46 protein-coding genes and 2 tRNA genes are annotated in these 57671 nt (G+C 69.0%); 34 read left to right on the forward strand and 14 right to left on the reverse strand.

The annotated features are described in order from the left end of the window. Positions 1-158 precede the first annotated feature (158 nt). On the reverse strand, positions 159-1946 hold the full coding sequence (locus ACFWJ8_RS16850; RefSeq protein WP_378813696.1) for an ABC transporter ATP-binding protein: 1788 nt from the start codon (positions 1944-1946) through the stop codon (positions 159-161). Positions 1947-1996: 50 nt separating this feature from the next. Here ACFWJ8_RS16850 and ACFWJ8_RS16855 point away from each other — a divergent pair, with 50 nt between their 5' ends. Beyond that, positions 1997-2668 (forward strand): rhamnogalacturonan acetylesterase, encoded by a 672-nt coding sequence (locus ACFWJ8_RS16855; protein ID WP_378813698.1) that lies wholly within the window; start codon positions 1997-1999, stop codon positions 2666-2668. Positions 2669-2687: 19 nt separating this feature from the next. Here ACFWJ8_RS16855 and ACFWJ8_RS16860 read toward each other — a convergent pair whose 3' ends face one another. Further along, a complete protein-coding gene (locus ACFWJ8_RS16860) occupies positions 2688-3695 on the reverse strand; it encodes a LacI family DNA-binding transcriptional regulator (protein ID WP_378813700.1) in 1008 nt (335 codons plus the stop codon). A gap of 284 nt (positions 3696-3979) precedes the next feature. On the opposite strand from ACFWJ8_RS16860, the gene ACFWJ8_RS16865 reads away from it, so the two are divergent. Genes ACFWJ8_RS16865 through ACFWJ8_RS16875 form a run of 3 tightly spaced genes read left to right on the forward strand, consistent with a single transcriptional unit; the run spans position 3980 to position 7727 of the window. Beyond that, positions 3980-4981: an ABC transporter permease gene (locus ACFWJ8_RS16865; RefSeq protein ID WP_378813702.1), complete on the forward strand. Its 1002-nt coding sequence runs from the start codon at positions 3980-3982 to the stop codon at positions 4979-4981. Positions 4982-4992: 11 nt separating this feature from the next. Beyond that, on the forward strand, positions 4993-5943 hold the full coding sequence (locus tag ACFWJ8_RS16870; RefSeq protein ID WP_378813704.1) for a carbohydrate ABC transporter permease: 951 nt from the start codon (positions 4993-4995) through the stop codon (positions 5941-5943). A gap of 32 nt (positions 5944-5975) precedes the next feature. Continuing rightward, entirely contained in the window at positions 5976-7727 is a 1752-nt protein-coding gene (locus ACFWJ8_RS16875) for an ABC transporter substrate-binding protein (protein ID WP_378813706.1), read from the forward strand. Between the two features lie 337 nt (positions 7728-8064). On the opposite strand, the gene ACFWJ8_RS16880 is transcribed toward ACFWJ8_RS16875, so the two are convergent. The 3 genes from ACFWJ8_RS16880 to ACFWJ8_RS16890 are packed head-to-tail and all read right to left on the reverse strand — an operon-like array spanning position 8065 to position 12078. After that, complete coding sequence (locus ACFWJ8_RS16880) at positions 8065-8670, reverse strand: YesL family protein (RefSeq protein WP_378813708.1); 606 nt, start codon at positions 8668-8670, stop codon at positions 8065-8067. Between the two features lie 19 nt (positions 8671-8689). After that, the gene (locus ACFWJ8_RS16885; protein WP_378813710.1) at positions 8690-9679 is read right to left on the reverse strand and encodes a LacI family DNA-binding transcriptional regulator; all 990 of its coding nucleotides are present in this window, start codon (positions 9677-9679) and stop codon (positions 8690-8692) included. Then, positions 9673-12078, reverse strand: coding sequence for a glycoside hydrolase N-terminal domain-containing protein (locus ACFWJ8_RS16890; RefSeq protein WP_378813867.1), 2406 nt, complete (start codon positions 12076-12078; stop codon positions 9673-9675). Before ACFWJ8_RS16890 ends, ACFWJ8_RS16885 begins: the two co-directional genes overlap by 7 nt. A 120-nt stretch (positions 12079-12198) precedes the next feature. Here ACFWJ8_RS16890 and ACFWJ8_RS16895 point away from each other — a divergent pair, with 120 nt between their 5' ends. Genes ACFWJ8_RS16895 through ACFWJ8_RS16905 form a run of 3 tightly spaced genes read left to right on the forward strand, consistent with a single transcriptional unit; the run spans position 12199 to position 19063 of the window. Continuing rightward, a complete protein-coding gene (locus tag ACFWJ8_RS16895; RefSeq protein ID WP_378813712.1) occupies positions 12199-14250 on the forward strand; it encodes a beta-galactosidase in 2052 nt (683 codons plus the stop codon). Continuing rightward, positions 14247-16550, forward strand: a complete 2304-nt coding sequence (gene yicI, locus ACFWJ8_RS16900) for an alpha-xylosidase (RefSeq protein ID WP_378813714.1) — start codon at positions 14247-14249, stop codon at positions 16548-16550. Before ACFWJ8_RS16895 ends, yicI begins: the two co-directional genes overlap by 4 nt. Further along, the gene (locus ACFWJ8_RS16905; RefSeq protein WP_378813716.1) at positions 16547-19063 is read left to right on the forward strand and encodes a glycoside hydrolase family 3 C-terminal domain-containing protein; all 2517 of its coding nucleotides are present in this window, start codon (positions 16547-16549) and stop codon (positions 19061-19063) included. Before yicI ends, ACFWJ8_RS16905 begins: the two co-directional genes overlap by 4 nt. 530 nt (positions 19064-19593) lie before the next feature. Here the strand turns inward: ACFWJ8_RS16905 and ACFWJ8_RS16910 are convergent. Then, entirely contained in the window at positions 19594-20505 is a 912-nt protein-coding gene (locus tag ACFWJ8_RS16910; RefSeq protein WP_378813718.1) for a PmoA family protein, read from the reverse strand. A gap of 162 nt (positions 20506-20667) precedes the next feature. Here ACFWJ8_RS16910 and ACFWJ8_RS16915 point away from each other — a divergent pair, with 162 nt between their 5' ends. The 6 genes from ACFWJ8_RS16915 (at position 20668) to ACFWJ8_RS16940 (ending at position 28710) form a co-directional block, all read left to right on the forward strand. Then, positions 20668-21657: an ABC transporter permease gene (locus ACFWJ8_RS16915; RefSeq protein ID WP_378813720.1), complete on the forward strand. Its 990-nt coding sequence runs from the start codon at positions 20668-20670 to the stop codon at positions 21655-21657. After that, on the forward strand, positions 21644-22636 hold the full coding sequence (locus ACFWJ8_RS16920; protein ID WP_378813722.1) for a carbohydrate ABC transporter permease: 993 nt from the start codon (positions 21644-21646) through the stop codon (positions 22634-22636). The genes ACFWJ8_RS16915 and ACFWJ8_RS16920 overlap by 14 nt, the downstream gene beginning before the upstream one ends. 122 nt (positions 22637-22758) lie before the next feature. Then, positions 22759-24321, forward strand: a complete 1563-nt coding sequence (locus ACFWJ8_RS16925; RefSeq protein ID WP_378813724.1) for a DUF3502 domain-containing protein — start codon at positions 22759-22761, stop codon at positions 24319-24321. 67 nt (positions 24322-24388) lie between these two features. Beyond that, positions 24389-25045, forward strand: coding sequence for a YesL family protein (locus ACFWJ8_RS16930; RefSeq protein WP_378813726.1), 657 nt, complete (start codon positions 24389-24391; stop codon positions 25043-25045). Positions 25046-25052: 7 nt separating this feature from the next. Beyond that, positions 25053-27443, forward strand: a complete 2391-nt coding sequence (locus ACFWJ8_RS16935) for a glycoside hydrolase family 2 TIM barrel-domain containing protein (RefSeq protein WP_378813728.1) — start codon at positions 25053-25055, stop codon at positions 27441-27443. Next, a complete protein-coding gene (locus tag ACFWJ8_RS16940) occupies positions 27436-28710 on the forward strand; it encodes an ROK family protein (protein WP_378813730.1) in 1275 nt (424 codons plus the stop codon). Before ACFWJ8_RS16935 ends, ACFWJ8_RS16940 begins: the two co-directional genes overlap by 8 nt. 28 nt (positions 28711-28738) lie before the next feature. Here the strand turns inward: ACFWJ8_RS16940 and pgm are convergent, their stop codons facing one another. After that, positions 28739-30382, reverse strand: a complete 1644-nt coding sequence (gene pgm / locus ACFWJ8_RS16945; protein ID WP_378813732.1) for a phosphoglucomutase (alpha-D-glucose-1,6-bisphosphate-dependent) — start codon at positions 30380-30382, stop codon at positions 28739-28741. 119 nt (positions 30383-30501) lie between these two features. On the opposite strand from pgm, the gene pheA reads away from it, so the two are divergent. Both pheA and ACFWJ8_RS16955 read left to right on the forward strand, forming a co-directional pair. Then, positions 30502-31482 carry a prephenate dehydratase gene (pheA, locus tag ACFWJ8_RS16950; protein ID WP_378813733.1) on the forward strand — a complete coding sequence of 327 codons (981 nt, stop codon included), beginning with the start codon at positions 30502-30504 and terminating at the stop codon, positions 31480-31482. Between the two features lie 161 nt (positions 31483-31643). Beyond that, complete coding sequence (locus tag ACFWJ8_RS16955; RefSeq protein WP_378813735.1) at positions 31644-32765, forward strand: class I SAM-dependent methyltransferase; 1122 nt, start codon at positions 31644-31646, stop codon at positions 32763-32765. 8 nt (positions 32766-32773) lie between these two features. Here ACFWJ8_RS16955 and ACFWJ8_RS16960 read toward each other — a convergent pair whose 3' ends face one another. Together ACFWJ8_RS16960 and ACFWJ8_RS16965 are read right to left on the reverse strand one after the other, a co-directional pair. After that, the gene (locus ACFWJ8_RS16960; RefSeq protein WP_378813737.1) at positions 32774-33835 is read right to left on the reverse strand and encodes an LLM class flavin-dependent oxidoreductase; all 1062 of its coding nucleotides are present in this window, start codon (positions 33833-33835) and stop codon (positions 32774-32776) included. A 144-nt stretch (positions 33836-33979) separates the two neighbouring features. Next, positions 33980-34621 carry an NADPH-dependent F420 reductase gene (locus ACFWJ8_RS16965; protein ID WP_378813739.1) on the reverse strand — a complete coding sequence of 214 codons (642 nt, stop codon included), beginning with the start codon at positions 34619-34621 and terminating at the stop codon, positions 33980-33982. Positions 34622-34717: 96 nt separating this feature from the next. Between ACFWJ8_RS16965 and ACFWJ8_RS16970 the strand changes: the two genes are divergently transcribed. From ACFWJ8_RS16970 to ACFWJ8_RS16990, 5 genes are all read left to right on the forward strand, one after another. Continuing rightward, positions 34718-35725 (forward strand): LacI family DNA-binding transcriptional regulator, encoded by a 1008-nt coding sequence (locus ACFWJ8_RS16970; RefSeq protein WP_378813741.1) that lies wholly within the window; start codon positions 34718-34720, stop codon positions 35723-35725. Positions 35726-36027: 302 nt separating this feature from the next. Beyond that, on the forward strand, positions 36028-37764 hold the full coding sequence (locus ACFWJ8_RS16975) for a glycoside hydrolase family 13 protein (protein WP_378813869.1): 1737 nt from the start codon (positions 36028-36030) through the stop codon (positions 37762-37764). Positions 37765-37793: 29 nt separating this feature from the next. After that, positions 37794-39164 (forward strand): ABC transporter substrate-binding protein, encoded by a 1371-nt coding sequence (locus ACFWJ8_RS16980; protein ID WP_378813743.1) that lies wholly within the window; start codon positions 37794-37796, stop codon positions 39162-39164. A 94-nt stretch (positions 39165-39258) separates the two neighbouring features. After that, the gene (locus tag ACFWJ8_RS16985) at positions 39259-40227 is read left to right on the forward strand and encodes a carbohydrate ABC transporter permease (protein WP_378813745.1); all 969 of its coding nucleotides are present in this window, start codon (positions 39259-39261) and stop codon (positions 40225-40227) included. Between the two features lie 8 nt (positions 40228-40235). Continuing rightward, entirely contained in the window at positions 40236-41210 is a 975-nt protein-coding gene (locus tag ACFWJ8_RS16990) for a carbohydrate ABC transporter permease (RefSeq protein WP_378813747.1), read from the forward strand. A 106-nt stretch (positions 41211-41316) separates the two neighbouring features. On the opposite strand, the gene ACFWJ8_RS16995 is transcribed toward ACFWJ8_RS16990, so the two are convergent. Further along, positions 41317-42315 carry a diacylglycerol/lipid kinase family protein gene (locus ACFWJ8_RS16995; RefSeq protein ID WP_378813749.1) on the reverse strand — a complete coding sequence of 333 codons (999 nt, stop codon included), beginning with the start codon at positions 42313-42315 and terminating at the stop codon, positions 41317-41319. Between the two features lie 79 nt (positions 42316-42394). Between ACFWJ8_RS16995 and serS the strand changes: the two genes are divergently transcribed. The 6 genes from serS to ACFWJ8_RS17025 all read left to right on the forward strand — a co-directional run bounded on the left by serS (position 42395) and on the right by ACFWJ8_RS17025 (position 47628). Then, positions 42395-43663, forward strand: a complete 1269-nt coding sequence (serS, locus tag ACFWJ8_RS17000) for a serine--tRNA ligase (RefSeq protein WP_378813750.1) — start codon at positions 42395-42397, stop codon at positions 43661-43663. Then, positions 43660-44568 carry an HAD family hydrolase gene (locus tag ACFWJ8_RS17005; RefSeq protein ID WP_378813752.1) on the forward strand — a complete coding sequence of 303 codons (909 nt, stop codon included), beginning with the start codon at positions 43660-43662 and terminating at the stop codon, positions 44566-44568. Before serS ends, ACFWJ8_RS17005 begins: the two co-directional genes overlap by 4 nt. A gap of 173 nt (positions 44569-44741) precedes the next feature. Then, positions 44742-44826, forward strand: a tRNA-Ser gene (locus ACFWJ8_RS17010). 54 nt (positions 44827-44880) lie between these two features. Next, positions 44881-46155, forward strand: coding sequence for an LCP family protein (locus ACFWJ8_RS17015; protein WP_378813754.1), 1275 nt, complete (start codon positions 44881-44883; stop codon positions 46153-46155). After that, positions 46155-47462, forward strand: coding sequence for an LCP family protein (locus ACFWJ8_RS17020; protein ID WP_378813755.1), 1308 nt, complete (start codon positions 46155-46157; stop codon positions 47460-47462). Before ACFWJ8_RS17015 ends, ACFWJ8_RS17020 begins: the two co-directional genes overlap by 1 nt. Positions 47463-47536: 74 nt before the next feature. Further along, positions 47537-47628: transfer RNA gene (locus ACFWJ8_RS17025), tRNA-Ser, on the forward strand. A 523-nt stretch (positions 47629-48151) separates the two neighbouring features. Here ACFWJ8_RS17025 and ACFWJ8_RS17030 read toward each other — a convergent pair. After that, on the reverse strand, positions 48152-49051 hold the full coding sequence (locus tag ACFWJ8_RS17030) for an NAD-dependent epimerase/dehydratase family protein (protein WP_378813757.1): 900 nt from the start codon (positions 49049-49051) through the stop codon (positions 48152-48154). A gap of 56 nt (positions 49052-49107) precedes the next feature. On the opposite strand from ACFWJ8_RS17030, the gene ACFWJ8_RS17035 reads away from it, so the two are divergent. Next, positions 49108-49737: a ScbR family autoregulator-binding transcription factor gene (locus ACFWJ8_RS17035; RefSeq protein ID WP_378813759.1), complete on the forward strand. Its 630-nt coding sequence runs from the start codon at positions 49108-49110 to the stop codon at positions 49735-49737. Here ACFWJ8_RS17035 and ACFWJ8_RS17040 read toward each other — a convergent pair. Further along, the gene (locus ACFWJ8_RS17040) at positions 49715-50575 is read right to left on the reverse strand and encodes an AfsA-related hotdog domain-containing protein (protein WP_378813761.1); all 861 of its coding nucleotides are present in this window, start codon (positions 50573-50575) and stop codon (positions 49715-49717) included. The two genes, ACFWJ8_RS17035 and ACFWJ8_RS17040, sit on opposite strands and share 23 nt — an antisense overlap. Before the next feature lie 195 nt (positions 50576-50770). Here ACFWJ8_RS17040 and ACFWJ8_RS17045 point away from each other — a divergent pair, with 195 nt between their 5' ends. The 5 genes from ACFWJ8_RS17045 (at position 50771) to ACFWJ8_RS17065 (ending at position 54675) form a co-directional block, all read left to right on the forward strand. Then, positions 50771-51229: a hypothetical protein gene (locus ACFWJ8_RS17045; RefSeq protein ID WP_378813763.1), complete on the forward strand. Its 459-nt coding sequence runs from the start codon at positions 50771-50773 to the stop codon at positions 51227-51229. 98 nt (positions 51230-51327) lie between these two features. Next, positions 51328-51924: a hypothetical protein gene (locus ACFWJ8_RS17050; RefSeq protein ID WP_378813765.1), complete on the forward strand. Its 597-nt coding sequence runs from the start codon at positions 51328-51330 to the stop codon at positions 51922-51924. Beyond that, positions 51921-52994, forward strand: a complete 1074-nt coding sequence (locus tag ACFWJ8_RS17055; RefSeq protein ID WP_378813767.1) for a hypothetical protein — start codon at positions 51921-51923, stop codon at positions 52992-52994. Before ACFWJ8_RS17050 ends, ACFWJ8_RS17055 begins: the two co-directional genes overlap by 4 nt. Further along, positions 52985-53617, forward strand: a complete 633-nt coding sequence (locus ACFWJ8_RS17060) for an ABC transporter ATP-binding protein (protein WP_378813769.1) — start codon at positions 52985-52987, stop codon at positions 53615-53617. The genes ACFWJ8_RS17055 and ACFWJ8_RS17060 overlap by 10 nt, the downstream gene beginning before the upstream one ends. Then, positions 53614-54675: a hypothetical protein gene (locus ACFWJ8_RS17065; protein WP_378813771.1), complete on the forward strand. Its 1062-nt coding sequence runs from the start codon at positions 53614-53616 to the stop codon at positions 54673-54675. The genes ACFWJ8_RS17060 and ACFWJ8_RS17065 overlap by 4 nt, the downstream gene beginning before the upstream one ends. A 791-nt stretch (positions 54676-55466) precedes the next feature. Here ACFWJ8_RS17065 and ACFWJ8_RS17070 read toward each other — a convergent pair. Then, a complete protein-coding gene (locus tag ACFWJ8_RS17070; protein WP_378813773.1) occupies positions 55467-55754 on the reverse strand; it encodes a DUF6881 domain-containing protein in 288 nt (95 codons plus the stop codon). A 78-nt stretch (positions 55755-55832) separates the two neighbouring features. Here ACFWJ8_RS17070 and ACFWJ8_RS17075 point away from each other — a divergent pair, with 78 nt between their 5' ends. Then, positions 55833-56003 (forward strand): hypothetical protein, encoded by a 171-nt coding sequence (locus tag ACFWJ8_RS17075; RefSeq protein WP_378813775.1) that lies wholly within the window; start codon positions 55833-55835, stop codon positions 56001-56003. 15 nt (positions 56004-56018) lie between these two features. After that, the gene (locus ACFWJ8_RS17080) at positions 56019-56444 is read left to right on the forward strand and encodes a DUF1801 domain-containing protein (RefSeq protein WP_378813777.1); all 426 of its coding nucleotides are present in this window, start codon (positions 56019-56021) and stop codon (positions 56442-56444) included. Positions 56445-56875: 431 nt separating this feature from the next. Here the strand turns inward: ACFWJ8_RS17080 and ACFWJ8_RS17085 are convergent, their stop codons facing one another. Further along, the gene (locus ACFWJ8_RS17085) at positions 56876-57211 is read right to left on the reverse strand and encodes a hypothetical protein (protein ID WP_378813779.1); all 336 of its coding nucleotides are present in this window, start codon (positions 57209-57211) and stop codon (positions 56876-56878) included. Positions 57212-57671 lie beyond the last annotated feature (460 nt).

Genomic DNA, 57671 nt, shown 5'->3' on the forward strand with positions numbered 1-57671 from the left:
GCCGCCGCCCCGGGCCGCCCCGGGCGCGGCGGGGGGGGGGCGCCCCGCGGGCGCCCGGGGGGGGGGGGGGGGTGCGGTCGGCCGCCCCCCGGCCCCGCCCCCCCCACTCTCCAGGGTAGGCGCAAGGAAGGGAAAGCGCTATCCCATCCGTCCGGCAATCAGCGCGGAAGCCCGGCCTGCGTCGCGTGCAGGTGGGCGTATCGCCCGTTCGCCGCGACGAGCGCGTCGTGGCCGCCGATCTCGACGACCTCGCCGTGCTCGAGCACGACAATGCGGTCGGCCTGGCGGATGGTCGAGAGGCGGTGCGCGACGACGAGGGTGGTGCGGCCCCGCATGAGGCGGTTGAGCGCCTCCTTCACGAGCTCCTCCGACTCCGGGTCCAGCGCCGAGGTCGCCTCGTCGAGCAGCAGGATGCGCGGGTCGCGCACGAGCGCGCGGGCGATCGCGAGGCGCTGGCGCTGACCGCCCGACAGGCGTGCGCCGCGCTCACCGACGACGGTGTCCCAGCCGTCGGGCAGCGTGTCGACGAACTCGGCGGCGTTGGCGTCGCGCAGCGCCTCGCGCAGCTGCTCCTCCGACGCGTCGTCGAGGCCGTACGCGATGTTCTCGCGGATCGTGCCCTCGAAGAGCACCGACTCCTGCGGCACGACCGACACGGACTGGCGCACCGTGCGCAGGTCGAGCTCCTGCATGTCCTCGCCGTCGAGGAGGATGCGCCCCGACGTCGGGCGCACAAAGCCCAGCACGAGATTGAGCATCGTGGACTTGCCCGATCCCGACGACCCCACGAAGGCCACCGTCTCGCCCGGCTCGATGTCGAGCGACACGTCGTGAACGGCGTCGCGGTCAGCGCCGGGGTAGCGCTGCGTCACGTGCTGCAGTTCCAGGTGACCGCCTACGTGCGCGACCGAGCGCTTGCCCTCGTTCTGCTCGAGGTCGGGCTCCTGCAGCACCTCCGAGATCGAGCGCATCGACTCCAGGCCGCGTGCGCCGACCGGGATCAGCATGAGCAGCTGCGTGAGGCCCTGCGTCAGCAGCGTGAAGTACGACGACAGCAGCACGACCTCGCCCGGCGTGATGGGGAGGATGCCGGTCAGGGCGAAGACGGCCGCGAGCACGAGGCATCCGAGTCCCAGCAGCTGCATCGCGACCCACGAGATCGACGCCACGTGGCCGTTGAGCAGGTCGAGCTCGTAGCCCGCGCGGCGCACGCCGTCGGCGCCGGCCTGCACGCGCGACACGGCGGTGCGCTCGAGGCCGTGCGCGCGGGTCACGGGGATGAGCGAGGCCATCTCGCCCACGCGGGCGGCGAAACCCTCGACCTCGCGACGGAACACCTCGTTGCGGGCGCGCGAACGACGGCTGAGGCTGCTGCGGAGGATCAGCGCGACCGGCACCGCGAGGGCGTACACCGGCAGGAACTGCGGCACCGCGATCGCGGTCATGACGATCGCGCCGACGAGCACCATCGTCGACGACAGCAGCGGATGGGTCACCTGCTGCAGCATCAGCTCGACGTTCTCGACGTCGCGCACCACCTTGGTCTGCACGATCGACGAGCTCACCCGCGTGTGGTAGCCGATCGACAGGCTCTGCAGCCGCGCCGCCAGCGCGTTGCGCAGGTCGGCGCCGGTGTCGCGCACCACCCGCATGAAGTTGCGGATGTACACCATGTGCATGGGGTAGTTCTGGATCAGCAGCACCGCCGCGACGCCGAACCAGATGAGGACGGTCGAGACCTCGCCGCCGGTGGCGACGAGGTCGATGATCTTCGCCGTCACGACGGGCAGGAACCACAGCGGGATCTCTTTGCACGCGAATGCGAGCACCGCGAGGATCATGCGGCCGGGACGACGGGCCAGCAGTTTCAGCACGGAGCGGCCGGGGCGGGGGTTCTGGGCGATCCCGATGACGGGAATGGCGCCGGTAAACGCTTTCTGCGTCATGATGCAATGGTACCGACGCCGCCCGCACAGCCGCGCACGAAAGGCCCCGCATGACGTATCACCTCGCCGGCGACTCGACCGTCGCACCCGCCAAGCCCGAAGAGCTGCCCATGACCGGATGGGGTTCATACCTCGAACCGGTCGTCGAGGCGCCGGTGCGCAACCTCGCCTACGGCGGCGCGACGACCCAGTCCTTCCTCGCCGACGGATCATGGGTGCGGCTCCTGGAGGGCATCGAGCCCGGCCACACCGTCGTCATCCAGTTCGGGCACAACGACCAGAAGCTTCCCGAGCTCGCCGCCCGCGGCGGGTACGCCGACCGGCTGCGCGGCATGGTCGAGGACGTCCGCGCCCGTCACGCGACCGCCGTGCTGTGCACGTCGGTCGAACGGCGGTGGTTCGACGGCGACCGGGTGATCCCCACCCACGGCGACTACCCCAACGCCGTGCGCGACCTGGCGCATGAGCTCGACGCACCGCTCATCGACCTCACGGTGTTCACGACGTGGCTGTACGAGGACCTGGGGGAGGAGGCATCCACTTCCCTGCTGTCGCACTTCGCGCCCGGCGAGCACCCGGTGTGGCCAGAAGGCCTCCGCGACGACACGCACTTCCGCGAAGCGGGGGCGCGGCGCATCGCCGCGTTCGTCGGGCGCTCGCTGCGGGCGATCGAGCGCCGGGACGGCGATCAGCCGGCGAAGGGGTCGCAGCTCGTCAGCTGAACGGGCCGCACGTCAGGTGTCAGCCGCCGGTGGAGGCGCGGATGACCAGTTCGGGCTGGTAGACGACATTGCCGAGGTCGGAGCCCGCCGCACCGCTGATGCGCGCGAGCAGGATCTCGGCGGCGGTGCGACCCATCTCGCGGGCGGGCTGGCGCACCGAGGTCAGCGGCACCCCGGCGATGGCCGCGAACTCGATGTCGTCGTAGCCGACGACCGCGACGTCCTCGGGCACGCGCACGCCCCGCGAGATCAGGCCGTGGACGAGGCCGATCGCCAGATGGTCGTTCGAGGTGACGACGCCGTCGGGTCGGTCGGCGGGGGCACGGGCGGCGAGCTGCGCGCCGAAGGCGAGGCCGAGCTCGGAGGTCGTGCGGTCGGTCCAGATCGTCTCGAGTGTCGCGTCCGGATGCGCGGCCACGGCCAGCTGCGCGCCGTGCAGGCGCTCGCGCACCTGTCGCACCTCTTCGCGCGCTCCCACGAAGGCGAGTCGGCGCCGGCCGGTCGCGAGGAGGTGCTCGGTCGCCAGCCGGCCGCCCGCGACATCGTCGAAAGACACCGACGGCAGTTCGCCGCTGTCGTCGACCGCATCGACGAGGACGACCGGGATGCCGCGGCCCCGCAGTCGCTGAAGCCACGGTTCCAGGGGGCCGAAGGGGCTCACGAGGGCGCCCTCGACCTGCACGCGCTCGAAGAGCTCGAGGTGGTCGCGCTCCTTGGCGATGTCGTCGCTGGAGTTGCCGACCAGGATCCGCAGGCCGGCGGCGGAGGCGGCGTCCTCGGCGCCGGCGACCATGTCGGCGAAGAACGGGTTGGCGATGTTGATGACGGTCATGCCGAGGAGCCCGGAGCGTCCGGCCCGCAGCTGCTGCGCCGCCTGCAGGGGGACGTAGCCGAGCTGATCGGCGGCCGAGCGCACGCGCACGACGAGCTGCTCGCTGACGAGGTGCGGCCGGTTCAGCGCGTTCGAGACGGTGCTGATCGACACGCCCGCGCGCTCGGCGACATCGCGGATGCCGATGCGCTTCATGACGACATGGTATGCGCTTTCCTCCGCAGAGAGGGCGGTCCGAGAGCGCTCCCATCGTTATCGCCGCGTTACGAGAAAGCATTTGACGAAATCCGGCCACACGCCTACTCTTCAATCGAAGCGGTTCGACATCGAAGCGGTTCGACACTGATCTCGAAGCTCGATCGGCCCCAGCCCGGCCACCGACCCGAGCAGCACCCACGTACACGAAGGAGTGACATGGAACGACGTCATGCTCACCCGTCGGCATCCCTCGGGGTCGCCGAAGCCGAGAGCACGGTCCGATGACCACGCAGGCTCAGGCCCAGACCGTCATCCAGGAGGCGGCCGTCCGCAACCTGGAGAAGAACACGAAGAAGGGCCGCGGCCGCCGGCTGCGGCCCGCGGGCAGCCGGACGTCGTTCACGCTGTTCCTCTGCATCCTCCCGTTCCTCGTCCTGGCGTTCCTCTTCTCGTACCTGCCGCTGTACGGCTGGATCTACTCGCTGTACGACTACAAGCCGGCGCTCGGCCTCGAGGGGAGCGAGTTCGTCGGACTCCAGTGGTTCGAGATGCTCGTCAGCTCGCCCACGCAGATGGCGCAGATCGGGCAGGTGCTGCTCAACACCCTCGCGATCAGCTTCCTGGGGATCGCGACGTCGATCCTGCCGCTCTTCTTCGCGATCTTCCTCAACGAGATCAAAGCGCCCTGGTTCCGCAACTCGGTGCAGACCCTCACGTCGCTCCCGAACTTCATCTCGTGGGTGCTCGTGTACATGATCGCCTTCTCGCTGTTCTCCAGCTCGGGCCTCGTCAACGACGTGCTCATGGACTCGGGGCTCATCACGACGCCCGTCAAGTTCCTCGACACGGATCAGAACGTCTGGATCACCATGACGCTCTGGAGCATCTGGAAGGGACTCGGCTGGGGCGCGATCATCTACCTCGCCGCGATCGCGGGCATCGACCAGTCGCTGTACGAGTCGGCCCGCATCGACGGTGCCGGCCGCTTCCAGCTCATGCGGTACATCACGCTGCCCCAGCTCATGCCGACCTACCTCGTGCTGCTGCTGCTGTCGATCGCGAACATCCTCAACAACGGCATGGAGCAGTACTACGTGTTCCAGAACGCCTTCAACAAGCAGTGGATCCAGGTGCTCGACCTGTACGTCTACAACATCGGCATGACCGGCAACAGCCTGTCGATGGCCACCGCGATCGGCATGCTCAAGAGCATCATCTCGGTCGTCCTCCTGCTCACCGTCAACGCGGTCTCCAAGCGCGTCCGCGGCGAATCGATCGTCTGAGGGGTGCTGCCATGACCATGACGAAGACGCTCACCACCGTGAAGCGCGGCGACACCTCGGCCCGCTACCGCGCGTCGATCGGCGACAACGTGTTCCGCGGTGCGAACTACCTGCTGTTCGCAGTGTTCGCGGTCCTCTGCGCGTACCCCTTCTACTACCTGATCATCAACTCGGTCAGCGCCAACGACATCTCGGCGCTGGGCGACGTGCGGCTGTGGCCGATCGGCTTCCACCTGTCGAACTACGCCCAGGTGTTCTCGCTGCCGGGGCTGCCGCTGGCGACCGTCGTCAGCGTCGGCCGCACCGTGCTCGGCACGACGCTGACGGTGCTGGCATCCGGGTTCCTCGGGTTCATGTTCACCCAGACGCGGATGTGGGGCCGCAAGTTCTGGTACCGCTTCCTCATCATCACGATGTACTTCAGCGCCGGCCTGATCCCGGTGTTCATCATCATGAAGACGCTGGGGCTCACCAACAACTTCTGGGTCTACGTGCTGCCGTTCGTGGTGCAGCCGTTCAATGTCATCCTCGCGAAGACCTACGTCGAGTCGATGCCCAGGGAGCTGCAGGAGGCCGCCGAGATGGACGGCGCCAACATCCTGCAGGTGTTCTTCAAGGTGTACCTGCCGAACATGACCCCGATCCTCGCGACCATCGCGATCTTCAGCGCCGTGACGCAGTGGAACAGCTTCCAGGACACCCTGATCTACATCACCGACCAGAGCCTGTACACGCTGCAGTACCTGCTCTACATGTTCATCAACCAGGCATCCAGCCTCGCTCAGGCGGCGCAGAACGCCGGCGGCAACCTCGGTCAGATCGCGAACGTCGCCACGACGCAGACCCCCACCTCGATACGCATGACCGTGTCGGTGCTCGTGGTGCTGCCCATCATCTTCATCTACCCCCTGTTCCAGCGCTTCTTCGTGAAGGGCATCATGCTGGGCGCCGTCAAGGGTTGACGGCGACCACGCACCACCGAGAAAGGAAAGCAATGAAGCTGCGAAAGAAGGTGTCCCTGGCGCTCGTGGCGCTCCTCGCCGCGGGGTCGCTCGCCTCGTGCAGTGCGGGCGGCGACAGCACCACCCAGGGCGCGATCGACCAGTTCCCCGAGAAGTGGGACAAGGAGATCACGATCGACGTGTTCGACGGCCTGGCGAACTACATGGGCGTGCAGCAGGGCTGGTTCGCCAAGATCGTCAAAGACAAGTTCAACATGAAGCTCAACATCATCGCCCCGAACGTCGCGGGCGGCGGTGACACCCTGTACAACACGCGCGTCGCGGCCGGCGACCTCGGCGACCTGATCATCACCGACAAAGGCCAGAAGCTCGACGAGCTCATCGAAGGCGGCCTCGTCGCCGACGCGGCGAACTACTACCCCGCGATGAAGAATCTCGCGACGTACGACACCGCGGTGCAGCAGCTCAACGACGGCAAGGACGGCGTCTACGGGTTCCCGTCGGCACTGTCGACGCTCAAGCCCACCGATCCGTCCGAGGGCCTCGAGCCGACGTTCGGCGCCTACATGCGCTGGGACTACTACAAGGAGCTGGGCTACCCCGAGGTCGGCACGCTCGAGGACATCCTCCCGATCCTCAAGCAGATGCAGACCGCCCACCCGACCGCCGACAACGGGCAGCCCACCTACGGCTTCTCGCTGTTCAAGGACTGGGACGGAAACATGATGGTCACGGCGAAGCAGCCGGCGACCTACTACGGCTACGACGAGATCGGGTTCGTGCTGGCCAAGGCCGACGGCGAGGACTATCAGAGCATCCTCGACCCCGAGGGCGAGTACATGCGCAACCTGAAGCTGTACTTCGACGCCAACCAGCTGGGCCTGGTCGACCCCGAGTCGACGACGCAGAACTACGACACGCTGTTCTCGAAGATGCAGAACGGCCAGGTGCTGTTCTCGTGGTGGCCGTGGCTCGGGCAGTCCGCCTTCAACACCGACGCCAACATGCAGGCCGGCAAGGGCTTCGAGATGGTGCCGTTGAAGGATCAGGACATCTTCTCGTACGGCGCCGAGGCGTACGGCGGCAAGCAGGTCTTCGCGATCGGCTCGAAGGCCGAGGACCCCGAGCGCATCGCGGCGTTCGTCGACTGGCTGTACTCGTCCGAGGGCGCGTACGCCAACAGCGCGCAGACCGGCGGCACGGCGGGTCCGAAGGGCCTCACGTGGGACGTCAACGACGCCGGCGAGCCGGAGCTCACCGACTTCGGCTACGAGCAGTTCCTGGGCGGCGGCGCGACCGTTCCCGAGGAGTGGGGCGGCGGCAAGTACGAGGACGGCGTCTCGGCGCTGAACCTGAGCGCGGTGCTCCCCAAGCAGGAGGACTCCGAGACCGGCTACCCGTACAGCTACACGTTCTGGCCCACCTACCAGGCCAAGATCGCCAACTCGCTCACCGAGGACTGGTCGTCGAAGATGGGCGACGCCACGTCGACGATGGAGTACCTGACGACGAACGACGAGCTGCTGGTCGCCCCCGGTGCCAGCTATGCGGCACCGGCCGATCCCTCCGACATCGAGGCGCTGCGCAACCAGATCAAGGAGATCATCAAGCAGTACTCGTGGCAGATGGTCTTCGCCGAGAACGAGGGGCAGTTCGACTCGCTCCGCGACGAGCTCATCTCGACGGCGGACGGCCTCGGCTACGACAAGGTGCTCGACTTCGACATGGACAACGCGAAGTCGCAGAACGACGCCCGCATCGCGGTGACGAAGGCGTTCGACTGACACCTGTCTGACACGAAGGGCTCGGGATGAGGCATCCCGAGCCCTTCGTCCGTGTGCGGGGGAGCGGATGCTGCCGCGCGGGGCGGGAGCCGGGGATGCCTCGCCCCTGCGTCGGTCGCGGGGCGGTGGTGTCGCGTCCGAGGTCGTGCTCTTCAGCTGAGGTGCACTGCCGGGCTGAGGAGCGGCGGCGGACTTCGGGTCCTCATTCCGGCTCTCGCCCTCAAACGAGGACGGTGGCGGTGGGAGCACCGGGATGCCGCGACCGCCGCGCGAGTGCGACCGCCGCGCGAGCTCGGCCGAGCGCGGCCGCCGGCATCCCGTGCCGCCGCGGTGCGCGTCAGGCCTGGTGCCGGCCGAAGACGCTCCGGAACAGGAACGCCGTCGCGTAGGCGCCCACCGAGAAGCCGACGGTGAGCACGATGAACCCGAACGGCGGGAAGAGGATCGTGAACGCCACGAGAGTCACCGGGATCAGGAGCACCCCGAGTGTGCGCACCGGCTCGGCGGCGGGCAGCAGCAGGGAGTTCTTGAGCGTCTGGCGCACCGGCGCCCGGAAGTACGCGACCTGGGCCATGCCGTAGAGGAACGCGGCGAACAGGTAGAGCGCGCCGAGGACGGCGACGATGCCCGCGACGCCGCCGAGGATCGAGGGCATCGCGAACCAGAACACGCTGCTGTAGCCCAGCAGCACGGCGGGGAAGAGGAGGCACAGCATGACGAGGGTCGCGCGGCCGAAGTTCGCGCGGAACGCCGGGAACCAGTCCTTCAGCGGGTGTCCGCTCTCGTCGTCCGAGTAGCGGATCGTCACTTCGTACAGCGCGCTCGTCGCGGCCCCGATCGTGATGACGGGCAGGCACAGCACGAGATACATCAGATTGAGCGCGACGAACGTCAGGAACGTCGTGAGGCCGCTCAGCGCGCGGCTTTCGGGGTCGATGCGCAAGGACGGCTCCTGTCGTGCCTTACGAGGCGGTGGTGCTTCCGGTCAGGGCGGGCGGCAGCAGGCGCACCGACGGCTTGGTGCCGTTCGCGAGGATCTCGCAGATCATGTCGGTGGCGGCGGCGCCGATCGCCTCGGCGGGCACGGCGATGCTGTCGGCGAGGCCGGGCACGGAGCGCGCGACATCCTCGGGGCACAGGGCGAGCACAGCGAGGTCGTCTCCGCGCTGCCGGCCGCGCTGCGCGATCGTCGTGGCGACGTGGGGCAGCGCGCCCTCGTTGTGCACGAAGAAGCCGGTGATCGCCGGGTCGTCCGTCATGACGTCGGCCACCGTGGCGACCGCTTCGGCCGTACTGGGGCACGCGTGGACGGTCCCTTCGACGCCGCTGGCCTCGCACGCCGCGAGGAACCCGCGGGCGAGCCGATCGGCGTACGACGTGTGGCGGGCCATGACCTCCAGCGGCGAGCCGATGAGCGCGAGCCTGCGGTGGCCGAGGGCGACGAGCCGGTCGACGGCCAGCCAGCCCGCGGCCTCGAAGTCGAAGTCGACGCACGGGATCGCGCGGCGCCCCGCCGGCAGGCCGATGAGCACGCTCGGATGGTCGAGACCTGACAGCGTGTCGATGCGGGGGTCGTCGGATTCGACGTCCATGACCAGGAGCGCGTCCACCATCGACCCCTTGGCGGCGCGCTGCAGCGCCTTGGAGTCGTCACTGGCCAGGAGCAGGATGTCGTAGCCGTGCTTGCGGGCCTGCGTGACGACGCCGGTGACGATCTGCATGACGACGTGCACGTCGACGCCGGTGCGCAGCGGCGCCTGCAGGCCGATGACGTTCGTCGAGCGCGAGGCCAGCGACCGGGCACCCGCGTGCGGGCTGAAGCCGAGGTTGTCGATGGCCTTCTCGACACGGTCGCGCGTCTCCTGCGAGATGGCGCGCTTGCCGCTCATGACGTACGACACGGTCGAGATCGACACCCCTGCCGCCTGTGCGACGTCCGCGATCGTCACCATGAGGTTCCCCGTCCTGCTAGGTCGAGCACCTGGCTGGTCCCGGGAGCGAGATCGCAGGTGCCGATCGGACCGTCCGGTCCGTACACATTCATTGTCGCCGCTCGGGCTCCCGCGCGAAGACACGCGCGCACGAGTCGTCCGCCGGCCCATTCCAGGTCGACCGACACGTCGCCGCGGGTCCGGATGCCGCGCACGGCGCCGTCGGGCCACTGCGGCGGCAGCGCCGGGAGGAGGCGCACCCGCACCGCCCCGGCCTCGTCGGGCGCCGACTGCACGAGCGCTTCCGCGATCGCCGCGGTCAGGCCCAGGTTGCCGTCGATCTGGAACGGCGGGTGGGCGCTGAAGAGGTTCGGGTACAGGCCGCCGCGCTGGCCGCCGGCATCCGGATCCGCGGGGCGCAGCGCCATCCGCACGTGCTCGTGCACGGCGGCGCCGTCGCCGAGTCGCGCCTGCATCGCCGCACGCCACGCGAGGGCCCACCCGGTCGACTCGGGGCCGCGGAGGCGGATGGACTCGGATGCCGCACGCGCGAGCTCGGGCGTCTGCTCCGGGGTGATCTGCGCATACGGGAAGAGCCCGACCAGGTGCGACAGGTGGCGGTGCAGCGGCTCCGCCTCGACGCGGTCGCGGTCCCACTCCCGCAGGTCGCCGCGCGGCGAGATCTGCGGATCGGGGAGGGCCGCCGTGCGGGCGGTGAGGTCGGCGACCCAGGCCTTGTCGACGCCGAGCGCCGCCGCCGCACGACGGCACACGTCGGCCAGCTCGCGCAGCAGCGCGACGTCCATGGTCGCTGTGACGGCGACGCCGCGCTCGTGGCCGTCGGTGTCGAGGTAGCGGTTCTCGGGCGAGGTCGACGGGCTCGTCCAGGCGCGCTCGTCGTCGCCCTGGATCCACGACAGTGCGAACGCCGCCGTCGAGGCGAGCACCGGCCACGCGTCGTCGCGCAGGTAGGCGAGGTCGCCGCCGTACGCGTAGTGGTCCCACAGGTGCAGCGCGAGCCACACTCCGCCGAGGGCCCAGTTGGCCCACGCCGGATCACCGTGGCCCGCGCCGACGGGCGCGGCGAAGGCCCACGCGTCGGAGTTGTGGTGCGCGACCCAGCCGTCAGCGCCGTACAGCTCGCGCGCCACGACGGGCCCGGTCGTCTCGGACAGGCGCCGCGTGAACCGCAGCAGCGGCTCGTGGCATTCGGCGAGCCCTGTGGTCTCGGCCGGCCAGTAGGCCATCTGCAGGTTGATGTTCGTCGTGTATGCGCTCGACCACGGTCCGGGCAGCTGGGCGTTCCACAGTCCCTGCAGCGTGAGCGGCAGCCCGCCGGGCTGGGACGAGCCGATCAGCAGGTAGCGGCCGTAGTGGAAGGCGAGCGCCGCCAGTGCCGGGTCGTCCTGCTCCTGCGCGCGCCGCACGCGCTCGACCGTGTCGACGTCGCCGTCGAGGCCGGGGAGCTCGAGCGTGCACCGGTCGTAGAGCGCGCCGTGCGCGGCCTCGTGGGCTGCGCGCAACTCCGCCGCGTCTGAAGAGGGGATGCCGCCCACGAGCGCCGCGGCACGGTCCGCGGCGTCGATGCCCGGGTCGGGATCGCCGGGGATCGACGGCGCGGTGGCCGTCGCGATCGCGAACAGGTGCGCGTGCGCCGACGCGGTGACGAGGACGCCGTCGCTGACCTCGGACGTGCCGAAGTGACGGACGACGACGGCGCCGTGGCGCCCGGTCGACTCGTCGTAGCGGATGGGCTCGTCGGGCTGCTCGTGACCCGGGGCGACGTCGACGGGGAACCACCATTGCGCCGCCAGCGCGCCGTCCTGGGCGCCGGGCGCGGACTTCGCGCGCAGCAGCGAGCCCACCCGGACGCGCACCCGCACGGGGGCGTCGGCGGTGATCTCGTGCATGATCGCACCCGTCACGAGGTCGGCCCATGTGCGGTGGTGCACCGCCACGTCGTCGCGGACGTACTCGTGCGCCGCGACGCCGGTCGGCAGGTTGAGGCGCCGTTCGTACGTGCCGGCGGACGCGCCGTGCGCGGCATCCTCCGCCTCCACGTCGACATCGACCCATCCGAGCGGCAGGTACGCCTGCACCCACGGCGCCTGCATGCGCTGGAGAAGCGCTTCCGCACGATCGAGGTCGTCGGTGTCGAGGGCCTCGCGGACCGCGTCGAGGGCGCCCGAGCCGCGCAGCGCGACGCCGTCGAGCGGGTCGGCGCCGGCGTGGCCCGACCACGCCGCGGTGTCGTTCAACCACAGGCGCTCGCCGCCGGAGAGACCGGCGCACATCGCTCCCCGCATGCCGTTGCCGACGGGGTACGCCTCGAGCCAGCGGGCGGCCGGAGCGGACGCGCGGAGCACGTGCAGCGCCTCGGAAGGGGGCGTCGGGGCCGCTTCATCGCGGCGCGTGGACATCGTCACACCCTTAGTATATCGTCTCGGTGTTGAAGCGCTTCGAAAGTTGGATGAACTCTCTCGGAGCCGCTCCCAGAAGACCTGTCTCCGACCGAAACTCAGCGAAGAGGTTCCCGCTCCATGGCCCGCACCACGACCCCGCGTCGCCCCGATGCGCTCGCGCCGCTCACGGCCGAGCTCGGCATCTGCTTCGGCGGCGACTACAACCCTGAGCAGTGGTCGGCGGAGGTGTGGCGCGAGGACGCCGAGCTCATGGTCCGCGCCGGCGTCAACCTCGTGACGGTCGGGGTGTTCAGCTGGGCGCGGCTGGAGCCGAGCCCGGGGGAGCGCGACTTCGCGTGGCTCGACGAGGTGCTCGACCTGCTGCACGCCCACGGCATCGCCGTCGACCTCGCGACGCCCACCGCGTCGCCGCCGCCGTGGATGGGGATCCTCCACCCCGAGACGCTGCCCGTCGACCGCGACGGCGTGCGGCTGGTCGCAGGCTCCCGCAACCAGTTCACACCGGCATCCCAGGTCTATCGCGACCACGCGCTCGCGATCGCGACGGACCTCGCCGAGCGCTATCGCGACCACCCCGCTGTGCGCATGTGGCACGTCGGCAACGAGTTCGGCCAGATCGACTTCGGTCCCGAGGCGGCGCGCGAGTTCCGGCTGTGGCTGCGCGAGCGCTACGGCACCGTCGAGGCGCTCAACGAGGCCTGGGGGACGCTGGTGTGGGCGCAGCGCTACCGCGACTTCGACGAGATCGTGCCGCCGCGCCGCATGCCGTATCTCGTCAACCCGGCGCAGTCGCTGGACTTCCGGCGCTACACGTCATTCGCGCTGCAGCGCGTGTTCGCCGAGCAGCGCGACGCGATCCGTGCGGCCGGGGCGACCCAGCCGGTCACGACGAACTTCATGGGCTTCGAGCCTCTCACCGACCTGTGGTCGTGGTCCGACGAGGTCGACGTCGTCGCTGACGACCAGTACCCCGACCACGCCTCGCCCACCGCATCGAGCGACGTGGCGCTCATCCAGGACCTCATGCGCTCACTCGGGGGCGGTCGCCCGTGGGCGCTCATGGAGCAGGCGCCGAGCGCCACGTCGTGGCGCCCCCACAACCTCCCCAAGTCGCCGGACCGTGCGCGCCTGGACTCGCTGCAGGCCGTCGCCCGCGGCGCCGATGCCGTCTGCTACTTCCAGTGGCGGCAGGCGCGCTCGGGCGCCGAGCGCTTCCACTCGGCACTGCTGCCCCACGCGGGCGCCGACACCGAGGTGTTCCGCGCGGCGGTCGCCCTCGGCGCCGATCTGCGGCGGCTGCGGCCGGTCACGGGCGCGCGGGTGGCGGCATCCGTCGGCATCCTGTTCGACTGGGAGTCGTGGTGGGCGGGCGACGAGCCCGGCCGCCCGACCAGCCGGCTCGACACGCTGGAGCAGGTGCGCCGGTGGCATCGCGCGCTGTGGCGGCGCGGCATCGCGGTCGACCTCGTGCGCCCGGGCGCCGACCTGTCCGCCTACCGCGCGGTGCTGGTGCCGCACTCGTACATCGTCGAGCCGGATGCCGCCACCGCCCTCCGCGGGGCCGTCGACGCCGGCGCGAGCCTGGTCGTCGGCCCGTTCTCGGGTGTCGCCGACCGCAACGCCGCGATCCTGCAGGGCCGGTCGCCGGTGCTGCTGCGCGAACTCCTCGGCGTGAGCGGCGAGGAGTGGGTGGGGCTGCCGGACGAGCCGACGTCGGTGACGGCGGACGCGGCGTGGGCGACGGTGCCGGCGGTGGCGCTGCACGCCGGCGTGCTGGGCGAGCGGCTGCGTGCCGAGGGCGCCGAGGTGCTGGCCCGGTTCGACGGCGGTCACCTCGACGGCGCCCCGGCGATCACCCGGCACCGCGTCGGCGCAGGTACGGCCTGGTACCTGGGTGCGGTCGTCTCGGACGACGCCCTCTCCGCGGTCCTCGACGATGCGCTCGACGCCGCCGGCGTCGCCGGCGCGACCCCCGACCGTGCGCTGCCCGACGGCGTGGAGGCCGTGCAGCGCGGCGACGCCCTCTTCCTCCTCAACCACGGTCGGACGGCCGGGCGCGTGACCGTGCCCGGAGTGCGGCGCGACCTCTTGTCGGACGCGGACGTCGACGGCCAGGTGGTCCTGGCACCCGGCGCCGCCATGGTGCTCATCGAAAGGCACGCACAGTGAAGTTCACCGATGGCTACTGGCTCACCAGGCCCTCGCTCACCCCGCTCTACGCGGTCGAGGTCGACGACATCCGCATCGACGAGGCTGCCGGCACGATGAGCGTGTACGCGCCGACGGCCGTGATCCGCGATCGCGGCGACACGCTCAACCGCCCGATGCTGACAATCGTCTTCTCGGCGCCGGCCCCCGGTGTCGTCAAGGTCCACGTCGAGCACCACGCCGGGGCCGTCCGCCGCGGGCCGGACTTCGAGATCCACGCCGCCGAGGGCTTCCGCCCCTCGATGCGGCTCGACGACGAGTGGGGCGTGCTCGAGGCGGGATCGCTCAGGGTGCGCGTGGCGCGCTCCGGCCCGTGGCGCGTCGAGTTCGCGAGCGGCGACCGCGTGCTCACCAGCTCGCTGCCGCGCTCGGTCGGCCACATGACCGGCACGGGGCAGCTGCGGGCGCCCGCCGACCCGACCTGGGTGCACCAGCAGCTGACGATCGAGCCGGGCGAGCGCGTCTACGGCCTGGGCGAGCGCTTCGGCGCGTTCGTCAAGAACGGCCAGACCGTCGACACGTGGAACGCCGACGGCGGGACGTCGAGCGAGCAGTCGTACAAGAACGTGCCGTTCTACGTCACGAGTCGCGGCTACGGCGTCTTCGTCGACCACCCCGGCAACGTGTCGTTCGAGGTGGGCAGCGAGGTCAACTCGCGCGTGCAGTTCTCGGTCGACGGCGAGTCGCTGGACTACTACGTCATCGACGGCCCGGAGCCGAAGGACGTGCTGCGCCGCTACACCGAGCTCACGGGCCGCCCCGCCAGGGTGCCGGCGTGGTCGTTCGGACTGTGGCTCACGACGTCGTTCACCGCGAGCTACGACGAAGACACCGTGAGCGCATTCGTCGACGGCATGGCCGAGCGCGACATCCCGCTGTCGGTCTTCCACTACGACTGCTTCTGGATGCGCGAGTACCAGTGGACCGACTTCGAATGGGACGCCCGCGCCTTCCACGACCCGGTGGGGCAGATCGCGCGCATGCACGAGCGCGACGTGCACGTCTCGGTGTGGATCAACCCCTACATCGCGCAGCGCTCGGCGCTGTTCCGCGAGGCCGCCGACGCCGGCTACCTGCTGCGACGCACCGACGGCAGCGTATGGCAGTGGGACCTGTGGCAGGCGGGCATGGGCCTCGTCGACTTCACGAATCCGGATGCCGCCGACTGGTACGTCGGCAAGCTCCAGGGCCTGCTCGACCAGGGCGTCGACACGTTCAAGACCGACTTCGGCGAGCGGATCCCGGTCGACGGCGTCGTGTGGCACGACGGGTCGGACCCGCAGCGCATGCACAACTACTACGCGAAGCTGTACAACGAGGTCGTGTTCGGAGCGCTGGAGCGGCACAAGGGCGTCGGCAACGCCGTCGTGTTCGCGCGTTCGGCCACCGCCGGCTCGCAGCAGTTCCCGGTGCACTGGGGCGGCGACAGCGACTCCACGTTCCTCTCGATGGCCGAGTCCCTGCGCGGCGGCCTCTCGCTCGCGATGTCGGGCTTCGGCTACTGGAGCCATGACATCGGCGGCTTCGAGGGCACACCCGACCCGGGCCTGTTCAAGCGCTGGCTGGCGTTCGGGCTGCTGTCGTCGCATTCGCGGCTGCACGGCTCGTCGACGGTGCGCGTGCCATGGGCGTTCGACGACGAGGCCGTCGACGTCGCCCGAGAGTTCACGAAGCTCAAGATGCGGCTCATGCCCTACCTCGCCGCGGTCGCCGAACAGGCCCACACCGACGGCACGCCCATGATGCGGCCCATGGTGCTGGAGTTCCCGGGCGACCGCTCCGGGTTCGACGCCGACACGCAGTACATGCTCGGCGAGTCGCTGCTGGTGGCCCCGGTGTTCGCCGCCGACGGCAGCGTCGAGTACTACGTGCCGGAGGGGGAGTGGACATCGCTCCTCGACGGGTCCGTGCAGGACGGCCGCCGCTGGGTCACCGAGACGCACGGCTACGACTCGGTGCCGCTGCGCGTGCGCCCGGGCACGGTGCTGCCCTTCGGCGCCGACGACAGCCGCCCGGACTACGACTGGGCCGACGGCGTGACGCTGCGCTGCTTCGAACTGCCCGACGGGTACGACGAGCTCACGACGGTCCCGGGCCACGACGGCACGGCATCCACGTCGTTCCGCGTCCGCCGCGAGGGCGGCACGATCACCGCGACGTCCGACGACGTGCGCGCCCCGTGGGCGCTGCAGGTGGGCGGCCAGGTCGTCAGGGGGACGGCATCCACTCTCACGATCACGCTCGAGGAGGACGCACGATGACCGACACGACGACCGATGTCCCGGTGTTCCGGCAGGTCGGCAGGCCGCTCGCCGAGCGTTCGCGCGATCTGCTCGGCCGGCTGACGCCCGAAGAGCGCATCGCGATGCTGCACCAGGTGGCGCCGCCCGTCGAGCGGCTCGGCCTGGCCGAGTGGCACACCGGCTGCGAGGCGCTGCACGGTGCCGCATGGCTCGGCCGGGCCACGGTGTTCCCGCAGCCCGTGGGCCTCGCCGCGACATGGGATGCCGAACTCGTCGAGCGCGTCGGCGAGGTGGCCGCTGTCGAGGTGCGCGCCAAGCACGCCGAGAACCCGCTCGTGAGCCTCAACGTGTGGGCGCCCGTGGTCAACACGCTGCGCCACCCGGCCTGGGGGCGCAACGAGGAGGGCTACTCCGAGGACCCCCATGTGACCGCGGTGTTCGGCGCGGCGTACTCGAAGGGCCTCCGCGGCGACCACGAGCGCGTGTGGCGCACGGTGCCGGCGCTCAAGCACTTCCTCGGCTACGACAACGAGACCGACCGGTCCGTGACGTCGTCCGAGATGTCGCTGCGCACGCTCCACGAGGAAGAGCTGCCGGCCTTCCGCGGGGCCATCGAGGCGGGCGTCGCGGGCGGCATGATGCTCGCCTACAACCGCGTCAACGGCGTGCCCGCGCATACGCAGCCCGAGCTCGTCGCCGAGGCGCGGTCGTGGTCCGACGAGTCGATCGCGGTGGTGTCGGATGCCGGCGCCCCCACCTTCCTCGTGACCACGCAGCGCACGCAGCCCGACCACGTCCACGCCGCGGCCGCGCTGGTGCGGTCGGGGCTCGACTCGTTCACCGACAACGACGCGAACGCCGCGCCCACGATCGGCTACGTGACCGAGGCGCTCGCCGCGGGACTCCTGACCTCCGACGAGGTCGACCAGGCGGTGCTGCGGCTGCTCGAGCTGCGGATCCGGACCGGCGAGTTCGACGGCGACGCCGACCCGTACGCGGGCATCACGGCCGACGCCATCGACGCGCCCGGCGCGCGCGAGCTCGCGCGCGAGGCGGTGGCGCGCTCGGTCGTCGTGCTGCGGAACGACGCCGGCGTGCTCCCGCTGACAGCGCCCGCCCGCGTGGCCGTCGTCGGCCCGCTCGCGGACGCGGTGCTCACCGACTGGTACGCCGGAACGCCGCCGTACGCCGTCGGCATCGGCACGGCCGCCGCCGAGCGCTACGGCGAGGTCGAGGTGGTGACCGGGGCCGACACCGTCGCGCTGCGCGCGACCTCGACCGGCCGCTACGTCACCGCCGCCGCGGACGGCTCGACCGTCGAGGCCTCGGCCGACGCCGTCGGCGACGATGCGCTGTTCGACGTGACCGACTGGGGCGACGGCATCCTCACCCTCCGTTCGCACGCCAGCGGACTGCTGCTCACGGGCGCCCACTGGCCGATGCGGGCCGACGCCACGCGGGTGGGCGAGTGGGTGGTGCAGGAGAGCTTCCGTGCGCACCACCACCCCGACGGCACCGTGTCGCTGCTGCACCTCGGCTCGGGTCGCTGGGTGCGTGCCTTCCGCGACTCGGGACTGCTCGCCGCCGAGGCCGTCACGCTCGACAAGGCGGAGCGGTTCGGCGTGCGCGTCGTGCGCTCGGGCGCGCAAGCGGTCGCCGAGGCCGCCGCGCACGCCGATGCGGTCATCGTCGCGGTCGGCAACGACCCGCACCTGAACGGTCGCGAGACCGAGGACCGCCCGCACCTGCGCCTGCCGTCCGCGTGGGCCGAGATCTGGCGCGTGGCCCGAGAGTCCAATCCGCGCACCGTGCTCGCGATCGTGTCGAGCTACCCGTACGTGCTCGACGGCGCGGCCGCCGCCGAGACCGTCGTGTGGTCGAGCCACGGCGGTCAGGAGCTCGGCCACGGCGTCATCGACGTGCTCTCGGGCGACCGCGAGCCCGCCGGCCGCCTGTCGCAGAGCTGGCCCGCCACCGAGCAGCAGCCGGGCGACCTGTTCGACTACGACACGCTGCGCCAGGGCGCCACTTACCGCCACCAAGCCGACGCCCCCGCGTTCGCCTTCGGGCACGGGCTCACGTACACCTCGGTGTCGTACGACGCGGTGACGGTCCGGGATGCCGTCGTGCCGGCCCCCGCGCCGACCCACCGACACGCGGCGTTCGCGCCCCGCGGGGGCGACGACACGGTGCGGGCGATCGTGCGCGTGCGCAACACGGGGGAGCGGGAGGCCGAGGAGCTCGTGCAGCTGTACGCGCTGCCCTCCCGCGACCTGTCGCTGCCGACGCCGCGACGTCTGCTCGTCGCGTACGCCCGCGTGCGCCTCGCGCCCGGCGAGGCCCGCGACGTCGAGCTGGCGTTCGGCGTCGACCGCCTCGCCGTGTGGGACGACGCCGTGCGGCTGCCAGATGCGGTGGACGACTGGGTGCACCAGGGCGCGCTGCGCGTGCAGTCCGGCGCGTACACGCTGGCCGCCGGGCCTTCGGCGTGGGACCTGCCGGTCTCGGCCGAGCTGGAGGTCACTCCCTGAGTCCGCCCGCATCGCCCGGGTTGCGCTTCGTCTCGCTCGTTCCTCGCTCGCTCAGCGTCCGGTTCCCGCGTCCGGGTCGCTGAGCGAGCACCAGCGCACACGCCGGCCCCCGGTCGCTGAGCGAGCGCCAGCGAGACGAAGCGTGTCTCGCCGGCTTCCCGGTCGCTGAGCGAGCGCCAGCGAGACGAAGCGTGTCTCCCGCACACGCCTGCCCCCGGTCGCTGAGCGAGCGCCAGCGAGACGAAGCGTGTCTCCCGCGCACGCGGGTTGCCGGTCGCTAAGCGAGCGCCAGCGAGCCGAAGCGGGTCTCGCGGGCACGCGGGTTGTCGGTCGCTGAGCGAGCGCCAGCGAGACGAAGCGTGTCACGCGGGTTCCCGGTCGCTGAGCGAGCGCCAGCGAGACGAAGCGTGTCACGCGGATTCCCGGTCGCTGAGCGAGCGCCAGCGAGACGAAGCGTGTCTCCCGGGCACGCCGGCCCTCGGTCGCTGAGCGAGCGCCGGCGAGACGAAGCGGGGGCGTCGACGCCGGGTCTACGGAGCCAGCTCGGCCGCCAGCATCCGGGTCTCGTCCGCGGTCCGGATGCGGCCGTCGAACACGTGACGGTGGGTGAGCGACAGCTCCTCGCCCGGCGCGAGCACGATGTGCTCGGCGAACGACGGCGACGGCGCGAGGATCGGGGTGGGGTCGCTGCGCACGAACCAGCGGATGGCGGGGGCGCCCGTCGAGGTGCCCGCGTAGGCGATGACGGTGCCGCCGCCGTCGACCTCGTCGTGCTCGCCCGAGAACGCCACCCACGGTGCCTCGGCGCCCATGATCGCGTCGGCGCCCGCGTCGTCGGGGAGGCCCCCGGCCAGCACCCGGCCGCCGGTCCACGCCCGCGGCATGCGGATCACGTAGCCGGTGTAGCCGGCGTTCGGGCGGCCCTGCGTCGTCGGGCTGCCGAGCTCGAGGTCGTGCCCGGCGATGTTGCGGAGGGTCGTGGCGAAGTCGAGGATCCACAGTCCGCGCTCCGGGTCGGCGCCGTGGAACCGGTGCGTCCGGTTCTCGGCGATCCAGGACTCGCCCGCCCGTGTGATCCAGGTCAGCTGCTCGGCGAACGACACCGCGGGACCGGCATCCACCACGTCCGAGAACGCGTCGTGACGCATGCGGCCGACGTTGTCGAGCTGCACGTACCCGCTCTCGCGGCGGAACGTCGGCCCGCCCCAGAAGTTCTGGCCCGACACGTGCGTCCAGGTCAGCTGCAGACCCTTGTGCCAGCGGTGGTCCCACGGCCGGTACGCGGTCAGGGGAGCGCCGTCGAGCGTGCGCAGCGGGTGAAGGAACGGCTTCGGTCCCTCTGACACCGCACCGCCGCCGTCGAACGCGTAGCGGGCGATGTCGATGCCGGCGGCGGTGACGACGGCCTCGGCGCCATCGATGCGGAGCGAGAGGTCGGTCATGGGTCCATTGTCGCCGAGCGCGACGGAAAACGCATTCCCAAAGTTTCCCTTGTCATCGCGGGAACTGTGCGGTTACAGTTGCGGGAGTTTCATCGAGGGTTAGTTTTATCCCTGTTCTTGGTGTCGACGTCGACACCGGTTGTCACCGCAGAGAGGCGGAGGATGGCTCTGAAAGAAGCGCCCCAGCAGGTGGCGCCACCCCCACGGCCGCTGCCGGAAGCGTCGCGGCCGCGCAAGCGCAAGTCGTTCTGGCAGCACGTCAAGGACAGCCGGATGCTGCTGCTCATGTGCGTGCCGGCGGTCCTGTACTTCATCGCCTTCAACTACGGTCCGCTGCCCGGCATCTGGATCGCGTTCACGAACTTCAACTACACGGACGGCATCTTCGGGAGCCCCTTCGTCGGCTTCAAGAACTTCGAGTTCCTGATCAAGTCCGGGCAGCTGTGGGTGCTGACGCGCAACACGATCCTCTACAACGTCGCGTTCATCGTGCTCGGGAACATCTTCCAGATCGCGATCGCGATCATGTTCAACGAGGTGCGCCTGCGGTACTTCAAGAAGATCACGCAGGGCGTCATGTTCCTGCCGTACTTCATCTCCGTGGTGCTGGTCGGCGTCATCGCGTTCAACCTGCTCAACTACGACACCGGTGCGCTCAACACGCTGATCAAGGAGACCGGCGGCGACCCGATCAAGATCTACAGCATGGCCGGCATCTGGCCGCTGATCATCATCCTGGTGTTCCTGTGGCAGAGCACCGGATACGGCTCGATCGTCTACTTCGCGGCCATCATGGGCATCGACAAGGGCCTGTTCGAGGCCGCCGCGATCGACGGGGCGTCGGCCTGGCAGCGCATCCGATACGTCATCCTGCCGAGCCTCAAGCCGACGTTCATCATCCTGCTGCTGTTCTCGCTGGGCGGCATCATGCACGGCAACTTCGGGTTGTTCTGGAACCTCGTCGGCAACAACGCCGCGCTGTTCAGTACCACGGACATCATCGAGACCTCCGTGTACCGGATGGTCATGTCGCAGAACAACTTCACGACGTCGACCGCCGTGGGCCTCTATCAATCGCTGTTCGGCTTCGCCATCGTCCTGCTGGCGAACTGGATCGTCCGGAAGATGAACAAGGACTATGCCCTCTTCTGATCTGCTGCTGCCGTCGGCGACCGAGACGCTGACCACCGTTTCCGGGAAGCGGCGCAGGCAGCGCTGGTGGACGCGGTCGAACCGCGCGCGTCCGGTGAAGCTCCAGCGCAGCGACTACGCGCTCCGCGGCATCTCGTACGTCTTCGTCACGTTCTTCTCGCTGTTCTGCCTGCTGCCGTTCGTCCTCATCCTGTCGGCGTCGTTCTCGAGCGAGGCGGCGATCCGCGAGAGCGGGTTCGGGCTGTTCCCCAAGGACTTCACCCTCGACGCCTACGAGTACATCTTCGCGGCGCCGCAGCAGATCCTGGGCTCCTACATCGTCACCATCACGATGACCGTCACGGGCACCGCGGTGGGCCTCATCATCATCGCGATGACGGGCTACGCGCTGTTCCGCCAGGACTTCCGGTTCCGCAACCAGATCACGTTCTTCATCTACTTCACGACGCTGTTCTCGGCGGGCCTGGCTCCGACGTTCCTGTGGGTGAGCCGCACGCTGGGACTGCGCGGGAGCTACCTCGCGGTCTGGCTGCCGCTGCTGATGACGCCGTGGCTCATCATCCTGATGAAGAACTTCATGCGCACCGTCCCGTACGAGGTGATCGAGTCGGGCAAGGTCGACGGGGCCGGCGACTTCCGGATCTTCTGGCAGCTGACGCTCCCGATGATGAAGCCCGCGCTGGCCACCGTCGGACTGTTCCTCGCCCTCGGGTACTGGAACGAGTGGTACCTGTCGTCGCTGTATCTCGGCAGCACGGTCGAATTCAAACCGCTGCAGTACTACCTGTACAACATCATCAACACGGCCAACGCCCTGCGGAACTCGGTCGCCGGCTCCAACGTCAGCATCACCGACCTGCCGAGCAACACCCTCAAGATGGCCAGCGCCGTGATCGCGACCGGTCCGATCCTGCTCGCCTACCCGTACGTCCAGCGCTACTTCGTCAGTGGCATCACCGTCGGCGCCGTGAAGGGCTGAATCCTCGCTGACGACAGCGGTCCCCGATGTGCGGGGATCGCCGATCGGGATGCCGTCCTCCCGGCCGTCCCGTCACCCACACCCACACCCCACCCAAGAGATGAGAGCCGAAGGAGCCTCACATGTCACACAGAATCATCAAGGGAGCCGCGGTCGTCGCGGCCCTCGGCCTGAGTGCCGGAGCGCTGGCGGGCTGCACCGCCGACAGCGGCGACGACTCGGGCAAGCCCACCGAGATCACCATGCTGGTGCTCGGCGACAAGCCCACCAACGGCCGCCTGGAGGCCATGCTCGACAAGCTGAACGAGAAGCTCGTGAAGCAGGCCAACGCCAAGCTCGACCTGTTCTACGTCGAGTGGGCCGACTGGCAGACGCAGTACAACCTGCAGCTGCTCTCGGGCGATGACAACGTCGACCTCATCACGACCGCGACGGACTGGCTGTTCGCGTGGGAGAACGCCGACAAGGGCGCCTTCTTGCCGCTGACCGAGGACATGCTGAAGGAGAACGCGCCCAAGACGTGGGCGCAGGTCGACGCGGACGGCGACTGGGACCTCACCAAGCTCGACGACCAGATCATGTTCATCCCCGAGGACAACTACACCCAGTACACCAACCACGGGTTCTTCTACCGCGGCGACTGGGCCACCGAGGCGGGGTTCGCGAACGGCGAGATCACGAAGTTCGAGGACTTCACGAAGTACTTCGAGTGGGTCAAGGCCAACAAGCCCGACGCGTACCCCTGGGATGTCGCCGGTGCCACCACCGGTGAGGCCACGCTCACGGGGTACCTGCAGGGCCACACGGACCTGGCGACCCTCCAGGGCGTGAGCGCCGGCAACTACGCGCCCTTCCAGATCTCGTCGTCCGACCCGTACGAGGTGTCGTCCTGGTACATGGACAGCGACGAGCTGGTCGACGCGGCCGAGCTCGCCAAGGAGTGGAACGACCTGGGCGTGTGGCGCGAGGACGCGATCAACTACGACGGCGACACCCGCGAGGAGTTCTACGCCGGGCTGTCGGGGGTCGACCAGCACCACACGCAGACCTACATCGGCAACATCGTGAACAACATGAACACGAAGCAGCCCGGCTCCGACCCGAAGATGTTCTACTGGGGCCAGGAGAACGGCAACGTCTTCAAGGACATCAAGACGCACGGGGCCATGGCGGTCAGTGCCAACTCGAAGCACCCTGAGAAGGCCCTGCAGGTGTACGACCTCCTCCGCAACGACGAGGAGGACTACGACCTCCTCAACTTCGGCATCGAAGGCACGGACTACATCCTCACCGACGACGGCAAGCTCACCTACCCCGAGGGCTACGACTCGTCGACCGACTCGCTCGGCTCCAACTTCTGGGCCGGCCGCATGGACGAGTTCGAGTACCCGAAGGCGACGGACGCGCCGAACAAGGACGAGATCTACGCGAACCTCGACAAGGTCGCCGGCGACTACCCGTACTCGACGCTCATCGTGAACAAGGATGCGATCGACCCCACGCTCGCGGCGATCGGCGGTGTGCTGTCGGAGTACATCCCGCAGCTCGAGTTCGGCAAGTTCGACGACCCCGCCGCGGCGGTCGCCGAGATGCGGCAGAAGCTGAAGGACGTCGGCTTCGAGGACGCCCGCGCCTCGATCCAGTCCGACCTCGACACCTGGGCAGAGGACCACAAGGTCGACTGACCCGTCCCGGCCGGGTGGGCCTGCGCGCAGTCCCACCCGGCCACCACCACCGACAGAGAGCAGCAGCATGGCCAGCATCTTCGCGCCGGACTCCACGCTGATGCGGTTCCTCACCCGCATCGCCGACCTGATGATCCTCAACGTGCTGTTCCTCGTGACCTCGCTCGCGGTCGTGACGCTGCCGGCATCCCTGACCGCGCTGTGCTTCGTCTCGCTGCGCATCGCGACCGACACCGACCGCACCATCGCGGGCGACTACCTCCGCTCGTTCCGGCAGAACTTCCGCCAGTCGACGCTCATCGGCCTGCTCATCGCGGCCGTCGGCGCGGCGCTGGTCGCCTGGTACGTCGTGGTGACCCAGCTGGTCTCCGACGGCATCCTGCGGTTCGTTCTGCTGGCGGTCTGGTACGTCCTCGTCTTCCTCGCCGCGATGTGGGCGCTGTACGTGTTCCCGTACCTCGCGAAGTTCGAGGGCACGACGCGCGAGGTGCTGCGCAACGCGCGGCTCATGTCGTTCCGGCATCCCCTCGCCCCGCTCACCGTCATCGTGCTGAGCGTCCTCGCCGCCGTCGTCACGATCTTCTCACCGCAGGCCACCGGCTACGGACTGCTGTGGCTGCTGATCGGCTTCGCGGCCATCGCCTTCCTCGGCGCGCTGGTGTACGCCCGCGTGTTCGAGCGCTATGCCCCCACCCCGACCCCCTCAGCCCAGGAAGAGGACTGATCCCCGCATGCGCACTTTCACCGTAGAGCGCTGGGCGTTCGCGCTCGCCGACGACCGCGACGCCTGGTCCAAGCGCCACGACGACTCGGCCTGGCGCGCGGTCCGCGTGCCCCACGACTGGAGCGTGGAGCTCGGCTTCGACCGCTCGGCATCCAGTGGCACGGGGTATCTGCCCGGCGGCATCGGGTGGTACCGCGCACACGTGTCGCTGCGCGAGCTGGGCGCGACGCCGGGGCAGCACGTCCGCCTCGCGTTCGAGGGCGTCTACAAGAACGCCGACGTGTGGGTGAACGGCTATCACCTGGGCGGGCGCCCGTCGGGCTGGGTCCCGTTCTCGTTCGATCTCACCGAACTGCTGGAGTACGCGCCGGACGACGATCTGGTGATCGCGGTGCGCGTCGAACACACCGACATCTCGGACTCCCGCTGGTACAACGGCTCGGGCATCACGCGCGCCGTCGCGCTGCAGGTGCACGAGGGCGTGCGGATCGGCGAGCACGGCACGGCCCTGACGACGCGATCGCTGGATGCCGCCTCCGCGGCGATCCGCGTCACCCACGCGCTCGAGTCCGATCTCGCCGAGCCCGTCGCCGTGCGCGTGCGGCACGAACTGCGGTCGCTGACGACGGACCGCGTGCACGAATTCGCGTCCGAGGCCGTCATCCCGGCAGCCGGGGCGATCGAGCTGGCCGTGGAGACCGTCGTGCCCGACCCCGAGCCGTGGTCCGACACCGATCCGCACCTGTACCGGCTCACCACGACCCTCCGCTGGCAGGCCGGTGACGCGGAGCCTCGGGCGCAGTACGAGCTCGTGACCGGCATCCGCACCATCGCGTTCGACGCCGGCACCGGGTTCTCGGTCAACGGCGAGCCCCGCGTGCTCAAGGGCGTGTGCCTGCACGAGGACGCCGGGACCCTCGGCGTCGCCGTGCCGCCCGCGGTGTGGCTGCGGCGCCTGCTGTCGCTGCAGCGCATGGGGGCCAACGCCGTCCGGATGGCGCACAACCCGCACGCGTCGGAGCTGTACGCCATGTGCGACGCACTCGGCCTGTTCGTGATCGACGAGGCGTTCGACGAATGGGAGAACCCCAAGAACAAGTGGTGGCAGGGTCACAACGTCTACCCGCCGCGCCATGAGGGGTACGCCAAGGACTTCCCGCAGTGGCACGAGCGCGACCTCGTCGCGACGATCCAGGCGCACCGGCACCACCCGTCGGTCATCGCGTGGAGCATCGGCAACGAGGTCGACTATCCGAACGACCCGTACGCGAGCCCGCTGTTCGACGAGATGACGGGCAACAACGACGCGAACAAGCCGGCCGCCGAGCGCGTCTACGACCCGAGCCGGCCCGACGTCCGGCGGCTCACGACGCTCGCCCGGCGACTCGCCGGCATCACGCGGCGCGCCGACCCGTCGCGGCCGGTGACCTTCGCGGCGGCGTTCCCCGAGCTGTCGAGCCGCACCGGGCTCTTCGAGGAGCTCGACGTCGTGGGCTACAACTACAAGGAGCACCTGTACGAGGACGACCATGAGCGCTTCCCCGACGTGCCGTTCCTCGGCAGCGAGAACGGGCACGGCTACGCGCAGTGGCTCGCGGTCGTGCGCAACGACTTCATCGCCGGGCAGTTCCTCTGGACCGGCGTCGACTACCTCGGTGAGGCGCACGGCTGGCCGATCCACGGCTCGGGCGCGGGCCTGCTGACCCTCGCCGGCTTCGAGAAGCACGCGTGGCATCTGCGACGCAGCTGGTGGACGGACGAGCCGGTCGCCCACCTCGCGACGCGTCCGCACGTCGAGGGCGCGGGAGCCGACTTCTGGTCGCACCCGATCGCGCGCGCGTGGGATGCCGCCGACCCGCGTCCTGTCGAGGTGCTGGTGTTCGCGAACGGCGACGAGCTCTCACTGTCGTGCGGCGGCGAGGAGCTCCCGCTCGTACGCGACGACGTCCACGGCTACTGGACCGCCGTGACGCACGCCCGCGCCGAGCCGCTCGTGCTGGAGTCGCGGCGTGACGGCGAGGTGGTGGCGCGCGACGAGCTCGCCGCCCGTGGCGAGGCCGTGCGCATCGAGGCGCAGGTGTGGATGCCGCCGGCCGAGGCGGCCGCGGTGTGCACGGCCGCCGGCATCCCTCTCGACGGCGTCGTGCAGATCGAGTGCACCCTGCGTGACGCCACAGGTGGGATCGCCCGCGACGAGCGCGTCGTGCTCGTCGACGTCGAAGGGGGCGAGCTGCTCGGCATCGAGAACGGTGACCTCGCCGACAACACGCCGTACCCGACCGCGGCACGAGCGACGCGCGACGGTCGGGCGGTCGTGTACGTCCGTGCCCACGGGCGCACGGCGGTGCGCGTGCACGCCGAGGGGCTCGCCGACGGCAAGGCGGAGTTCGGTGCGTGACATACTGGCCGGATCCGAGGGTGCAGGAGTGAGCATGGGGGCGCTGCGGAGGACCTCGCGCGACATCCGCAGTGACTCGCGCCTCGACGTTCTGCACGCGGTGCTGTCGGCCGGTGAGACGACGCGCAACGAGCTCACGCAGACGACGGGCCTCAGCCCCGCGACGGTGGCCACCGTCGTCGGCGACCTGATCGGCGAGGGGATCGTCGTCGAGACGAAGGTCACCGCCGGCCGGATCGGGCGTCCGACGGCGACGCTCGCGATGAACGCCGCGCGCGGGCGGGTGGTCGGCGTCGACGTCGCCGAGACCTACGTGCGGGCCGTCGTGTTCGATGCGGCGCTCAACCAGCTCGCCCACGCCGAAGTGGCCCGCGACGAGCACGTGCTGGACCCCGACTCGGTCGTGGAGGGGATCGGGCGTGCCGTGGACCTCGTGCTCGCCGAGGGTGGAGTGGGCCGAGACGAGGTGCTCGGCGTCGGAGTCTCTCTCCCCGGCCTCGTGCAGGGACCCACCTCGGTGTCGGTCGTGGTGCCGAACTGGACGTGGCACGAACTCGAGCTCGACCGGCTGCGGGAGCGCGTCGGCATGCCGCTGGTGATCGACAACCCGTTGAAGGCGATGGCGACCGCCGAGCTGTGGCTCGGTCGCGGCCGCTACTACTCCAGCTTCGTGACCATCAACCTCGGCACCGGAGTGGGGGCCGGCATCGTGCTCGAGCGGCGCATCCTGCGCGGCGCGACGAACTCCGCAGGCGAGTGGGGGCATTCGCTGCTGGTGCTCGACGGCCGACGCTGCCGCTGCGGCCGGCACGGCTGCGTCGAGGCGTATCTGGGCGTGCCCGGCATCCAGCAGACCCTCCGCGAGATCGCCCCCGAGCACCCGCTCGTCGGGATCGACGCGCAGAGCGACTTCATCGCGGCGCTCGCGCACGCCGCGGCCGGTCCCGAGCCGGACCCGGCGGCGACCGAGGCGATCGCACGCACCGCGTACTACCTGGGCTCGGCGCTCGCCGACCTCGTCGCGGTCGTGAATCCGGAGGTCGTCACGCTCACCGGCTGGACGACGTGGGCCCTCGGCGACGAGCTGCTGCCCGCCACGCGGCGGCACCTGCTGGAGCAGTCGCCGGGCTGGTCGGCCCGCGACCTCGTGCTGGAGGTGTCGACCGTCGAGGGCAACTCGGTCGCGACCGGCGTGGCGACGACCGCGCTGGAGCGCCACCTCGCCGACGTCGGCCTGCTCACGACCCAGGTCCCGATCGCGCTCTGACGCGATCGGGGACCGGGACCGGCGACTCTCAGGCGCCCGCGAGCGCCTGAGACACCACTTCGCGGGCCTCGGCCTGCACCTGCGCGAGGTGCTCGGGGCCTCGCAGCGACTCGGCGTACAGCTTGTAGACGTCCTCGGTGCCCGACGGGCGGGCGGCGAACCAGGCGTGCTCGGTCTGCACCTTCAGTCCGCCGATCGCCGCGCCGTTGCCGGGCGCGTGCGAGAGCTTCGCGGTGATGGGCTCGCCGGCGAGCTCTGTCGCGGTGACGGCCTCGGGAGCGAGCTTGCCGAGCGCCGCCTTCTGTGCGGGGGATGCCGGAGCATCCACCCGCTGGTAGGCCGAGGCCCCGAACTCGGCCTCGAGCTCTGCGTAGCGCTGCGACGGCGTCTTGCCTGTCACGGCGATGATCTCGGACGCGAGCAGGCACAGCAGGATGCCGTCCTTGTCGGTCGTCCACACCTGGCCGTCGAAGCGCAGGAACGACGCCCCGGCCGACTCCTCGCCGCCGAAGGCCACCGAGCCGTCGAGCAGCCCCGGCACGAACCACTTGAACCCGACCGGGACCTCCAGCAGCCGCCGGCCCAGCGACTCGGCCACGCGGTCGATGATCATCGAGCTGACGAGGGTCTTGCCGACTGCGGCATCCGCCGACCACTGCGGGCGGTGCGAATACAGGTAGTCGATCGCGACGGCCAGGTAGTGGTTGGGGTTCATGAGCCCGGCGTCGGGGGTGACGATGCCGTGGCGGTCGGCGTCCGCGTCGTTGCCGGTGAGCACGTCGTACTCGTGACGGCGGCCGATGAGCCCGGCCATCGCCGACGGCGAGGACGGATCCATGCGGATCTTCTCGTCCCAGTCGAGCGTCATGAAGCGCCACGTCGGGTCGACGTCGGGGTTCACGACGGTGAGGTCGAGGCCGTGCACCTCGGCGATGAGCGCCCAGTACTCCACCGACGCACCGCCCAGCGGGTCGGCGCCGATCCGCACGCCGGCGCGGCGGATGGCCTCGACGTCGATGATGTTCGCGAGATCGCGCACGTACGCGTCGCGGAAGTCGTAGTCGCCGAGGCTGTCGCCGTCGATGTCCTTGAACGGCGTCCGGTTGACGCCCTCCAGGCCCGCGGCGATGAGCTCGTTCGCCCGGTCCGCGATCCAGCCGGTGGCGTCGGTGTCGGCCGGTCCGCCGTTCGGCGGGTTGTACTTGAAGCCGCCGTCGCGCGGCGGGTTGTGGCTGGGGGTCACCACGATGCCGTCGGAACGGCCGGGGTCGGCGGCATCCCTCCCGCGGTTGTACGTGAGGATCGCGTGGCTGAGCGCGGGGGTCGGCACCCACGAGTCGCGGGAGTCGACGCGGACGTCGACGCCGTTCGCGACGAGCACCTCGATCGCGCTGCGTTCGGCCGGGAGCGACAGTCCGTGCGTGTCGCGACCGAGGAACAGCGGTCCCTCCACGCCCTGCGACCGGCGGTAGTCCACGATCGCCTGGGTGGTCGCGAGGATGTGCGCCTCGTTGAAGCTGCCCGACAGCGACGAGCCGCGATGGCCGCTCGTGCCGAACACAACGCGCTGCTCGGCGACCGTGGGGTCTGGCGAGATGTCGTAGTAGGCGGCGATGAGCTCATCGATGTCGATGAGGTCGGAGGGTTCGGCGGGCTGTCCTGCGCGACTCATGCGCCCTAGTCTGCCCGCCCGCGGCGCCGGGCGCACGGTCGGTGACGCTTGGTGCCTATGGATCCGGCCTGAATGACGGCCACGGCGTCCGGCACGACGGCCGGGCTAGGCTGGCACGCGTGACTTCCGAGCTCGCCGGTACCCAGGACTCCGCCCCCGTGCGCCGCACGTACAGCTTCCTGGGACCCGCGGGGACGTTCACCGAGGCCGCGCTCGCCCAGGTCCCCGAAGCCCGAGGCCACGAATGGCGCCCCGTGCGCAATGTCGGCGAGGCCCTCGCCGACGTGGTCGAGGGCCGCTCGGACGCAGCCATGATCGCGATCGAGAACTCCGTCGACGGCGGTGTCTCGACGGCGCAGGACGCGCTCGCGACGATCCCCGGGCTGCGGATCGTGGGGGAGTACCTCGTCCCCGTCGAGTTCGTGCTGGTCGGACGTCCGGGTGCCCGCCTGCAGGATGTGTCGCTGATCGCCGCGCATCCCGTGGCGTACGCGCAGTGCCTGCAGTGGCTGTCGCGCGAGCTGCCCGCGCACTCGCACGTGCCCGCCGCGAGCAACGTGGCGAGCGCGATGGGCCTCCTCGACGGCTCGAGCGACGCGGACGCCGCGATCGCCCCTCCCGGGATCCTCGAGCACCACGAGCTCGAGCTGCTCGCCTCCAACATCGGCGACAACCCCAACGCGGTGACGCGCTTCGTCCTCGTCGCCCGCACGGTCGTGCCGCCGGAGCCGACCGGAGCAGACAAGACCTCGCTCATCGTCGAACTGCCCGACGACCACCCGGGCGCACTGCTGGAGATGCTGGAGCAGTTCGCGACGCGCGGCATCAACCTGTCGCTGCTGGCGTCGCGCCCCATCGGCGACGAGCTCGGCCGCTACCGGTTCGTCGTCGACGCCGACGGGCACCTGCAGGACGAGCGCATGGCCGACGCCCTCATGGGCCTGCGCCGCTTCAGCCCGCGCGTCACGTTCCTCGGCTCCTACCCGCGCGCCGACCGCGCCGTCGTCCACTACCCGGAGCGCTACGCCGACGACGTCTTCGTCGAGGCGCGCGACTGGCTGCGCGGTCTGCTGTCCGGCGAGCCCGAAGGCCAGGACTGACCCGTCCCGGAGCCTGACTCCGCACGCGGGAACCGGCGTCCGCCGCCCGATCGTGAGGCACGCTCCGGCCGCGACGGGGGTCGTCAGGGCGTGCGCGCGCTCGTACCCTCGGTGTTGCGGGCACGCTGGGGTGCCTGTTCCGAGCGAACGGGGGGTTCCTCATGTCCACCTCTGCCGATGCCGCTCCCGCCGGGGCGGCCGATTCCGATCCCGGTGCCTCGGTCGACGCGTACGCCGAGCGGATGCTGGGTGCCGCGCTCGGCTGGATCGACCTCATGGCCGCGTACTTGGGCGACCGTCTCGGGTGGTACCGCAGCCTCGCCGAGGCCGGACCGGCCACCGCCGACGAACTCGCCGCCCGCACCGGGACCGCACCGCGCTACGCCAGGGAGTGGCTGGAGCAGCAGGCGGTGAGCGGCATCCTCGTCCTGACCCCGGACGACGACGGGATGCCGGCATCCCGTCGCTTCTCCCTCCCACCGGGCCCCGCGGAGGCGCTGGTAGACCAGGGCAGCCTCTCGTACCTCGCGCCGCTTCCCCGGCTGTTCGCGGCGGTCGGCGGACAGCTGCCCGGGCTGATGGACGCCTACCGCACCGGCGGCGGGGTGGGCTGGGCGCAGTTCGGGGCCGACGCGCGCGAGGCCCAGGCGGACCTGAACCGCCCGTGGTTCGGGGAGCTCGAGCGGGTGTTTGCCGAGGTGGATCCCCTCCGGACCGTTCTCACCCGTCCCGGGGCGCGCATCGCCGACGTCGGCATGGGCGGGGGCTGGTCCTCCATCGCCCTGGCGCAGGCGTACCCGGGCCTCACGGTCGACGGCTTCGACGTCGACGAGCCGTCGATCCGTCTCGCGAGGGCCAACGCCGATGAGGCGGGTGTCGCCGACCGGGTCGCCTTCCACCATGCCGACGGCGACGGACTCGACCGCCACGGGCCGTTCGACGCGGCGTTCGCGTTCGAATGCGTGCACGACATGCCGCGGCCGGTGGACGTGCTCGCGGCCATGCGCCGCGCCGTCCGCGGCGGCGGACCCGTCGTCGTCATGGACGAGGCGGTCGGCGAGCGCCTGATGGCGCCGGGAGACGACGTGGAACGGCTGATGTATGGGTTCAGCCTGTTCTGCTGCCTGCCGGACGGTCTGTCGCACCCGCAGAGCGTCGGCACGGGGACCGTCATGCGTCCGGACACGCTGCGCGGTTACGCCCGCGACGCGGGATTCGCCGACGTCGAGATCCTGCCGATCGAGGACTTCAGCTTCTTCCGGTTCTACCTGCTCACGAGCTGAGCCGACGGTCAGCCGAGCTCGGCCGCCAGCAGCTCGAGCGTCTGCACGCGGCCGGGCGCGGCATCCATCGGCTCGTTCTCGTACGAACCGGCGATCGGCGAGATCATGATCTCGTCTACCCCGTGCGTGCCCGCGAAGGCGCGGAGCTCGGATGCCACGGCCTCCGGCGTCCCGACGAACCAGTTCGCGCGGGCCGAGGTCATGAACGACTCGCCGAGCGCGTCGAAGTCGGCGGCGCCGGCCACCGCCTGCTCCACCGTCTCGAGGGCGATGAGCGGGCGGTTCGTGCGCAGCCGCGCCGTCATGCGCAGGTTGGGCAGGGCGCGCTCGTCGGCCTCGGCCTGCGTCGGGGCGACGAGCACGTTGGCGGTGAGGAACGTGCGCGGCGCGGCGAGGGTCTCGGACGGCACGAACGCCGTGCGGTACAGCTCCAGCGCCCGCTCGAGCCCGTTGCCCGAGAAGTGGTTCGCGAACACATACGGCAGACCCAGCGCGGCGGCGAGCTGCGCGGAGTAGTCGCTCGATCCGAGCAGCCACACCTCGGGCGTCGTGGTCGCCGCCGGCGTCGCGTGCACGTCGTACGTGCCGCCCGACGTGAACCGGAGGGCTGCGCCGTCCGGTGCGACCAGCGACAGGATGTCGCGCACGTGGTCGGGGAACCGCTCGACGTCGCTCGTCGTGCCGCTCTGGCGGAGCAGCTGGGTGATGACCGGGTCCGAGCCGGGCGCCCGGCCGATGCCGAGGTCGATGCGACCCGGCGCCAGCGCCTCGAGCGCGGCGAACTGCTCGGCCACCACGAGCGGCGAGTGGTTCGGGAGCATGACGCCTCCCGAACCCAGGCGGATGCGCTCGGTGCGCGCCGCCGCGGCCGCCGCCAGCACCGGCGGCGTCGTCGACGCGACCGCCGGCATGTTGTGGTGCTCTGCGAACCAGTACCGGCGGAAGCCGAGGCGGTCCGCGGCGGCGACCACGCCGAGGGATGCCGCCACCGCCTGCGCGCTCGTCTGGCCGGTGCGCACCGGCACCAGGTCGAGGACGGACAGGGCGGGGGAGGGGGACTCGATGCTCATCCTCAGCGACAACCCGCCACCGCCCGCCCGGTATTCCGGATCACGCCGCCGTGTCCCGCTCTTTCGCATCCGTGTCCCGCGGTCCGCCGCTCCGGGGCCGCTCAAGCGGGTGATCGTGGGACACGGGGCCGAAGGGCTCGCGGATCAGGGCAGGCGATTGGCGATCGCGAGGTTCGCGCGCAGCTCGTCGGCGTTCTGACGGACGACGTACGCCGGGCGGTCGCGCTCCAGGCGCCACGACTCGCTGAGCGGTCCCGCGCTGACGGTGTCGTAGCCGAGGGCGTCGTAGATGCCGGTGACGACCTCGACGGCGTCGTCGTGGTCGCTCGCGGTGCCGAGCGCCCTCCGGTCGGCGGTGCCGGCGGGGAGACCCGTCGTGTTGATGTCGGAGGCGAGGATCTGGTTGAACGCCTTCACGACCTTCGACGTCGGCAGGTGGTCCTGCACGAGCTGCGACGTCGTCGTCTCGCCGCGGTCGAGGGCCTCGATGTGGCCGTCGCGCTCGAAGTAGTAGTTGTTGGTGTCGAGCACGACCTTGCCCGAGAGCGGGGCGACGGGCACGGACTCCAGCGCCTTCAGCGGCACCGTCACGACGGCGATGTCGGCGGCCGCGGCGGCATCGGCGGCGGTGGCTGCGGTGACTTTCGGGCCGAGCCCGGCGACCACGCCCGCGAGCGTCTCGGGTCCTCGCGAGTTGGAGATCACGACGTCGTAGCCGAGTCCCGAGAAGGCCTGCGCGAGGGCGCTGCCGATGTGTCCTGCACCGATGATTCCGATTGTCGTCATGACGGTGCGCAACCGCTGCGTGCGGCGCGGGTATTCCGGCATCCCTCACTTTCATCGACTTGCGCGATTCTGCAAGTTCTTGCGTACACTGAGCGCATGTCGAAGCGTCTCGCCGAAGTGGCGCGCAAGGTCGGAGTCAGCGAAGCCACCGTCAGCCGCGTGCTCAACGACAAGCCCGGGGTGTCGGACGCCACGCGCCAGGCCGTGCTCACCGCCCTCGACGTGCTCGGCTACGAGCGGCCCACCAAGCTGCGCGGCGAGCGTGCACGGCTCGTCGGCCTGGTGCTCCCCGAGCTGCAGAACCCGATCTTCCCCGCGCTCGCCGAGATCATCGGCGGCGGTCTCACCCAGAACGGGTACACGCCGCTGCTGTGCACGCAGAACGCCGGCGGCATCACCGAGTCCGACTACGTCGATCTGCTGCTGCAGCAGCAGGTGTCGGGCGTGATCTTCCTCGGCGGCAACTACAGCCAGGCGGACGCCGCCCACGAGCACTACGAGCGCATCCGCCAGGTGAACCTGCCCACCGTGCTGGTGAACGCCCGCATCGACGCGCTCGACTTTGCGACCGTGTCCACCGACGACGCCGCCGCCGCCGAGCAGGCGATCCAGCACCTGCACCAGCTCGGGCACCGCCGCATCGGCATGCTCATGGGGCCGCTCGACCACATCCCCTCGCAGCGCAAGCTCGCGGCGGCCCGGCGGCTGCTGGAACGCCTGGGATCGCCGCTCGATGAGAGCCTCGTGGTGCGCGGGCTCTACTCCCTCGAATCCGGTCAGGCCGGGGCATCCCGCCTCTTCGCGGCGGGCGCCACGGCCGTCGTGTGCGCGAGCGACCCGCTGGCGCTGGGAGCTGTGCGGGCCGCACGCCGATCGGGCCTCGGCGTGCCGGACGACGTCAGCGTCGTCGGGTACGACGACTCGTTCCTGATGAGCTGCACCGAGCCTCCGCTGACCACGGTGCGCCAGCCCATCGAGTCGATGGGCCGCACCGTGATCGACCTGCTGCTGTCGCAGATCGCCGGCACGACCGAGGCGGGCGACGAGCTGCTCTTCGAGCCCGAGCTCGTGCTGCGCGCCTCCACAGGCCCCGCCGCCCGCTGACCGCGCCCCCTCCGCCGCATTGCGCGTGGGCCCCCGCGGGCGGCCCGCTGCGCCTGCGCCCGCACCCCGACGATCGCGGAGATCACGCGTCATTCGGACGTGTGCTGCCGAGGCGTCCGAGTCACGCGAGATCTCCGAGCCTGCCGCGTGGGACGACATTGCGACGGGATGCCGCGCACGTTGCACAATCGTGATCTTGCGTAACTTTGTCAAAGAGTTGCGTTAACCGATCCGGCGTCGTACATTCTCTCCATCTAGTCTTTCCATCAACGACGAGGAGATCCGTGGACACCGAGGTCCTGATGCACGGTGCACCTGCCGTGCCCGCCGGCGACGACGCGCTGTGGTGGCGCTCCGCGGTCATCTACCAGGTCTACGTGCGCAGCTTCGCGGACGGGAACGGCGACGGCACCGGCGACCTCGCGGGGGTGCGGGCCCACCTCGGCTACCTCAAGGACCTCGGCGTGGACGCCATCTGGTTCAACCCCTGGTACCCGAGCCCGCTGGCCGACGGCGGCTACGACGTGCAGGACTACCGTGACATCGACCCGCGCTTCGGGACGCTGGCCGAGGCCGAGCTGCTGATCGAAGAGGCCCTGGCCCTCGGCATCCGCACCATCATCGACGTCGTGCCGAACCACATCTCGGAGCAGCACCCGTGGTTCCAGGCGGCGCTCGCCGCCGGCCCCGGCAGCCCCGAGCGCGAGCGGTTCTGGTTCCACCCCGGCAAGGGCGAGGACGGGTCCGAGATCCCGACGCACTGGGTGTCGAGCTTCCAGGGTGAGACGTGGACGCGCACGGTGAACCCGGACGGCACGCCGGGGGAGTGGTACCTCCACATGTTCACCCCCGAGCAGCCCGATCTCAACTGGAACCACCCCGACGTGCGCCGCGAGCACGAGGACATCCTGAGGTTCTGGTTCGACCGCGGTGTCGCGGGCGTGCGCATCGACTCGGCGGCCCTCCTCATCAAAGACGCGGACCTGCCCGAGGTGGGCGAGAAGCAGGGCCCCGGGCAGCACCCCACCGAGGACCGTGACGAGCTGCACGACGTGTACCGCTCCTGGCGCGCGATCGCCGACTCCTACCCCGGCACGCGCGTCCTGGTCGGCGAGATCTGGGTGCCCGACATCGTGCGGTTCACCAACTACCTGCGCCCCGACGAGATGCACACCGCCTTCAACTTCGACTTCCTGGCGCGGCCGTGGGGCGCGGCATCCTTCCGCGAGTCCATCGCCGCGACGCTCGAGGCGCACGCGCCCGTCGGCGCGCCGAGCACGTGGGTGCTCAGCAACCACGACGTGACGCGCCCGGTCACCCGGTACGGCCGCGAGGACACCGCGTTCGCGTTCCTCAAGAAGCGGTTCGGCGTTCCGACCGACCCCGAGCTCGGTCTGCACCGCGCCCGCGCGGCGGCTCTGCTCGTCGCGGCGCTGCCGGGGAGCCTCTACATCTATCAGGGCGACGAGCTCGGGCTGCCCGAGGTCGAGGACCTGCCGCTGCACCTCATCGAGGACCCGATGCACTTCCGTTCCGGCGGCACCGATCCGGGACGCGATGGATGCCGGGTGCCGCTGCCGTGGGCCGGCGACCGTGCCCCGTTCGGGTTCAGCCCCGACGGCGCGGAGCCCTGGCTGCCGCAGCCGGCGGGGTGGAGCGGACTCACCGTCGCCGCGCAGGAGGTCGACCCGACGTCGACGCTCAACCTCTACCGCGCCGCCCTGCGCCTGCGCCGCGAGCTGCCGGAGCTCGGTGACGGCCCGCTCGAGTGGTGGGACGACGGCCCCGGCTTCGGCGGCCGCACCGGCACCGGACACGGCGCAGACCTCCTCGCCTTCCGGCGTGGCGACCGCTTCGCGTGCGTCGTCAACGCCGGCGAAGACCCGGTCGCGTTGCCCCCCGGCGCGACCGTCCTCCTCTCGAGCTCACCGCTCGAGGCGGGCGAACTGCCCGGAGACGCCGCCGTGTGGCTGCGTCTTGAATCCCCGTCCCACACCGACACCCACACCACCCCGGAGGCGTCCGCGCCGAGAGGCTGACGCGGAACCACCACAAGAAAGGAAAGACGATGAAGTCACCAGCACGGGTCCTGCTCGCCGGTGTCGCCACCCTGGCGACCGTCGGCGCACTCGTCGGCTGCTCTGCGGCCGGCGGCGACGACAGCAGCAGCGGAAAGGTCGAGCTGCGCGTCGCGACCTTCCCGCCCGGCGCGGACGCGGCGGCGTACGAAGCGTTCGCGACGCAGGAGAAGCAGTTCGAGAAGCTCAACCCCGACATCGACATCATCGGTGTCGAGTACGAGTGGGAAGGGCCGACCTTCGCCGTCCAGCTCGCCGGCGGCAGCCTGCCCGACGTGTTCACCGTCCCGTTCACCGACGCCAAGACGCTGCTCGAGAACAAGCAGCTCATGGACGTCACCGACGAGATGAACGACCTCGGCTACACCGACAGCTTCAACCCGATCATCCTCGACGCGGTCACGGGCGACGACGGTCACATCTACGGCTTCCCGCGCCAGGCGTACGCCAACGCGCTGACGTACAACCGCGAGCTGTTCGAGGCCGCCGGGCTCGACCCCGACGCCCCGCCCACCACGTGGGACGAGGTGCGCGAGGACGCCAAGAAGATCGCGGATGCGACCGGCAAGGCCGGCTACTCGCAGATGGCCATCAACAACACCGGCGGCTGGCAGCTGACGACGGCGACGGCGGCCCGCGGCGGTCGCACGCAGACCGACAACGAGGACGGCTCCGCGACCTCGACGATCGACAACGACGCCACGAAGGCCGCGCTGCAGTTCCTGCACGACCTGAAGTGGGAGGACAACTCGTTCGGCTCCAAGATCGACCTCGACTGGGGCACGATCAACCAGGAGTTCGCGGCCGGCAACATCGGCATGTACACGACCGGATCCGACATCTACACCGCCCTGGTCCGTGACTTCGGTCTCGACCCGGACGTGTACGGCATGACCGTCATCCCCGTCGAGGGCGAGGACGGCGGCCCGCTGGGCGGCGGCGACATCGCGGTGATGAGCCCGACGATCGACGACAAGACCAAGGCCGCCGGCGTCAAGTGGATCGACTGGTACTACATGCAGAAGCTCCTCAACGAGGATGCCGCGGTGCAGGACGCCAAGGCCCTCGCCGACTCGGACCAGGCCGTCGGCACCCCGGTGCTCCCGGTCCTCAGCCGTGAGCTCTACGAGGAGTCCCTCACCTGGATCGAGCCGTACATCAACGTGCCCCGCGACCAGATGAAGCCGTTCACCGACAACATCTGGGACCAGACGCCGGTCGGCGAGCCGAAGAAGTCGACGCAGGAGGTCTACGCTCTGCTCGACGAGGTCGTGCAGACCGTCCTGACCGACGAGAACGCCGACATCGACGCCCTTCTCGCTCAGGCGCAGACGGACGCTCAGGCGATCCTCGACAAGTAAGAGCGGAGCGGATGCCGCGGCCCCGGGCCGCGGCATCCGTCTCGCTCCTCGCACCCCGTTCTCTGCACGCTCCCGAACCCGACCGAGGCCGATGATGACCGCGACCCTTCCCGAAAGACCGGCAGCCGCTGCCGTGCCGCCCCCGCCGGCGCCCGAGCGGCGCAAGATCCGGCGGACCCCTCTGACCTGGTACCGCGGCGGGGGGCTGTGGAATCTGCTGTTCGTCCTGCCGATGCTGTTCGTGTTCGTGTTCTTCTCGTGGTCGCCGATCGTGCAGTCGGTCATCATGAGCCTGCAGAAGACGAACATGATCGTGTCCGAGTGGGTCGGGCTCGACAACTACATCACCGTGCTCACCGACCCGCAGCTGGGCAGCGCGGTCATCAACACCATGTACTTCGCGGTGCTGGCGCTGCTGTTCGGCTTCCCGCTGCCGCTGCTGATGGCCGTGCTGATGAGCGAGGTGCGGCGCGGCAAGGGACTGTACTCCGCGCTGGCCTATCTGCCCGTCGTGATCCCGCCGGTCGTCGCCGTCCTGCTGTGGAAGTTCTTCTACGACTCGTCGCCCAACGGCGTGTTCAACACGGCTCTGAGCTGGTTCGGCATCCCGCCGCAGCCGTGGATCTCCAGCGCCGTGCAGGCGATGCCGTCGCTCGTGCTCGAGGCGACGTGGGCCGCGGCCGGCGGATCGATCATCATCTACCTCGCCGCCCTGCTGTCGGTGCCGCCGGAGCTGTACGACGCGGCCGAGGTCGACGGCGCCGGCATCTGGCGCAAGGTGTGGCACGTCACGCTGCCGCAGCTGCGCGGCATCCTCTTCATCATGCTGATCCTGCAGGTCATCGCGACCGCGCAGGTGTTCCTCGAGCCGTTCCTGTTCACCGGCGGCGGTCCGGCGGGGGCGACCAAGACGATCCTGCTGTACATCTACGACAAGGCGTTCCGCAACAGTCTGGGCGGCGACTACGGCGAGGCCACCGCCGTATCGGTGCTGCTGGCGATCGTGCTCGGCATCCTGTCGTGGCTCTACTTCAAGCTGACCAACCGCTGGAGCACCCAATGAGCGCCCCCATGACGACCTCGCCCATTCGGGAGGGCATGCGCGGCTTCGTCTCGCGCCGCAACGTCTTCGGACGCCGCAAGGCGAACTCGATCGACGATCTGGCCGAGCGCACGATCATCTCCTCGTCCGAGCGTCGCCGCACCGGCAACCGCATCGGCATGTCGGTCACGCACGTCTTCCTCTTCGTCACGCTCCTCATCGCCGGCCTCGGGCCGATCCTGTGGCTGGCGAAGTCGGCGATCACCCCGACGCAGGACACCATCCAGCAGCCGTTCGCGCTGTGGCCGAACGGCATGGACTGGGCGAACCTGTCGACGGCGTGGAACGACATCCACATCGACCAGTACTTCTTCAACACCATCGTCATCGCGCTCGGAGCCTGGTTCACGCAGCTGTTCATCGCGACGACGGCGGGCTACGCGCTCTCGGTGCTGCGGCCCAAGTACGCGCCGGTCCTGAACGCTCTCGTGCTGGCGACCCTGTTCATCCCCGGGATCGTCCTGCTGGTGCCGCTGTATCTGACGATCGTGAACCCGCCGTTCCTGCCCGACGGCGCCAACCTGCTCAACAACTACCTCGCGGTGTGGCTGCCGATGGGCGCGAACGCGTTCAACATCCTGCTCGTCAAGCGCTTCTTCGACAACCTGCCGCGCGAGGTGTTCGAGGCGGCGAAGACCGATGGCGCCGGCCCGTTCCGGCTGTTCTGGTCGGTGGTGCTCCCGATGTCGAAGCCGATCCTCGGCGTCGTCTCGGTGTTCGCGATCATCGCCGCGTGGAAGGACTACCTCTGGCCGATGCTGGTGCTGCCGAACCCGGTCGTCCAGCCGCTGTCGGTGCGCCTGCCCGCGGTCCAGTCGCAGACGGAGCTCGACGTGTTCCTCGCCGCGCTGGCGATCGCCACGCTCATCCCGATCGCGATGTTCCTGCTGTTCCAGTCGGTGTTCCTGCGGTCGGCAGGCCTCGGCGGCGCGGTCAAGGGCTGACACCTCGGCAGGCTCAGTGACCCGCACCTTCGGTCGCTGAGCCTGTCGAAGCGGAGCCCCTTCGCGGAGCCGGAGGCCGCGGCATCCACTCGCCGCCGGCGCGACTTCAGAGCCCGGTGGTGTCGTGCCCGCGCGGAACGACCGCCAGCAGGCCGCCGGGGGAGACGTGCACGCGGACGGCGGTGGCGACGCCGAACTCGTCGCCGTCGAGCTGCACCGGGTGCGAGTCCTGCGCCGCCAGCTCGATGCCCGCACCACGCGTGTAGACGACCGAGTTGTCCTTCGTCCGCAGCGACAGCACCTGGCGGCCGGCGCGGAACCGGCGCAGCACGCTGTTGTCCCACGCGACGCGACGCCACACGAACAGCCAGCCGAACAGGCCCTTGGGCTGGAAGATGACGACGTCGAGGTCGCCGTCGGCGACGGACGCGCCGGGGATGAGCTCCAGGCCCGCGGGGAGCGAGCCGCAGTTGGCGAACAGCACGCTCTGCACCTTCGTCGAGTGCAGCTTGCGCCCGGCGAGCTGATACATGACGCGGAAGGGCTTGGCGCCCGGCAGCGCCCGCGCCGCGCCGTCGACGTACGCGACCCAGCCGACGGTCTTCTTCAGCTGCGGACGGGTGTTGGCGATCATCGCCGCGTCGAGGCCGATCCCGCCCATCACGACGAACGCGTGCTCGGCGGCGTCGCCGTCGGGGCGGGTGATGCGGCACCAGCCGACGTCCATCGCGAGGGTGTCGCCGTCGAACACCGCCTGCACCATCGCGGCCGGATCGGTGAGCGGCAGCTTGAGATTGCGGGCCAGCAGGTTGCCGGTGCCGCTCGGCACGATCGCGAGCGGAACCCCGCTGCCGTCCATCGCCTCCGACACGGCGCGCACCGTGCCGTCGCCGCCCGCCACGAGCACCGTGGCGGCGCCTGCCGCCAGCGCCTCGCGGGCGACGCCGTCGCCGAGGTCCTCGACCGTCGTCTCGTAGAACGCGGGCTCCGCCCAGCCGGCCGCGGCCGACAGCCGCGTGACCGTGGCGCGCAGCGCCGGCGCGTCGACCTTGATCGGGTTGTAGACGAGCGCGGCCTGCCTCGTGGCGGCGGCGGCTTCGGTCATGGGTTCACCCTAGTGCCGTGCGGCGGTGCGTGAGCCGAGTTCAGGATGCCGCATCCTCACGCGTGACTAAGCTTGCAGGGTGATCGATCCCGTGCTGCTCCGCGACAATCCCGAGCTGGTCAAGCGCTCGCAGGAGGCGCGGGGCGAATCGCCCGACACCGTCGACGCCGCGCTCGCCGCGGACCGCGAACGCCGGGCGGCCATCACGGCGTTCGAAGAGCTCCGGGCGGCGCAGAACGCGCACGGCAAGCGCGTCGCGCAGGCTCCCAAGGAGGAGAAGGCGGCCCTGGTCGCCGAGGCCAAGGAGCTCAGCGAGCGGGTGAAGCAGGCCCAGCACGCCGTGGGTGTCGCGGAGGCGGCATCCGCCGATGCGTTCGGCCTGATCGAGAACATCGTCGTCGACGGGGTACCCGCGGGCGGCGAGGACGACTTCATCACGCTGCGGACCCATGGCGAGATCCCCGCGTTCGACTTCGAGCCGCGCGATCACCTGGAGCTCGGCGAGAAGCTCGGCGCGATCGACATGGAGCGCGGCACGAAGGTGTCGGGCAGCCGCTTCTACTTCCTCACCGGTGTGGGCGCGCGCCTCGAGATCGCGCTCATGAACCTCGCCCTCGACCGCGCGCTGCAGGCCGGCTTCACGCCGATCATCCCGCCCACGCTCGTGCGTCCCGAGGTCATGCAGGGCACCGGCTTCCTCGGCAAGCACTCGGCCGAGGTGTACCACCTCGAGGATCAGGACCTGTACCTCGTCGGCACGAGCGAGGTCCCTCTCGCCGGCTACCACATGGGCGAGATCCTCGACCTGTCGCGCGGCGCCAAGCGCTACGCGGGCTGGTCGACCTGCTACCGCAGCGAGGCAGGGTCGTACGGCAAGGACACCCGCGGCATCATCCGTGTGCACCAGTTCAACAAGCTGGAGATGTTCGTCTACACGACTCCCGAGGACGCCGAAGCCGAGCACCTGCGCCTGGTCGCACTGCAGGAGGGCATGCTGCAGGACCTGGGCCTGTCGTACCGCGTGATCGACGTCGCCGCGGGAGACCTCGGCTCGAGCGCCGCGCGCAAGTACGACGTCGAGGCGTGGGTGCCCACCCAGGGCGCCTACCGCGAGCTCACGTCGACCTCCAACTGCACCACGTACCAGGCGCGTCGCCTCGACATCCGGTATCGGCCCGAGGACGCCGGCAGGACGCACCCGGTCGCGACCCTCAACGGCACCCTGGCGACGACCCGCTGGATCGTCGCGCTGCTGGAGACCCACCAGCGCGAAGACGGCTCCGTCACGGTGCCCGAGGTGCTGCGGCCCTTCCTCGGAGGTCTCGAGGTCCTGGAGCCGATCGCGTGAGCGACGCGCACCTGCCCGCGACGGGGTCGATCAAGGTCGTCCGGCCGAAGAAGGCCGCAAAACTCGTCGAGCAGGTCGCGCGCGACACCGAGGACCCCCGGGTCGAGACGTCGCGACTGCTCATCGCGCTCGACATCGACGGCACCGTCATCCTCGAGGACGAGTCGCTCAGCCCGGGAGTCGTGGATGCCGTCGAGCACGCGCATCGCGCCGGTCACGAGGTGATGGTGGCCACCGGTCGCAGCTGGGAGGGCACCCGCGGCATCCTCCGAGTCCTCGGCATCGCCCCGGAGTTCGCGGTGTGCTCGAACGGCGCCGTCGTGCTCAAGCGCCTCGAGGGCGACGAGCTGCTGTACGAGCGGTGGCACGTCGAGACGTTCGATCCGCGCGAGGTGCTGGATCAGCTGCGCGACCACCTGCCCGATGCCCGCTACATGGTCGAGCTCGCCGACGGGCAGCGCCTGTACACGGAGCCGCTCGAGGACTGGAACCTCACCCGGGCCCGCCGCGTGACGTTCGAGGAGCTCGGCGCGCAGCCGGTCTGCCGCGTCGTGGTCGTCTCGCCCGATCAGGGTGAGCAGGACTTCGTCGAACTCGTGTCGCACATCGGCCTCAACCACGTCTCGTACGCCGTCGGCTGGACCGCTTGGCTCGACATCGCTCCGCTCGGGGTCGACAAGAGCACGGGCCTCGAGCGCGTGCGTACCGCGCTCGGCATAGACCCCGCCCACGTGCTGGTGATGGGTGACGGACGTAACGACGTCGGCATGTTCCGCTGGGCGCTCGACCACGGCGGTCGCGCCGTCGCGATGGCGCAGGGCCCTCAGGAGGTCCGGGATGCCGCGGGCGAGACCACCACGTCGGTGCAGGCCGGCGGCGTCGCGGCGGTGCTGCGCCAGCTGTGAGCCTCGGTCGCTGAGCCTCCGATCCCCGCGCCTGCCGAAGCACCTGCCTGGAGTGTCGCGGCGGGCGCTTTCCAGAGGATTGCCAGCCGGCGTTGGAAGAATGACAGGCGGGGCTGTCGGCTAGACTCGACCCCTGTTCGACGGATGTCGCCTCATGAGGGCGGGATCGGTCGGGAGGGTTGTCCGAGCGGCCGATGGACCTGGTCTTGAAAACCAGTGGGCAGCAATGTCCCGTGGGTTCGAATCCCACACCCTCCGCGAATATGGGTGCCGGGGGGCGAACCGTGAGGCAGCATCCCCGAGAGGAACCGAGTGACACAGGCGACAAAGCACGCTCGTCGTGGCCGCCGCACGGTGGCGCGCCACGGTGAACTGCGCTCTCCGGGTCCTGTCGGCTTCCTGCTGAAGGTCATCGGAATCGTCGCCGCCGTGCTCCTCGTGTCGGGCGCCGGTGTCGCCGCGTATGCCGCGACCGACGTGGTCGCCAGTTTCGCCGAAGGCGCCGTCGAACTCGAAGGGCAGGAGAGCGTCCCGCCCGACATCGGAGCCGTCGAGGGCGGTGTCGACCTCCTGCTGGTCGGCACGGACGAGTGCGAGCCCGAGTTCGCCGCCATCTTCGGCGACCGGTGCACCGGCGCTGACGCCGAAGGCCAGCTCAACGACGTCAACATGCTGGTGCACATCTCCGACAATCCGCGCCGCGTGACGGTCGTCTCGTTCCCGCGTGACCTCATGGTGCCGATCCCGTCCTGCACACGCGAGGACGGTTCGACGACCTCCGCGACGAGCAAGACGCAGATCAACGAGGCGTGGGGCTTTGGGGGCCTGTCATGCGTCGCGAAGACGATCAGCGACCTCAGCGGCCAGAACATCCCGTTCGCGGCGAAGGTGAGCTTCGGCAACGTCATCAACATCACGAACGCGATCGGCGGTGTCGACGTGTGCATCGGCAACGGCGGCATCAAGGACGTCTACACCGGCATCGACTGGCCGGCCGGTGAGCGCACCATCCAGGGCGTCGAAGCCCTGCAGTTCCTGCGCACGCGCCACGGTCTCACCGGCGGCAGTGATCTCTCGCGCATCTCGAACCAGCAGCAGTACATGTCGAGCCTCGCGCGCAAGCTCGTGAGCGACGAGGTGCTCTCGAACCCGGCGACGCTGTACAAGCTCGCCACCACAGCGGTCGACAACATCACCCCGAGCAAGTCGCTGACCAACCCGATGACGCTCGTGCAGATCGCGATGGCGGTCAAGGACGTGCCGTTCGAGGACATCGTCTTCGTGCAGTACCCCGTGCTCGAGGATCCGGCTGACTCGGACCGCGTCGTGCCGGACTACGAGAGCGCCGAGCAGCTGTGGGCCGCGCTCGCCGCGAACGAGCAGATCACGGTGACACGCCAATCCCAGGGCGTCATCGCCGACCCCACGCCCACGGAGTCGACACCCGTCGAGACGGCCCCCACGACCGAGGCCACGGATCCTGCCACCGCGCCGACGGAGACCCCTGTGACGCTCCCCGACAACATCCCGGGTCAGGATGCCGCCCAGCAGACCTGCTCCGCCGGAAACGTGAAGGCCAACGGCTGATGGCGCCGGCGAAGCGGCCCTCGGCAGAGGGTCGGGTCACCATCGCGCGCCACGGCACGCTGCCGTCGCGGCATCCACTCGTCTCGATCGTCGCGATGTTCGCGGTCGTGCTGGGCATCGCGGGCGCGAGCCTCACCGGCATCACCGCCTTCAACCTGTGGGATGCGACGCAGGCGATCGCCGACAACAGCGTCGTCCTCGACGACGAGAAGCCGCTGCCGCCCTCGCTCGGGGCGATCGAAGGCGGCGTCAACCTCCTGCTCGTCGGGACGGACTCGTGCGAAGGGCAGGACGTCTCGATCTTCCCGCGCTGCGCGAACGACGACTCGCCCGGTGAGCGCAACGACGTGACGATGCTCGTGCACATCTCGGACGAGCCGCGCCGCGTGACCGTCGTGTCGTTCCCGCGCGACATGCTCGTGCCGATCCCGTCGTGCAAGAAGTCCGACGGCAGCGGCAACATCTCGGCGATGTCGTCGCAGATGATCAACGCGTCGTACTGGTACGGCGGTCTCGGCTGCACGGTCGACACGGTCGAGGCCCTGATCGGCGACGACTTCAACATCGACTTCGCAGCTGCGATCCGGTGGACCGGTGTGATCAACATGTCGGACGCGATCGGCGGTGTCGACGTGTGCGTGGCGGGCGACATCAGCGACGTGCACACGGGCCTCAACCTGACCGCCGGCACGCATACGCTCAAGGGCGTCGAGGCGCTGCAGTTCCTGCGCATCCGCCACGGCATCGGCGACGGCTCCGACCTCGGCCGCATCTCCAACCAGCAGCAGTTCATGGGTTCGATGGTGCGCAAGCTCCAGTCCGACTCGGTGCTCGCGAATCCCGCGACGCTGCTCAACCTCGCGACGACGGCGATCAGCCAGGTGCAGCAGAAGCAGCTCGTGCTGAGCTCGGGACTCACCAACCCCACCCTCATGGTGCAGATCGCGATGGCCGTCAAGAACGTGCCGTACGAGGACATCGTGTTCGTCCAGTACCCGACGGTGTACTCCAGCGACGGGCTGCGCGTGCAGCCGCTCAAGGACGACGCCAAGGCGCTCTTCGACGCGATCAGGGCCAACCAGCCGCTGACGCTCACCGGCGACGCGAGCGGCGGCTACGCGGTCGAGGTGACCGGTGAGGCCACCCCGTCTGCGACGCCGGCACCCGGCGCCACCGACACGGGCGCGACGCCCGCCGCCGGCACCGACACCCCCGTGGCCCCGCCCGTCGAGGATCGCGTCGCCCTGCCCTCCGACATCACCGGCCAGACCGCCGCCGACACGACCTGCACGCTGCCGCAGAAGTGACGTGGTTCGGCGGATCGTCGCGGACCGGTTATGATTGCTGGGCGCATCCGGTTGCTCACGAGCACAGGATGCCTGGAGACGTCGCATAGTCAGGCCTAGTGCACCACCCTGCTAAGGTGGAGTCCTCGCAAGGGGACCGAGGGTTCAAATCCCTCCGTCTCCGCCAAGAAAATCCCTGATCAGAGCCAATTCGATCGCTTCGGAACCCTGTCCTGCGTAAGATCTGCGTACTTTTCTTTACGCAGAGCGCGGGATGAGTCAGTGTTCAGTCCCGAGTACGCCGTGTGTTTTCGCGGGTGTGCTGGGCCAGTGACCGAGGGATAGTCTCCCTCCTCCCGTGGAGCATTTGCCGGGCCGCCCGCGTGCATCTGTGCCTTCGGGCTAATCGGGCGATCGACCCGGGGAGGACCGCCCCGAGCTTGTTAGCGGTCAACTTTGCGCGGCTCTACGAACGAGTCTGGCGGCGTACGTGTGCCTCTACGCCCTCCTCGGCGACGGCTTCCTCACTCAGTCTGGCTCGGCGTATTGCGTCGGCCTTCGCGCGCAAGGTCCAGTGGTACGACTCACCCGCGTTGCGCTGTGCTGCCGGCCCACTCGCTCGGGCTTCTGCTGCTGCTTGCAGTGCCTCCTCCTCGTGGATGCCAGCTCGAGCTAGCGCTGTATTGCATGGTGCAGAGGCAGCCCGTAGATCAGAGCTTCACCCGCCGCTCTGTGAGGATAGTGCTCTCGTACCACCCCAAGCTCGCCGCGCTGAGTGGAACTGAAGGGCTCTTCGATGCCGCCGGCAGCGAAGAGGTGAACGTTGCGTCGTTGCTGAGCATCTGAGCTTGATGCTCCCCGATGCCCATTTCTCGCAGTCGGGTGAGTGCTGCGTCCGCAGAGATGTCAGGAGCGGAGGCAATCAAGCCATGCAGGACCATTTCGTCGTACAGATCGCGCAACGAAATGGCCGCACCATGTTGAGCGTTGAACGCTCTGGACGTGTGCGGCGATGCTGCGAGCGACCACACTTGCCTGGCGAGTTCGTCGACATCGATCACTGAGGCCCGCGCTGCGGGAGCGGGTACACCTTGCGCTGCCTGGACCAGGCTTGGCAAGAGCGGCAGAACGCGACGATCTCCCACGCCGACTACCAGATGCGGACGAATGACCAGGCCGCCCGCGTCGAGGATCCGGTCCTCGGCACGAGCCCGTGAGCGGCTCGTCACCGAGACCGGATCGCGAGGCGTTGTCTCGTCGGCATCGCTAAACGGGCCCGTCCCGTACACGCCGGTCGTGCTCACGTAGATGATGCGTTGAACGCCTGCAGCAAGCGATGCGGCCACAAGACTTCTGGTGCCGACGTCGTTCACCTCATTGGCGAGCTCCTGGTCATGACCGACGTAACTCGCACAATGGACGACAGTGTGAACGCCTTCGACCAGTTCGCGCAGCGTGATCCTGTCTCGCAGGTCGCCCACGATGAGTCGCGCATCGAAGTTCGACTGACCTTCTCTTACGAGAAGCCTGACTGGCTCACTGGAGGCGGCCCGAGCGACCGCGCTCCCGATGAAGCCCGTTGCCCCCGTGATGGCAAGCGATTCCGTCACCAGCGACTCCCGGAATGTTGTTCGTGGGTAAGCTTCGAGAAGCGGAAGGGGGGCTCGTGCAGCAGCGTGCGGCTGAGACTCGTCAAGCCATCATCGAGGCGGCTGCCGACCTTTTCGCGCGTGATGGGTATCGTGCGACGGGCCTGCGCGACATCGTGAACCGTGCCAGCGTTACCCAGGGCGCGTTCTACTTCCATTTCGACTCGAAGAACGACGTCGCCGAAGAGATTATTCGGCAGCAGCACGCGACCTCGATCGCTACGACACAAGCAGTCATGAGTTCGAACGAGTCGGGACTGATCTCGATCGTCAGGCTCTCCGACGCGCTCGCGGAGCAGGTGGTCAACGATGCCACGGTGCGCGCCGGCCTTCGTCTTAGCACCGAGAACGCTGACGAGTTGTCTGCGGCCGCAGTCCTGCCGTACCGCGATTGGCTTGCAGCAGCACGCGTGCTTTTGGAGCGAGCGCGTATGCGGGGTGAGTTGAGAGAAGGGCTTGACCTGGACACCGCCGCAGAGCTGGTTATCGGGGCTTTCAGTGGAACCCAATTCCTGTCGGCGATCCTCGGGGGGCCAGACCGGTTGCGGGACCGGCTTAACCGAATGTGGCGTGTCCTCTTCGTGGCTCTCACCGACGACGTGTCCCACCCAGTCTTCGACCAGCTCATTCCGGACCACGTGTACTGACCAGCACCTGCGCCTCGCAGACGATCGCGCGGTTCGCCCCGGACAGGGCGAGGAGAAGTCGTCGGCCGTCGGAGAGTGTCACCTCATCGTCCACGAGCTCGATGCACATGGGTTCGTCGAGTTCGACATAGCGGCTGAATTGGCCCTGGAAGCTGATTGCGGCTGGCTGGTGGGCGATGTCGTCGATGACGTAGCTGAGGCCGGCGAACATCACCATTCCCGGCACGTGGTCAACTTCGTGGTCGAAGAAGAAGCGATTCTGCGGGTTGAATTCCAACGTCCATGTTCGCTTGCCGGTCGGCTCAATCCTCACGGGCCAAGCGCCCAGGGTGCTGGCTTCGACTCGCGGCCGGACATGTCCTCTGATTCGTTCGTAGATCGCGGGGCTGACCACCTGCAGCTCTCCCCAGCCGCGACCGACGACGACGCCCTGTTGCCGGAACGCAACTTCTGAGCGCAGCGATCGGAGCACACCTCGCGGCGCGAGGACGTCCTGTGCCGTGACGGCAACCTCGATGAGGCCGGGGCGGAACAAGTCTCGTTGCTCAATGCTCATTCCACGCATGATGAATGCCCATCCGAGAGGCACCTGGTGTGCGACATGCGCGTAAGCGGTGGTGGCTTGGCGGAGAAGCTCGGCGTGAATCAGCCTGCCCCCATGTGGGGACCCGTCGTACTCGACGTGGGCCTCTGGGACTTCGGCGACGAAGTCCGCGCCTCCAAAGGAATACCGGTACTCCCTGAGCAAGGCCTCCCTCGCGTTCAGCTTGTGCGTTGCACCGGGGGGCACTGGAGTCCAGTGGCCCATCGTCGTGTACCCGCTCGTTGTAAGACTCATGTCGCTCTCCCCAGAAAAAGACCGTTTGCTATGCCGTCATGGTAAGCGGGACGCACTGCGATCGGCCCGCCGATTCGGAGTGCTGTGAATAAGTCAGATCACCGTTGTTTGCAAAACATAGCGCGTGCTATGTTCCGTCTACCCAACGGTGTTGCGGGGAACCGCCACCGCCACCCGGAGAACTAAGGAGTTCAAGTGACAAGAGCAGGAACTGCAAGCGAGATGGCTCGGGGAAAGAGTCGTGTAGCCAGGGCGATCATTGCCGCGTTGTTCGCCGTTGCGGTCGTTGCGGGTACGGCGGCGCCTGCATCGGCGGCGACTCTCGGTGCCCAAGCCACATCACACAGCGGTCAGTTCACGTGGATCTTCGCGACGTTCTCAACCAACTCGACCTATCTCTCGAGCGTGAAGATTCAGCACAGCGCGGAGAACAAGACGGTCTGCGAGAAGCAGGGCGAGGTCTGGGGCAACCGGATTCTGAACGGCGCGTCTACGACGTACAGCAAGGTGTTCGGCTACTCCGCGGCGTGCGGGTGGGCGCTGGGTGAAGTGGTCGGCAGCCCCAACGTTTACTGGCAGGGCGGTTCACCTGTCTACGGCCGCTTCTTCCATGACGGGGCCTGGGCGCCTGGCTATCCGTATGTGATTGCGTAAGGGCCCACCTGATCACGCAATGATCCGCTCGCCGCTCGGATATCCACCGAGCGGCGAGCACCAATCTCGGAGAAACCATGCAACAGCGCAGGAAAGCAATGATCACCGCCCTCTCGGCCATACTGGCCCTCTCCTTGGCGGGATGCGCCGAGACTGCTCCGGACCCCGCACCGCAAGAACTGGACCTGGAAGCTGTCCTTGCAGCTACCAGCGACTATCAGAAACCCTTGATTGCGGACGGCGTCGTAACCTCCGCTGAGTACGAGAAGGCCCTGCTGGCCAGGCGAGACTGCGTCGAAGCAGCGGGGGCGGTGCCCGGCGAGATCTACGAGATCGGCAACAACGAACTCACCTTCGACTACGAATACTCGTACTCGTCCGATGAGGACAAGCAGAACACCCAAGTCTTGGCCGACGCCTGTATCGGCGAGTACTTCCGCGAAGTCGGTGCCGTATGGGCGTATCAGCAGTTGCTCACCCCCGCTGAACGGGACAAGGAACAGCCCACCGTGCTTGCCTGCATGGATGGCGCCGGGCACGCGGACCTGTCCGAGGATGCGACTGCTGCCGACATGGTGGAAGCGATCATCGGCGACGACACGGTGTCCGATGCGGAGCAGCAGTGCCTGGACGAGCACCCTGGGTTCTTCGCGACGTGGACGAATGACCGGTTTACTCAAGATCACGTCGAATGAGCAAGAAGAAGCGGCGGGCACACTCGGGGTCGGACCACCTCGCGACGTTCCTAATCGCGCTCGTGTTCGTAGTCCCGATATCCGCGATGGTCGCGGCGGCCCTGTTCGTTCCGCGCACTGATGAACTCGTCATGCCGGCTGAGAAACCCTCGTACATGAGGATCCATAAGGCGGACTTCCTGGACTCGCGACCCGTGAACCTGCAATTGCATTGGGTGGACGGCACAGATTTGCTCGCGCCGGCATGGTCGGGGACCGTAACCGAGGTCGCGGTCGGGCCAGGGCAAGCGGTATCGACCGGTTCAAGGGTCCTGCGTGTCGATGGGGTGTGGCGAATCGCCGCGCACACAGACTGGCCGTTCTTTGGTCCCGTGTCGAAGGACTCCGCCCCCGGGGACGTCGCCGCGGTGAATGGACTGCTTGCATCGCTCGGCTACTCCTACTCGCAAGGCGGCTGGAACTCGGCGAGCCTGAAAGGGGTAAGGCAGCTCGCTGTGGACCTCGGTGTGGCGGGGGCAAGCCAGATTGGTGCGTTTGATCCCTCATGGGTGATTTGGATCCCGGCCGACAGCGTCACAGTCGCGGCTCCGCTCGTGTCACCTGGCTCCATTGCCCCAGCGGCGGGCCAACCCGTGCTGTCAACACCTCCGCGGCTGTCACTCGTCGAGGTCGCGACATCTGCACCTGAGGGCTTGCCCGAAGACCACGAGGGATGGATCCTGAGCCTCAAGGGACTGGCCGTCCCGTTCGACGGCGCGCGGATCGACGCGGTCGACACCCTTGCGTCGTTCGAGGGAGCGCTCGGTGCTACCGGCGTAGAAGAGGTTGAGGCACGCGTCGAGCGAAAGGAAGCCGTCGTCGGCTGGCAAGTCCCTACGTCTGCCGTTGTTGTGGACGCCGATGGCAACACCTGTCTCGCCAGACGTTCGAACGGAACCGAACCAGACGTCGTCCGCGTCGAGGTGCTCAGCGGGAGCGTGGGGACAGCGCGCGTCGACGGGCAGCTCAGCGCCACCGACGATGTCCTCGTCAATCCGGCATCTGTCGGGACGGCCCTGCAATGCAGCTGATTCTCCGCGATGTCACCTATCGTTACGAGGCCGCCGCGCCGTACCTGTTCCGCCCGCTATCGGCAACCTTCGAAGGCTCGACAATGACCGCAATCACCGGTCCGTCAGGGACCGGGAAGTCGACGTTACTCGACATCATCGGTGGAGTCCGCCGGCCAAGCACAGGGTCGGTAGCGCTTGCCAACGAAAAGGGCGCGTGGCGAAATCACAGTCAAGTGTGCGCCTGGGTACTCCAGAGCAACGTGTTGCTCTCGGGGCGTACCGTGCTGGATAACACCGCCCTTGGGGCCCTGGCCACGGGCTCTTCTGACACAGAGGCGACCGCAGCTGCACGCGAGGCTCTTGAGGAACTCGGTCTTGGTGACCGATGCGGGGAGATTGTCAACAACCTGTCTGGAGGGGAGAGGCAGCGAGTCACCATCGCTCGCTGTCTGATCTCGGCGAGCAGCGTGATCCTCGCCGATGAACCCTCCGGCAACCTCGACGCGGACAACACCACGTTGGTGACGCGCAGCCTCCGCGCTGCTGCCCGGGCCGGGAAGGTTGTAGTGGTCGCAACGCACGACCCCGAGGTCGCAGAGGCGTGCGATTCAACAATCTCGCTGCGAGGTGTCGCGCCGTGACGCGAAGTTCCATTGCATGGCGCGAGGCGTGGCGCACGACAGTTGCACACCCGTGGCGACTCCTCCTTGGAATGTGTCTCACCGCGGGGGCGATGGGGTCGGTCGCCGCGATCGAAGCGGCGACAGCGGCATCGGCGATGAGCGCTCTTGCCGCCGACGAGGCAAAGGGATCCAACGTATTCGTGATTCGCGATGAGGCCGGGCCTCTGGACGGACGGCAGTGCGAATCGCTCGGATCCTTGGCAGGCGTGCGTTCGGCTGGAGGGGTCTCGGTGCCCGTGGTGGACACTCTCGAACTCGCAGCAGTGTCCGTGCGGACGGTCTCGGGCACGACCGGCTACCTCCACATTCTTGGCTATCAACCCGGCCCCGATTCGCAAGCTCAGGCTGTCGCGGGGCCGTCACTCCGCGAAGAGTTGGGCGTGCTCGATGGCTCTCAGCTTGAGATCGGTGACGGCGGGACTTGGACGGTAGACGTGCTTCCGCAGAACGAACGAGCGAGCGACCGAAGCCGGTGGATCACGTATATCGACGTGGCCCCCTCTTCGGTGGGCGAATGCTGGATCGAGGTCGAGCGAGGGATGTCAGACGTGGTCAAGCAGGCCCTGCCTGCGGCGTTCTCGGGCGCGGAGAGGTTGCGGATGGAGACACTCGGGGCCGCCGAAGCAAGCGACACCGTCACCGAATCCTGGGCGACGCGACCAACTAGGTTCGGTTGGATCGGTGCTGCGTTTGTTGCGTGTATCGCCATTGGCAGTCTCCTGGTCACGCGACGCCCCGAGTACGCGCTCTACCGCCTTGTGGGAATCTCTCGTCGGTGGGTTTGGCTCGTTGCTGCGCTCGAAGGCGCGTTGATCGTAACTGCCGGGCTGGCACTGTCGCTGCTGATTCAGGGCGTTCTGCGGACTCAGATTCCTTTGTCCTACCAGAATGTCTCCGCGTCGGCCGGACTGACATCACTGCTCCTGAGTGCGTCGGCCGCGTATCTGATGACCACGAGCCTCGCATGCTTGGTGACCGCAGGTAATGTCGCGCACGTCATCCGGACGCGTAAGTAGCGTGGCGGCTGACGCTTTCAAACTCGTTATGCATGTGCTCTTACTGTCGAAAGGCTGGCGTGATGCCAATGGACGTTCCAGGAACCTACTTTCTGCTGTGGCTCCCGTCGATTGCGGTCGTGGTACTAGGGGTGCTGGGGGTATACATCGCCGTGCGGCTGGCAGTCCTGCACGCGTTGAAGGCTCACACGCGCTGGGTTGACCGCGGCAAGCCCGGGACTGCTGCGCGGCTAGGTGACAGTTCATAGTCACGCAGCCAGACCAGCTGGTGTGTTCCCGATGGCTTCGAACTCGACCGGGTCAACGGTCCTTCCGGAGCTGTCGGGGTTGTCACTTGTAGGTTCGTTCGATCGCGCAGCGCGACAGGATTGTCTCCGCGATTGCTCGCGGCGCCGGCGTTCTGCGGGAGCCCTGAGGCGAGCCCGTAGACGGACCGGCATGCGCGCGCCCCGTTGCGGAGTTCCACGTGGCCGAGCAGAGTGTCAGCCGTGCGATATTCAGCCCCGGCGATCGTCCTTGGTCTCGCTTCAGCGGGGTTCCTCGCTGCGATCTGGCTCGGTGTAGCGGCGCTCGCCAACGGAAGAACGGGGCCAGCACTTCTGCTCGCTGTCGCTTTGGGGATCGCCTCGCTTGTCGTGGCTGCCTTGGCTGTCGGCCGGATACGCAGGACGCGTTCGATCACACCGGAGGCGATCATCGCGCCACCTGACGAGTCCAGGTAGTCAACCTCCCGCTCGGTCATCGACCGGCCTGCGTACGCGGAACTCGCCTCGACCGAGGGCCGCTGCGGGTCACAGATGAGCGCGAGCTTGCGCCCACACGAGCTCGAAGGTGGCCTCGTTGACGACTTCAACGGCGAACTGCGGGTCCACCGCGATCTCCTCAGGAGAGGGCATAGGTGCCTGGCCGAGCATGGTGCTGCCCGTCGCATGGTCGGCGTCCGCCCAAGCCAGTCGCCCGTCGGCGTACTCGTCGACCTTCCGCACCTCCCATCCATCGACCACGTGGGACCACAGCAGGACCGGCTCGTCAGGATCGCCAGATGTCCAACCCACCCGCAGGTAATGAGTGCTACTCACAACTCGATCCATTCCGAGGTGTCTGTCGCCAGGTTGCAAGCAGAGCGCACTCACCCTGCCTCGACGTACTCTCTGATCATGAGCAGCGCAGGATTCAAGCCGGGCGACGACGTCTTCACACCCCTTGCGCGCGGTACGGTCATCGACGTCCGCGCAACCCCCGCGGGAAAGTGGGTGTTCGGAATCGAGGACACCAACGGTGCGGTGAGCTACTTCACCGAGCGCGCCCTCAAGCACGCGCAAAGCTGAGGGACAATCGGGACAATGGCCGAGAACAAGACGCAGCCGACGGATGCCGACGTCCAGGCTTTCCTCGCCGCGGCGACGCCAGCACGTAGGCGCGACGACGGGCTTGCGCTCGCGGACCTGTTTCGCGAGGTGACCGGCACCGACCCCGTGATGTGGGGGCCGTCGATCGTCGGGTACGGCAGTTACCGATACGTTTCACGGGCAGATCCCAGAACCCGGGGCGACTGGCCCAAGACCGGGTTCGCGCCGCGAAAGTCCGCCCTCTCCCTGTACGGGCTCAAGGATCTCCCCGAGGGGGCCGCACTGCTGCCCGAGCTCGGCCGCTACACCGAGGGTGCTGGCTGCGTCTACGTCCGCAAACTCGACGATGTCGACCTCGACGTGCTCCGGCGACTCGTCGCCATCGCCTGGGCGCGCGGCGACGACGAGCCCGCCGGCTAGAACAGCTCGGGGCGCTCGCAGGCACTGCGCCTCAAGGGGATCTCAATCGCGCGGCTGAGACCAGCACGCCTCGAACCCCTCCCGCGCACTGCCCCGCATCAGGATCGAGGTCGGAACCCCGCTGTCGCGCTCGAAGTCAGCCTTTCCTTCCCGCCGACACCCCGACAACCTTCTTCATTTTGGCGACGTGACGACAGTGGTTGTCAAAGCACGCATCGCTGGCTAGATTCGCTATCCCGAGGGAAGGACACAGACTATGAGCCGCGATCGCTGAGATACCCAAGCGAGCCCTCGCCCGACCTTGTCGAGCGGGGGCTTCGTCGATCAAGTAGCAACCCCGCGGCGTGCGCGTATCGAGCGTGTGGCCCGCACGTGACCACCGTCATCCGGGCAGCGCCCGCAGATGGATCCCAATAGGGTATTGGCCGGCCTTAGCCGCCCGTGAATGCCACCGTCGCGATCTCGGATCCCGCTTCCGTGCAGGACTGCATGACCGCGGACCACTGCTGATCCAAGTCGTCCGATCCGATCACGCCGCGGCCATACGCCGCGAGCGCCACGGGCGGAACGGCCGACTGGAGCGCGGACACAGAGTCGCTCACGGGCCCCTCGCCACGGGTGGGTACACGGCTGAGCACGATTGTCGCGAGCCGGTACCAGCCGCCTTGCTCTTGCGTATCCATGCGCCCTTCGCTAACCGCGACATCGGCATTGAATCGGATTGACATGACGTCACCGATCGCCGAACATGTCTCGGCATCCGTCACAGCACTGGATCCGGGGGTTGGCGCTGCGGCGGGGATCGCACTTCGCTCCGGGGTCGGATTGGCAGCCCCGTCCGGCGCTGTGTCACTGCCGGATGATGCACAGCCCGCCAGCGTCAGCGCCCCCGTCAACACGACAGATCCGATCAGAGTCCGCACAGTTCTCAAGACGCACTGCTCCTTGTCATTCGACTTCCCCGCGTTCTCCAGGTGCTGTGACTCCGTCGGCGAAGCATCCGGAGGATTGGTAACCAATCTCCGCGACTCTCGACGGATAGTAGCAATCCGGCTCACCCGGATAGCCAAACCAAGGCGTGTGTGGATAAGTCAGCTGCGAGCGCAGCGAATGACACCCTGAAGCACGACTCTGCCCTGGTGAATGACCGCAGTGCCCGCAAGGGGACCGCGAAACGCGCAGCCCCTCAAGCGCGAGTCGTGTTCCTGGCGACGAACCAGAGGACGC

Origin of the sequence: Microbacterium sp. NPDC058389, from assembly GCF_042722305.1 — a bacterium.
Taxonomy (GTDB): Bacteria; Actinomycetota; Actinomycetes; order Actinomycetales; family Microbacteriaceae; genus Microbacterium.

Coding starts and splice junctions, on each gene's coding strand:
- ACFWJ8_RS16890 (WP_378813867.1), bottom strand. CDS start 12,078: ATGTCCACGCGCCGCGATGAAGCGGCCCCGACGCCCCCTTCCGAGGCG.
- ACFWJ8_RS16865 (WP_378813702.1), top strand. CDS start 3,980: ATGACCACGCAGGCTCAGGCCCAGACCGTCATCCAGGAGGCGGCCGTC.
- ACFWJ8_RS16925 (WP_378813724.1), top strand. CDS start 22,759: ATGTCACACAGAATCATCAAGGGAGCCGCGGTCGTCGCGGCCCTCGGC.
- ACFWJ8_RS16915 (WP_378813720.1), top strand. CDS start 20,668: ATGGCTCTGAAAGAAGCGCCCCAGCAGGTGGCGCCACCCCCACGGCCG.
- ACFWJ8_RS16920 (WP_378813722.1), top strand. CDS start 21,644: ATGCCCTCTTCTGATCTGCTGCTGCCGTCGGCGACCGAGACGCTGACC.
- ACFWJ8_RS16885 (WP_378813710.1), bottom strand. CDS start 9,679: ATGGTGACGATCGCGGACGTCGCACAGGCGGCAGGGGTGTCGATCTCG.
- ACFWJ8_RS16965 (WP_378813739.1), bottom strand. CDS start 34,621: ATGACGACAATCGGAATCATCGGTGCAGGACACATCGGCAGCGCCCTC.
- pgm (WP_378813732.1), bottom strand. CDS start 30,382: ATGAGTCGCGCAGGACAGCCCGCCGAACCCTCCGACCTCATCGACATC.
- ACFWJ8_RS16855 (WP_378813698.1), top strand. CDS start 1,997: ATGACGTATCACCTCGCCGGCGACTCGACCGTCGCACCCGCCAAGCCC.
- ACFWJ8_RS16930 (WP_378813726.1), top strand. CDS start 24,389: ATGGCCAGCATCTTCGCGCCGGACTCCACGCTGATGCGGTTCCTCACC.
- ACFWJ8_RS16910 (WP_378813718.1), bottom strand. CDS start 20,505: ATGACCGACCTCTCGCTCCGCATCGATGGCGCCGAGGCCGTCGTCACC.
- ACFWJ8_RS16895 (WP_378813712.1), top strand. CDS start 12,199: ATGGCCCGCACCACGACCCCGCGTCGCCCCGATGCGCTCGCGCCGCTC.
- ACFWJ8_RS17080 (WP_378813777.1), top strand. CDS start 56,019: ATGGCCGAGAACAAGACGCAGCCGACGGATGCCGACGTCCAGGCTTTC.
- ACFWJ8_RS16980 (WP_378813743.1), top strand. CDS start 37,794: ATGAAGTCACCAGCACGGGTCCTGCTCGCCGGTGTCGCCACCCTGGCG.
- ACFWJ8_RS16955 (WP_378813735.1), top strand. CDS start 31,644: ATGTCCACCTCTGCCGATGCCGCTCCCGCCGGGGCGGCCGATTCCGAT.
- ACFWJ8_RS16985 (WP_378813745.1), top strand. CDS start 39,259: ATGACCGCGACCCTTCCCGAAAGACCGGCAGCCGCTGCCGTGCCGCCC.
- ACFWJ8_RS16975 (WP_378813869.1), top strand. CDS start 36,028: ATGCACGGTGCACCTGCCGTGCCCGCCGGCGACGACGCGCTGTGGTGG.
- ACFWJ8_RS16970 (WP_378813741.1), top strand. CDS start 34,718: ATGTCGAAGCGTCTCGCCGAAGTGGCGCGCAAGGTCGGAGTCAGCGAA.
- ACFWJ8_RS17040 (WP_378813761.1), bottom strand. CDS start 50,575: ATGAGTCTTACAACGAGCGGGTACACGACGATGGGCCACTGGACTCCA.
- ACFWJ8_RS16990 (WP_378813747.1), top strand. CDS start 40,236: ATGACGACCTCGCCCATTCGGGAGGGCATGCGCGGCTTCGTCTCGCGC.
- ACFWJ8_RS16875 (WP_378813706.1), top strand. CDS start 5,976: ATGAAGCTGCGAAAGAAGGTGTCCCTGGCGCTCGTGGCGCTCCTCGCC.
- ACFWJ8_RS16860 (WP_378813700.1), bottom strand. CDS start 3,695: ATGAAGCGCATCGGCATCCGCGATGTCGCCGAGCGCGCGGGCGTGTCG.
- ACFWJ8_RS17050 (WP_378813765.1), top strand. CDS start 51,328: ATGATCACCGCCCTCTCGGCCATACTGGCCCTCTCCTTGGCGGGATGC.
- ACFWJ8_RS16870 (WP_378813704.1), top strand. CDS start 4,993: ATGACCATGACGAAGACGCTCACCACCGTGAAGCGCGGCGACACCTCG.
- ACFWJ8_RS16960 (WP_378813737.1), bottom strand. CDS start 33,835: ATGAGCATCGAGTCCCCCTCCCCCGCCCTGTCCGTCCTCGACCTGGTG.
- ACFWJ8_RS16995 (WP_378813749.1), bottom strand. CDS start 42,315: ATGACCGAAGCCGCCGCCGCCACGAGGCAGGCCGCGCTCGTCTACAAC.
- ACFWJ8_RS17020 (WP_378813755.1), top strand. CDS start 46,155: ATGGCGCCGGCGAAGCGGCCCTCGGCAGAGGGTCGGGTCACCATCGCG.
- ACFWJ8_RS17055 (WP_378813767.1), top strand. CDS start 51,921: ATGAGCAAGAAGAAGCGGCGGGCACACTCGGGGTCGGACCACCTCGCG.
- ACFWJ8_RS17060 (WP_378813769.1), top strand. CDS start 52,985: ATGCAGCTGATTCTCCGCGATGTCACCTATCGTTACGAGGCCGCCGCG.
- ACFWJ8_RS16935 (WP_378813728.1), top strand. CDS start 25,053: ATGCGCACTTTCACCGTAGAGCGCTGGGCGTTCGCGCTCGCCGACGAC.
- ACFWJ8_RS17075 (WP_378813775.1), top strand. CDS start 55,833: ATGAGCAGCGCAGGATTCAAGCCGGGCGACGACGTCTTCACACCCCTT.
- ACFWJ8_RS16850 (WP_378813696.1), bottom strand. CDS start 1,946: ATGACGCAGAAAGCGTTTACCGGCGCCATTCCCGTCATCGGGATCGCC.
- ACFWJ8_RS16905 (WP_378813716.1), top strand. CDS start 16,547: ATGACCGACACGACGACCGATGTCCCGGTGTTCCGGCAGGTCGGCAGG.